The sequence below is a fragment of the Pseudomonas sp. D8002 genome (assembly GCF_013385695.1).
GTDB lineage: Bacteria > Pseudomonadota > Gammaproteobacteria > Pseudomonadales > Pseudomonadaceae > Aquipseudomonas.
The window spans coordinates 53,977-111,434 of the sequence record NZ_JACAPM010000055.1 but is presented as its reverse complement, the minus strand read 5'-3'; the positions used below and the strand labels follow the sequence as shown (position 1 = coordinate 111,434).

Annotated in this window: 49 protein-coding genes, 1 tRNA gene and 2 pseudogenes; 29 read left to right on the top strand and 23 right to left on the bottom strand. The window is 59.3% G+C overall.

The annotated features are described in order from the left end of the window. Positions 1-114: 114 nt before the first annotated feature. Positions 115-1,398 (top strand): MFS transporter, encoded by a 1,284-nt coding sequence (locus HX807_RS28755; RefSeq protein ID WP_102368096.1) that lies wholly within the window; start codon positions 115-117, stop codon positions 1,396-1,398. A gap of 106 nt (positions 1,399-1,504) precedes the next feature. Here the strand turns inward: HX807_RS28755 and HX807_RS28750 are convergent, their stop codons facing one another. Beyond that, entirely contained in the window at positions 1,505-2,875 is a 1,371-nt protein-coding gene (locus tag HX807_RS28750; RefSeq protein WP_023659163.1) for a gluconate:H+ symporter, read from the bottom strand. Between the two features lie 217 nt (positions 2,876-3,092). Between HX807_RS28750 and HX807_RS28745 the strand changes: the two genes are divergently transcribed. Next, positions 3,093-3,998 carry a cation diffusion facilitator family transporter gene (locus HX807_RS28745; protein WP_008437507.1) on the top strand — a complete coding sequence of 302 codons (906 nt, stop codon included), beginning with the start codon at positions 3,093-3,095 and terminating at the stop codon, positions 3,996-3,998. 3 nt (positions 3,999-4,001) lie between these two features. Here the strand turns inward: HX807_RS28745 and HX807_RS28740 are convergent, their stop codons facing one another. Beyond that, the gene (locus tag HX807_RS28740; RefSeq protein WP_008437506.1) at positions 4,002-4,676 is read right to left on the bottom strand and encodes a heavy metal response regulator transcription factor; all 675 of its coding nucleotides are present in this window, start codon (positions 4,674-4,676) and stop codon (positions 4,002-4,004) included. Between the two features lie 161 nt (positions 4,677-4,837). Between HX807_RS28740 and HX807_RS28735 the strand changes: the two genes are divergently transcribed. The 3 genes from HX807_RS28735 to HX807_RS28725 are packed head-to-tail and all read left to right on the top strand — an operon-like array spanning position 4,838 to position 10,372. Continuing rightward, complete coding sequence (locus tag HX807_RS28735) at positions 4,838-6,061, top strand: TolC family protein (RefSeq protein WP_177051855.1); 1,224 nt, start codon at positions 4,838-4,840, stop codon at positions 6,059-6,061. A gap of 18 nt (positions 6,062-6,079) precedes the next feature. Continuing rightward, the gene (locus HX807_RS28730) at positions 6,080-7,192 is read left to right on the top strand and encodes an efflux RND transporter periplasmic adaptor subunit (RefSeq protein ID WP_003214413.1); all 1,113 of its coding nucleotides are present in this window, start codon (positions 6,080-6,082) and stop codon (positions 7,190-7,192) included. An 18-nt stretch (positions 7,193-7,210) separates the two neighbouring features. Next, positions 7,211-10,372 (top strand): CusA/CzcA family heavy metal efflux RND transporter, encoded by a 3,162-nt coding sequence (locus tag HX807_RS28725; RefSeq protein ID WP_177051853.1) that lies wholly within the window; start codon positions 7,211-7,213, stop codon positions 10,370-10,372. A gap of 37 nt (positions 10,373-10,409) precedes the next feature. Here HX807_RS28725 and HX807_RS28720 read toward each other — a convergent pair whose 3' ends face one another. From HX807_RS28720 to HX807_RS28705, 4 genes are all read right to left on the bottom strand, one after another. After that, entirely contained in the window at positions 10,410-11,813 is a 1,404-nt protein-coding gene (locus HX807_RS28720) for a heavy metal sensor histidine kinase (protein WP_177020529.1), read from the bottom strand. Continuing rightward, the gene (locus tag HX807_RS28715) at positions 11,810-12,484 is read right to left on the bottom strand and encodes a heavy metal response regulator transcription factor (RefSeq protein ID WP_177051851.1); all 675 of its coding nucleotides are present in this window, start codon (positions 12,482-12,484) and stop codon (positions 11,810-11,812) included. The genes HX807_RS28720 and HX807_RS28715 overlap by 4 nt, the downstream gene beginning before the upstream one ends. Positions 12,485-12,703: 219 nt before the next feature. Beyond that, on the bottom strand, positions 12,704-12,889 hold the full coding sequence (locus tag HX807_RS28710; protein ID WP_008437498.1) for a hypothetical protein: 186 nt from the start codon (positions 12,887-12,889) through the stop codon (positions 12,704-12,706). 160 nt (positions 12,890-13,049) lie between these two features. Continuing rightward, positions 13,050-14,378 (bottom strand): OprD family porin, encoded by a 1,329-nt coding sequence (locus HX807_RS28705; RefSeq protein ID WP_177051848.1) that lies wholly within the window; start codon positions 14,376-14,378, stop codon positions 13,050-13,052. A gap of 238 nt (positions 14,379-14,616) precedes the next feature. Here HX807_RS28705 and HX807_RS28700 point away from each other — a divergent pair, with 238 nt between their 5' ends. The 4 genes and pseudogenes from HX807_RS28700 to HX807_RS28690 all read left to right on the top strand — a co-directional run bounded on the left by HX807_RS28700 (position 14,617) and on the right by HX807_RS28690 (position 17,002). Further along, on the top strand, positions 14,617-14,949 hold the full coding sequence (locus HX807_RS28700) for a DUF2790 domain-containing protein (protein WP_102368102.1): 333 nt from the start codon (positions 14,617-14,619) through the stop codon (positions 14,947-14,949). Positions 14,950-14,998: 49 nt separating this feature from the next. Then, positions 14,999-15,832, top strand: a pseudogene (locus HX807_RS32080) (PAS domain-containing protein); the annotation flags it as partial. A 108-nt stretch (positions 15,833-15,940) separates the two neighbouring features. Next, positions 15,941-16,372, top strand: coding sequence for a methyl-accepting chemotaxis protein (locus HX807_RS32075; RefSeq protein ID WP_371132413.1), 432 nt, complete (start codon positions 15,941-15,943; stop codon positions 16,370-16,372). Between the two features lie 54 nt (positions 16,373-16,426). After that, complete coding sequence (locus tag HX807_RS28690; RefSeq protein WP_177051846.1) at positions 16,427-17,002, top strand: flavin reductase family protein; 576 nt, start codon at positions 16,427-16,429, stop codon at positions 17,000-17,002. A 164-nt stretch (positions 17,003-17,166) separates the two neighbouring features. On the opposite strand, the gene HX807_RS28685 is transcribed toward HX807_RS28690, so the two are convergent. Next, entirely contained in the window at positions 17,167-18,051 is an 885-nt protein-coding gene (locus HX807_RS28685; RefSeq protein WP_177051844.1) for a LysR family transcriptional regulator, read from the bottom strand. Positions 18,052-18,172: 121 nt separating this feature from the next. Between HX807_RS28685 and HX807_RS28680 the strand changes: the two genes are divergently transcribed. Continuing rightward, entirely contained in the window at positions 18,173-19,543 is a 1,371-nt protein-coding gene (locus tag HX807_RS28680; protein ID WP_218174130.1) for an MFS transporter, read from the top strand. A gap of 121 nt (positions 19,544-19,664) precedes the next feature. On the opposite strand, the gene HX807_RS28675 is transcribed toward HX807_RS28680, so the two are convergent. After that, complete coding sequence (locus HX807_RS28675; protein ID WP_003214430.1) at positions 19,665-20,465, bottom strand: AraC family transcriptional regulator; 801 nt, start codon at positions 20,463-20,465, stop codon at positions 19,665-19,667. A 137-nt stretch (positions 20,466-20,602) separates the two neighbouring features. On the opposite strand from HX807_RS28675, the gene HX807_RS28670 reads away from it, so the two are divergent. Both HX807_RS28670 and ddlA read left to right on the top strand, forming a co-directional pair. Beyond that, positions 20,603-21,241, top strand: coding sequence for a LysE family translocator (locus tag HX807_RS28670; protein ID WP_177051842.1), 639 nt, complete (start codon positions 20,603-20,605; stop codon positions 21,239-21,241). Positions 21,242-21,284: 43 nt separating this feature from the next. Then, positions 21,285-22,379: a D-alanine--D-alanine ligase gene (ddlA, locus tag HX807_RS28665; RefSeq protein WP_177051840.1), complete on the top strand. Its 1,095-nt coding sequence runs from the start codon at positions 21,285-21,287 to the stop codon at positions 22,377-22,379. Positions 22,380-22,476: 97 nt separating this feature from the next. On the opposite strand, the gene HX807_RS28660 is transcribed toward ddlA, so the two are convergent. Then, positions 22,477-23,205 (bottom strand): polyphenol oxidase family protein, encoded by a 729-nt coding sequence (locus HX807_RS28660; protein WP_177051838.1) that lies wholly within the window; start codon positions 23,203-23,205, stop codon positions 22,477-22,479. Positions 23,206-23,228: 23 nt separating this feature from the next. Continuing rightward, positions 23,229-25,055 (bottom strand): gamma-glutamyltransferase, encoded by a 1,827-nt coding sequence (ggt, locus tag HX807_RS28655; RefSeq protein ID WP_177051836.1) that lies wholly within the window; start codon positions 25,053-25,055, stop codon positions 23,229-23,231. A 197-nt stretch (positions 25,056-25,252) separates the two neighbouring features. Between ggt and HX807_RS28650 the strand changes: the two genes are divergently transcribed. From HX807_RS28650 to HX807_RS28635, 4 genes are all read left to right on the top strand, one after another. Next, positions 25,253-26,143, top strand: a complete 891-nt coding sequence (locus HX807_RS28650) for a bifunctional helix-turn-helix transcriptional regulator/GNAT family N-acetyltransferase (RefSeq protein ID WP_218174127.1) — start codon at positions 25,253-25,255, stop codon at positions 26,141-26,143. 165 nt (positions 26,144-26,308) lie between these two features. Then, complete coding sequence (locus tag HX807_RS28645) at positions 26,309-27,349, top strand: DMT family transporter (protein ID WP_008437485.1); 1,041 nt, start codon at positions 26,309-26,311, stop codon at positions 27,347-27,349. Positions 27,350-27,688: 339 nt separating this feature from the next. Then, positions 27,689-28,771, top strand: coding sequence for a Shedu immune nuclease family protein (locus HX807_RS28640; protein WP_177051832.1), 1,083 nt, complete (start codon positions 27,689-27,691; stop codon positions 28,769-28,771). A gap of 1,054 nt (positions 28,772-29,825) precedes the next feature. After that, entirely contained in the window at positions 29,826-37,178 is a 7,353-nt protein-coding gene (locus HX807_RS28635) for a CHC2 zinc finger domain-containing protein (protein ID WP_177051830.1), read from the top strand. 333 nt (positions 37,179-37,511) lie between these two features. Here the strand turns inward: HX807_RS28635 and HX807_RS28630 are convergent. The 3 genes and pseudogenes from HX807_RS28630 to HX807_RS28620 form a co-directional block, all read right to left on the bottom strand. Then, positions 37,512-37,673 (bottom strand): annotated as a pseudogene (locus HX807_RS28630) (Arm DNA-binding domain-containing protein); the annotation flags it as partial. Positions 37,674-37,839: 166 nt separating this feature from the next. Then, positions 37,840-37,916: transfer RNA gene (locus tag HX807_RS28625), tRNA-Met, on the bottom strand. A 269-nt stretch (positions 37,917-38,185) separates the two neighbouring features. Further along, complete coding sequence (locus HX807_RS28620; protein WP_177039588.1) at positions 38,186-38,506, bottom strand: DUF6124 family protein; 321 nt, start codon at positions 38,504-38,506, stop codon at positions 38,186-38,188. Positions 38,507-38,932: 426 nt separating this feature from the next. On the opposite strand from HX807_RS28620, the gene HX807_RS28615 reads away from it, so the two are divergent. Further along, positions 38,933-40,150, top strand: coding sequence for an MFS transporter (locus HX807_RS28615; protein WP_063033153.1), 1,218 nt, complete (start codon positions 38,933-38,935; stop codon positions 40,148-40,150). Positions 40,151-40,264: 114 nt separating this feature from the next. Here HX807_RS28615 and HX807_RS28610 read toward each other — a convergent pair whose 3' ends face one another. Further along, on the bottom strand, positions 40,265-40,810 hold the full coding sequence (locus tag HX807_RS28610; protein WP_003208348.1) for an RNA polymerase sigma factor: 546 nt from the start codon (positions 40,808-40,810) through the stop codon (positions 40,265-40,267). A 263-nt stretch (positions 40,811-41,073) separates the two neighbouring features. Here HX807_RS28610 and sctW point away from each other — a divergent pair, with 263 nt between their 5' ends. The 11 genes from sctW (at position 41,074) to sctU (ending at position 51,294) form a co-directional block, all read left to right on the top strand. Then, positions 41,074-42,168: a type III secretion system gatekeeper subunit SctW gene (sctW, locus tag HX807_RS28605; RefSeq protein WP_008430704.1), complete on the top strand. Its 1,095-nt coding sequence runs from the start codon at positions 41,074-41,076 to the stop codon at positions 42,166-42,168. Beyond that, a complete protein-coding gene (sctV, locus tag HX807_RS28600) occupies positions 42,165-44,261 on the top strand; it encodes a type III secretion system export apparatus subunit SctV (protein WP_177009594.1) in 2,097 nt (698 codons plus the stop codon). The genes sctW and sctV overlap by 4 nt, the downstream gene beginning before the upstream one ends. An 85-nt stretch (positions 44,262-44,346) precedes the next feature. Next, complete coding sequence (locus HX807_RS28595; RefSeq protein WP_177051828.1) at positions 44,347-45,246, top strand: FHA domain-containing protein; 900 nt, start codon at positions 44,347-44,349, stop codon at positions 45,244-45,246. After that, positions 45,243-46,601 carry a FliI/YscN family ATPase gene (locus HX807_RS28590; RefSeq protein ID WP_177051826.1) on the top strand — a complete coding sequence of 453 codons (1,359 nt, stop codon included), beginning with the start codon at positions 45,243-45,245 and terminating at the stop codon, positions 46,599-46,601. The genes HX807_RS28595 and HX807_RS28590 overlap by 4 nt, the downstream gene beginning before the upstream one ends. After that, positions 46,588-47,016 carry a YscO family type III secretion system apparatus protein gene (locus HX807_RS28585; RefSeq protein ID WP_003208357.1) on the top strand — a complete coding sequence of 143 codons (429 nt, stop codon included), beginning with the start codon at positions 46,588-46,590 and terminating at the stop codon, positions 47,014-47,016. Before HX807_RS28590 ends, HX807_RS28585 begins: the two co-directional genes overlap by 14 nt. Further along, positions 47,013-47,471: a type III secretion system HrpP C-terminal domain-containing protein gene (locus HX807_RS31820; RefSeq protein WP_238544201.1), complete on the top strand. Its 459-nt coding sequence runs from the start codon at positions 47,013-47,015 to the stop codon at positions 47,469-47,471. Before HX807_RS28585 ends, HX807_RS31820 begins: the two co-directional genes overlap by 4 nt. Continuing rightward, positions 47,468-48,481 (top strand): FliM/FliN family flagellar motor switch protein, encoded by a 1,014-nt coding sequence (locus tag HX807_RS28575; RefSeq protein ID WP_008430697.1) that lies wholly within the window; start codon positions 47,468-47,470, stop codon positions 48,479-48,481. Before HX807_RS31820 ends, HX807_RS28575 begins: the two co-directional genes overlap by 4 nt. Continuing rightward, positions 48,478-49,131, top strand: a complete 654-nt coding sequence (sctR, locus tag HX807_RS28570; protein WP_003208361.1) for a type III secretion system export apparatus subunit SctR — start codon at positions 48,478-48,480, stop codon at positions 49,129-49,131. The genes HX807_RS28575 and sctR overlap by 4 nt, the downstream gene beginning before the upstream one ends. A 7-nt stretch (positions 49,132-49,138) precedes the next feature. Next, a complete protein-coding gene (gene sctS, locus HX807_RS28565) occupies positions 49,139-49,402 on the top strand; it encodes a type III secretion system export apparatus subunit SctS (RefSeq protein WP_003208363.1) in 264 nt (87 codons plus the stop codon). A 10-nt stretch (positions 49,403-49,412) separates the two neighbouring features. Continuing rightward, positions 49,413-50,204, top strand: coding sequence for a type III secretion system export apparatus subunit SctT (gene sctT, locus HX807_RS28560; RefSeq protein WP_003208364.1), 792 nt, complete (start codon positions 49,413-49,415; stop codon positions 50,202-50,204). Continuing rightward, positions 50,197-51,294: a type III secretion system export apparatus subunit SctU gene (sctU, locus tag HX807_RS28555; RefSeq protein WP_003208366.1), complete on the top strand. Its 1,098-nt coding sequence runs from the start codon at positions 50,197-50,199 to the stop codon at positions 51,292-51,294. Before sctT ends, sctU begins: the two co-directional genes overlap by 8 nt. Here the strand turns inward: sctU and HX807_RS28550 are convergent. Genes HX807_RS28550 through sctC form a run of 3 tightly spaced genes read right to left on the bottom strand, consistent with a single transcriptional unit; the run spans position 51,291 to position 53,988 of the window. Further along, the gene (locus HX807_RS28550) at positions 51,291-51,650 is read right to left on the bottom strand and encodes a transcriptional regulator (protein ID WP_177051824.1); all 360 of its coding nucleotides are present in this window, start codon (positions 51,648-51,650) and stop codon (positions 51,291-51,293) included. The two genes, sctU and HX807_RS28550, sit on opposite strands and share 4 nt — an antisense overlap. 5 nt (positions 51,651-51,655) lie before the next feature. After that, positions 51,656-51,850, bottom strand: coding sequence for an HrpT family type III secretion system protein (gene hrpT, locus HX807_RS28545; protein WP_003208370.1), 195 nt, complete (start codon positions 51,848-51,850; stop codon positions 51,656-51,658). Next, on the bottom strand, positions 51,847-53,988 hold the full coding sequence (sctC, locus tag HX807_RS28540; protein WP_177051822.1) for a type III secretion system outer membrane ring subunit SctC: 2,142 nt from the start codon (positions 53,986-53,988) through the stop codon (positions 51,847-51,849). Before sctC ends, hrpT begins: the two co-directional genes overlap by 4 nt. A 72-nt stretch (positions 53,989-54,060) precedes the next feature. On the opposite strand from sctC, the gene HX807_RS28535 reads away from it, so the two are divergent. Further along, positions 54,061-54,387 carry a hypothetical protein gene (locus HX807_RS28535; protein ID WP_173406097.1) on the top strand — a complete coding sequence of 109 codons (327 nt, stop codon included), beginning with the start codon at positions 54,061-54,063 and terminating at the stop codon, positions 54,385-54,387. A 9-nt stretch (positions 54,388-54,396) separates the two neighbouring features. On the opposite strand, the gene HX807_RS28530 is transcribed toward HX807_RS28535, so the two are convergent. The 6 genes from HX807_RS28530 to HX807_RS28505 all read right to left on the bottom strand — a co-directional run bounded on the left by HX807_RS28530 (position 54,397) and on the right by HX807_RS28505 (position 57,340). After that, entirely contained in the window at positions 54,397-54,615 is a 219-nt protein-coding gene (locus tag HX807_RS28530; protein WP_003208375.1) for a hypothetical protein, read from the bottom strand. A 107-nt stretch (positions 54,616-54,722) separates the two neighbouring features. After that, the gene (gene sctL / locus HX807_RS28525) at positions 54,723-55,310 is read right to left on the bottom strand and encodes a type III secretion system stator protein SctL (protein WP_177051821.1); all 588 of its coding nucleotides are present in this window, start codon (positions 55,308-55,310) and stop codon (positions 54,723-54,725) included. A 19-nt stretch (positions 55,311-55,329) separates the two neighbouring features. Next, positions 55,330-55,650, bottom strand: a complete 321-nt coding sequence (locus HX807_RS28520) for a type III secretion protein (RefSeq protein WP_218169027.1) — start codon at positions 55,648-55,650, stop codon at positions 55,330-55,332. Positions 55,651-55,861: 211 nt separating this feature from the next. Further along, positions 55,862-56,668 (bottom strand): type III secretion system inner membrane ring lipoprotein SctJ, encoded by an 807-nt coding sequence (gene sctJ, locus HX807_RS28515; protein WP_177009588.1) that lies wholly within the window; start codon positions 56,666-56,668, stop codon positions 55,862-55,864. A 7-nt stretch (positions 56,669-56,675) separates the two neighbouring features. After that, positions 56,676-57,038, bottom strand: a complete 363-nt coding sequence (locus HX807_RS28510) for a hypothetical protein (protein ID WP_023659153.1) — start codon at positions 57,036-57,038, stop codon at positions 56,676-56,678. Positions 57,039-57,169: 131 nt separating this feature from the next. Next, the gene (locus HX807_RS28505; RefSeq protein WP_157222825.1) at positions 57,170-57,340 is read right to left on the bottom strand and encodes a hypothetical protein; all 171 of its coding nucleotides are present in this window, start codon (positions 57,338-57,340) and stop codon (positions 57,170-57,172) included. Between the last annotated feature and the right edge of the window lie 118 nt (positions 57,341-57,458).

Genomic DNA, 57,458 nt, shown 5'->3' with positions numbered 1-57,458 from the left:
GAATGTAGTTATCTTCATTGATCAATGAGTAAAGCAAATATATCCGGCGAGATTGCCATCACCGGGCCCAGCTCATAACCTGCAGGCCATTTTGTTTGTCTGCCGAGCTTTTCCATGACTGCCACCTCTTATCCACAGGCGCAGCGCTTCTCCCGCTCCGACTACAAAACCCTGGGCCTGGCTGCCCTGGGCGGGGCCCTGGAAATCTACGACTTCATCATCTTCGTATTTTTCGCGCTGACCCTCAGCCAGCTGTTTTTCCCGCCGGAAATGCCCGAGTGGCTGCGTCTGCTGCAAAGCTTCGGCATCTTTGTCACCGGCTACCTCGCGCGCCCGCTGGGCGGAATCCTGATGGCGCACTTCGCCGATCACCTGGGGCGCAAACGGGTGTTCAGCCTGAGCATCCTGATGATGGCGCTGCCGTGCCTGCTGATCGGCATCATGCCCACCTACGCACACATCGGTTACTTCGCACCGTTGATCCTGCTGGCGCTGCGCATCCTCCAGGGTGCGGCAGTGGGCGGGGAAGTGCCCAGCGCCTGGGTGTTTGTCGCCGAACACGCTCCGGACAACCATCGTGGTTATGCCCTGGGCTTCCTCCAGGCCGGGCTGACCTTCGGCTACCTGCTCGGCGCGCTGACGGCGACGTTGCTGGCGCAAGTCTTCACCCCGGCCGAAATCCTCGACTACGCCTGGCGCTTCCCGTTCCTGCTCGGCGGCGTGTTCGGCGTGATCGGTGTCTGGCTGCGGCGCTGGCTCAGCGAAACCCCGGTGTTCCTGCAAATGCAGGCCCGTCGCCAGGCCGGCGCCGAACTGCCGCTGCGTACCGTCCTGCGGGAACATCGCAGCGCGCTGCTGCCGGCGATGATCCTCACCTGCGTGCTCACCTCGGCCGTCGTCGTACTGGTGGTGATCACCCCGACCATGATGCAGAAAACCTTCGGCATGAGCCCCAGCCACACCTTCGCCCTGAGCGCGTTGGGCATCGTGTTCCTGAATATCGGTTGCGTGTTGGCCGGGCTCCTGGTGGACCGCATCGGCGCCTGGCGTGCGGTGTTGGTCTATAGCCTGCTGCTGCCGGTGGGGATTGCCGTGCTCTATGCGAGCCTGATTGCCGGTGGCGTGTGGCTGGGCGCAGCGTATGCAATTGCCGGCTTGAGTTGCGGGGTGGTGGGCGCGGTGCCGTCGGTGATGGTCAACCTGTTCCCGGCGCAGGTGCGCGTCTCGGGGATTTCCTTCACCTACAACATTGCGTATGCGCTGTGGGCGAGTACCACGCCGCTGATGTTGATCGCGTTGATGCCGACCAGCCCGTGGATCTGCGTGGGGTATTGCGTGGCGATGGGCGCGGTGGGCGCAGTGAGTGCGGCGCATTTTGGCAAGCGCCTACCCACCTGATCGTTCCCACGCTCTGCGTGGGAACGCCTCCCTGGACGCTCCGCGTCCGCTTGTGTGACGCGGAGCGTCACGGGATGCATTCCCACGCGGAGCGTGGGAACGATCATTACGTCAGGAAGTGCCACATCAGCAGCGTGCCCACCAGGCCCACCACCGACACAATGGTCTGCAACACCGACCACACCCAGATCGTCTGCTTCAGTTGCAAGCCGAAGTATTCGCGCACCATCCAGAAGCCGGCATCGTTGACGTGGCAGAAGAACACCGAGCCGGCACCAATCGCCAGGGCGACCAGTGAGCTTTGCGTCGCCGCCAACCCCGCCATCATCGGCGCCAGGATGCCCGCCGTTGTCGTGGTGGCGACGGTCGCCGACCCCGTGGCCTGACGCAGCGCCACCGCAATCAACCAGGCCAGCAACAGGTACGGCATGTGCGCGCCTTCGGCCACCTTGCTGATGGTCTGGCTCACGCCGGCATCCAGCAGGGTTTGCTTCAACCCGCCACCGGCGCCGATGGTCAGCAGCAGCACCGCGATCGGCGCCAGCGCCTTGCGCAGGGTGTTGCCGACATCGGCCCGCGGCATGCCGCTGGCCCAGCCCAGGCAGATCACCGCGGCAATCACCGCCAGGCCCAGCGCGATCAACGGCTCACCGAGGAACTTCAAGGTCAGTGCCACCGGGCTTTCCGGCGACATGGCAACCTTGGCCAGGGTGCTGCCGAGCATCAGGATCACCGGCAACAGGATGATCAGCAGCGACACACCAAAACTCGGCTGGCGCGGCGCCTTGGGCGGTGCGCTGAACAGCGCGCCAATGTCGGCCGGCTCGTCCACGTGCATGCGCTTGGACAGCCAGTTGCCGTACAGCGGGCCGGCCAGAATCACGGCCGGTACCGCCAGGCAGAAGCCCAGCAACATGGTCAGGCCCAGGTCGGCGTGCAATGCGCCCACCGCAATCAGCGGCCCCGGATGCGGCGGCATCAAGGCGTGCAGGGTGGTCATCCCCGCCAGCGCCGGGATCGCGATTTTCAGCAGCGGCTGGTTCGAACGCTTGGCCATCACGAAGATGATCGGCACCATCATCACCAGGCCCACTTCGAAGAACAGCGGCAGGCCAATCACCATCGCCACCAGCGCCATCACCCACGGCAATGACTTGCCTTTGCCCAACCCCAGCAGGGTGGTGGCGATACGGTCGGCAGCGCCGGACTCGGCCATCAACGCGCCGAGCATCGAGCCCAGGGCAATGATGATCCCGGCTTCACCAAGGATCGCCCCGGCGCCTTTACTGAAGGCCTTGGCCACTTCTTCCGGCGGCAAGCCCGCGCCGACACCGGCGATAAACGTACCGATCAGGATCGACAGGAAGGGCGGCAGCTTGGTCGCGCTGATCAACACAATGATGCTGGCGATGGCCAGTAATACGCAGAACATGAGGCGGGTGTCGTGAACCATCCACGCGGCAGTCGATAACTCCAAAACGGGACTCCTTATCGAACAGGTTGGCTAATGTGTTTCTTTTTGTTTCCTGCTCGAAAAGCATACCTGATACAACGGTTCCAGAGCGTTCATGTTCAATTTTGGTGCGCATGGCTTAACGCCCAGCTGACGGCGAGATGACAATTTTGCAACTCGTGCCGGTGGTTTTGGCCTATAGCTCTATGATCAACCGGACCACGACCCACGAGGACATTTCATGAGCGCAGGACACAGCCACGCCCAGGTACGCGCCGGCCACGAACGGCTGTTATGGATCGCATTGGCACTGACCGGCAGCTTTATGATCGCCGAGGTGATCGGCGCCTTTATCACCGGCAGCCTGGCGCTGTTGTCCGATGCCGCGCACATGATGACCGACGCCCTGGCGCTAGGGATTTCCCTGGTGGCGATCCAGGTCGCCAAGCGCGCCGCCGACCGCAAGCGCACCTTCGGCTATGCGCGTTTCGAGATCCTGGCGGCAGCGTTTAATGCGCTGCTGCTGTTCGGCGTGGCGTTCTACATCCTGTATGAGGCGTATCAACGCTTGCAGGCGCCCGCCGAGATCCAGTCCACCGGCATGCTGGTGATCGCGGTGCTGGGGCTGGTGGTCAACCTGATTTCCATGCGATTGCTGAGTGCGGCCAGCGGCGAAAGCCTGAATGTGAAGGGCGCTTACCTGGAGGTCTGGAGCGACATGCTCGGCTCCATCGGCGTGATCATCGCGGCGCTGGTGATCATGTACACCGGCTGGGGCTGGGTGGATTCGGTGGTGGCGGCGGCGATTGGCTTCTGGGTGTTGCCCCGCACCTGGACGCTGCTCAAGGAAAGCATGAACGTGCTGCTGCAAGGCGTGCCGGATGGCATTGATATCGACAAGGTGGAGCAGGCGATTCGCGGCGTTCCCGGGGTCAAGGACGTGCATGATCTGCATATCTGGGCCCTCACCAGCGGCAAAAATGTGCTGAGTACTCATCTGGTGGCGGATTCTGCTCAAGGCAGCGAGCAACAGATCCTCAGCCAGGTGACGGAGTTACTGCATGAACAATTCGATATTTCCCACGCCACGATCCAGATCGAGGGCGAAGGTTTTCAGCATGACGAGCACGACGAGGTGCACGCCTGACCGTCACTCACGGTCTTCCAGCACATAACCCACGCCGCGCAAGGTATGGATCAACTTGCGCTCGAACGGGTCATCGATCTTCGCCCGCAGGCGGCGGATCGACACTTCCACCACATTGGTGTCGCAATCAAAGTTCATGTCCCACACGAACGAGATAATTTGCGTGCGCGACAGCACCACGCCGCTCTGGCGCATCAGCAGGTGCAGCAGGGCGAACTCCTTGGTGGTCAGGTCGATGCGCTGCAAACCGCGAAACGCCCGGTGGCGGCCCTGATCCAATTCCAGGTCGGCCACCCGCAACACATCCGGCACCGGCGAATGCACGCTGCGGCGCATCAAGGTGCGCACCCGCGCGAGTAATTCGGGGAACTCAAACGGCTTGACCAGGTAATCATCGGCGCCCAGGTCCAGGCCCTTGATCCGGTCGGCGAGGCGGCCCTGGGCGGTCAGCATCATGATGCGGGTGCTGCTGTTCTGGCGGATGCGTTGCAGCACGTCCCAGCCATCCATCAACGGCAAATTCACGTCGAGCATCACCAGGTCGTAGGCGTGCTGGCGAGACAAATGCAGGCCGTCGGCGCCGGTGGCGGCACAGTCGACGATATAGCCACTTTCGCTCAATCCCTGGTGTAGATAATCGGCGGTTTTAGGTTCGTCTTCGATAACCAGAATACGCATGTCGAGGATCCCGCTGGGCAGTGGAAAAGTTGCCCGGAGCTTAAAGCAAAAGCCCGCGCCAGAGCCGCTGCTAACGGATTTGTAATGTTCTGGCCACTCCTCTGATAAGTACCGAAAGTTACATTGCCCACCTGTTAATTCATGGGCATGGAACTCTTGTTATGCCAACTTTTGTCCGCACGTTTATCGGCGCTTCGGTGCTGTTGCTGATGACGGTCCAGGGCGCAAACGCGCAAACCCTGACCCTCGAATCGGCCCTGCAAACCGCCTTCGCCAACAACCCCGACATGGCCGCTGCGCAGTGGGAAATCGACATCGCCCAAGGCGGTCGCCAGCAGGCCGGTTTGATCCCGAATCCGGTGGCCTCCTGGGATGCCGAAGACACCCGCCGCAACTCGCGCACCACCACCGTGAAACTGAGCCAAACCCTGGAACTGGGTGGCAAGCGCGGCGCCCGGATTGATGTCGCCACCCGTGCCCAGGAGGCGGCCGCACTCACCCTGGAACAGCGCCGCAACGGTCTGCGAGCGGAGGTCATCGACGGTTACTACGGTGCACTTCGCGCCCAGGAACGCCTCGACCTGGCCCAGCGCTCATTGGCATTGGCCGAGCGCGGCCTGGTGGTGGCCAATGGTCGCGTCATCGCCGGCAAAACGTCCCCGGTGGAAGCCACCCGCGCCCAGGTGCAACTCTCGGAAATCCGCCTGGAATTCAACCGCGCGCAGATGGGCCTGACCGATGCCTACCGGCGTCTCGCCGCCAGTACTGGCGCGGCCAGCACCGATTTCCAGGCCGTCGCCACCCAAGCCCAGGCCGCCCCGGCATTACCGTCGCCCGCGCAGCTGCTGGCGCGCCTGGAACAGACCGCCGAACTGCGCCTGGCCGAGCTGCAAATCGTCCAGGGCGAAGCGGCCCTGGGCCTGGAAAAAGCCCAGCGCATTCCCGACCTCGACGTGTCCATCGGCAGCCAATACGACGCCAGCGTGCGCGAGCGGGTCAACGTGGTGGGCGTTTCGATGCCAATCCCGCTGTTCAACCGCAACCAGGGCAACGTGCTGGCCGCGAGTCGCCGCGCCGACCAGGCCCGCGACCTGCGCAACGCTGCCGAACTGCGCCTGCGCACCGAAACCCGCCAGGCCCTGGACCTTTGGCAAACCGCGAATACCGAAGTGCGCTCGTTCAACCAACAGATCCTGCCCGCCGCCCAAAGCGCGGTGGACAGCGCCACCCGCGGTTTCGAGATGGGCAAGTTCAACTTCCTCGACGTACTCGACGCCCAGCGCACCTTGATTGCGGCCCGCACCCAATACCTCGCGGCGACCGCCCAGGCCACCGAAGCCTGGGTGCGCATCGAACGGATTTACGGCGACCTCGCCCGGTTTTGATTTTTTCAGGAGCGTTCCATGAACAACAAACACAGGATGGCGCTGGCCGTTGCGCTGATGCTGGCGTGGCCGGCCATCAGCGGTGCGGCAGAGGCGGAAGAAGAAGGCAAGATCGAGCTGACCGAACAGCAGGTCCAGGCCGCCGGTATTCAACTGGCCCCGGCGCAATCCCGGCAGATCAGCACTGTGCTTTCGCTGCCGGGCGAGGTGCGTTTCGACGAAGACCGCACCTCCCACATCGTCCCGCGTGCTGCCGGCGTGGTGGAGTCGGTGAAGGTCAACCTCGGCCAATCGGTGAAGAAGGGCGAGCTGCTGGCAGTGATCGCCAGCCAGCAGATTTCCGATCAGCGCAGTGAACTGGCGGCCAGTGAGCGCCGGGTGGTACTGGCCCGCACCACCTTCCAGCGCGAGCGCCAGTTGTGGCAGGACAGGATCTCCGCCGAACAGGATTACCTGCTGGCGCGCCAGGCGCTGCAAGAGGCCGAAATCGCCCTGAACAATGCCCGGCAAAAGATGAATGCCCTGAGCGGCAGCGCTGTATTGGTCGGCGGCAATCGCTACGAACTGCGGGCGCCGTTCGACGGCGTAGTAGTGGAAAAACACCTGGGTGTCGGCGAAGTGGTGAGCGAGACCAGCAACGCCTTCACCCTGTCGGACCTGTCCCAGGTGTGGGTCACCTTCGGCGTGTTCCCCAAGGATTTGAACAAGGTCCGGGTCGGCAAACCGGTGAAGGTCACGTCCTCGGAAATGGGTACCGAAGTGCTCGGAACCGTGGCCTATGTCGGCAACTTGCTGGGGGAGCAGACCCGCACCGCCACCGTACGCGTCACGGTGCCGAACCCCGACGCTTCGTGGCGTCCAGGGCTGTTCGTTTCCGTGCAGGTCGCCACCGACACCTACCCGGCCAAGGTCACCGTCCCCCAGGAGGCGATCCAGACCGTCGAGGACAAACCCTCGGTGTTCGTGCGCACCAGCGACGGCTTCATGACCCGGCATATCGAACTGGGCGTCAGCGAAAACGGTTTCGTCGAAGTGCGCCAGGGCCTCGACGCCGGCGCGCAGGTGGCCACCGTCGGCAGCTTCATCCTCAAGTCCGAGTTGGGCAAGGCCTCGGCCGAGCACGCCCATTGATCCTGCGAGTGATTTCCCATGTTTGAGCGCCTTATCCAATTCGCCATCGAGCAGCGCATCATCGTGCTGCTGGCGGTGCTGTTGATGGCCGGTGTCGGTATCGCCAGCTATCAGAAATTGCCCATCGACGCCGTGCCGGATATCACCAACGTCCAGGTGCAGATCAACTCGGCGGCGGCGGGTTTTTCGCCGCTGGAAACCGAGCAGCGCATCACCTTTCCCATCGAGACCGCCATGGCCGGGCTGCCGGGCTTGCAGCAGACCCGCTCGCTGTCGCGCTCGGGCTTGTCCCAGGTCACGGTGATTTTCAAGGACGGCACCGACCTGTTCTTCGCCCGCCAGCTGGTCAACGAACGCTTGCAGGTGGCTCGCGAGCAACTGCCCGATGGCATCGAAAGCATGATGGGGCCGATCTCCACCGGGCTCGGGGAAATCTTCCTGTGGACCGTGGAGGCGAAAGACGGCGCGCGCAAGGAGGACGGCTCAGCCTATACGCCGACCGACCTGCGGGTGATCCAGGACTGGATCATCAAGCCGCAACTGCGCAACGTGCCGGGCGTGGCCGAGATCAACACCATCGGCGGCTTTGCCAAGGAATACCAGATCGCCCCGGACCCCAAGCGCCTGGCGGCCTACAACCTGACCTTGGGCGACCTGGTCACGGCGCTGGAGCGCAACAACGCCAACGTCGGCGCCGGCTACATCGAGCGCAGTGGCGAGCAATTGCTGATCCGTGCGCCGGGGCAAGTCGGGTCCATCGACGACATTGCCAACATCGTCATCACCACTTCCGACGGTACGCCGATTCGGGTGCGCAACGTCGCCCAGGTCGACATTGGCCGCGAGCTGCGTACCGGTGCCGCCACGGAGAATGGCCGCGAAGTGGTGCTGGGCACGGTGTTCATGTTGATCGGCGAAAACAGCCGCACGGTGTCCCTGGCGGTCGCGAAAAAACTCGAAGAGATCAACCGTTCGCTGCCTGAAGGTGTGGTGGCCGTCACCGTCTACGACCGCACCAACCTGGTGGAAAAAGCCATCAGCACCGTGAAGAAAAACCTCTTCGAAGGGGCGCTGCTGGTGGTGGCGGTGCTGTTTCTGTTCCTCGGCAATATCCGCGCTGCGCTGATCACCGCGATGGTGATTCCCCTGGCGATGTTGTTCACCTTTACCGGGATGTTTACCAACAAGGTCAGCGCCAACCTGATGAGCCTCGGCGCGCTGGATTTCGGGATTATCGTGGATGGCGCGGTGGTGATCGTTGAAAACGCCATCCGCCGCCTGGCCCATGCCCAGCAGCGCCACGGGCGACTGTTGACCCGCAGCGAGCGCCTGCATGAAGTGTTCGCGGCGGCCAAGGAAGCGCGGCGCGCGCTGATCTTCGGGCAACTGATCATCATGGTGGTGTACCTGCCGATCTTCGCCCTCACCGGGGTCGCCGGGAAGATGTTCCACCCGATGGCGTTCACCGTGGTGATCGCGCTGCTGGGGGCGATGATTCTGTCCGTGACCTTCGTGCCGGCGGCCATTGCGCTGTTCGTCACCGGCAAGGTCAAGGAAGAGGAAAACCTGGTGATGCGCAGCGCACGCCGTGTCTACGCGCCGGTGCTGGATTGGGTGATGGCGCGCCGGCCGCTGGTGTTCGGCCTGGCGGTGCTGGCCATCGTTGCGTCGGGCCTGGTGGCCAGTCGCATGGGCAGCGAATTTATCCCCAGCCTCAGCGAGGGTGATTTCGCCCAACAAGCGTTGCGGGTGCCGGGCACCAGCCTGACGCAGTCGGTACAGATGCAGCAGCAACTGGAAAAGACCTTGATGGCCGAGGTGCCGGAAATCGAGCGGGTATTCGCCCGCACCGGCACCGCGGAAATCGCCTCCGACCCGATGCCGCCGAACATCTCCGACAGCTACGTGATGCTCAAGCCCAAGGACCAGTGGCCCGACCCGAAGAAGTCCCGCGAGGCAATCATCGCCGACATCCAGCGCGCCAGTGCGATTGTGCCGGGCAGCGTGTATGAACTGTCGCAACCGATCCAGCTGCGCTTCAACGAACTGATTTCCGGCGTGCGCAGTGACGTGGCGGTGAAGGTGTTTGGTGACGACATGGCGGTGCTCAACAAGACCGCCGGGGAAATCGCCGAGACCTTGCAAACCCTCAAGGGCGCCTCGGAAGTGAAGGTGGAACAGACCTCCGGCCTGCCGGTGCTGACCATCAATATCGACCGCGACAAGGCCGCGCGTTTCGGCCTGAACATAGGCGATGTGCAAGACACGATTGCCGTCGCCGTGGGTGGGCGCCAGGCCGGGACGATGTACGAAGGCGACCGGCGTTTTGATATGGTCGTGCGTTTGTCGGACGCGCTGCGCACCGATATCGAAGGCCTGTCGCGGCTGTTGATTCCGATCCCGGCGCTGGCGAATAACGCGGCGGGGCAGTTGGGTTTTATCGCGCTGTCGGAAGTCGCCAGCCTGGACCTGGTGCTCGGCCCCAACCAGATCAGCCGTGAAAACGGCAAGCGCCTGGTGATCGTCAGCGCCAACGTGCGTGGGCGCGATATCGGCTCGTTTGTCGAGGAAGCCGGGACGGCCATCGACACTCAGGTGAACATCCCCGCGGGCTACTGGACCACCTGGGGCGGCCAGTTCGAGCAGTTGAAGGAGGCCTCCGAGCGCTTGCGCATCGTGGTGCCGGTGGCGTTGCTGCTGGTGTTCGGGTTGCTGTTCATGATGTTCAACAACCTCAAGGACGGGCTGCTGGTGTTCACCGGGATTCCCTTCGCGTTGACCGGCGGGATCATGGCGCTGTGGCTGCGGGACATTCCGTTGTCGATCTCGGCGGGCGTGGGTTTTATCGCGCTGTCGGGGGTGGCGGTGCTGAACGGGTTGGTGATGATTGCGTTCATTCGCAACCTGCGGGAAGAGGGGCGCTCATTGTCGGTGGCCATCAACGAAGGCGCCCTGACGCGCTTGCGCCCGGTGTTGATGACGGCGTTGGTGGCGTCGCTGGGGTTTATCCCCATGGCCCTGGCCACCGGCACCGGCGCCGAAGTGCAGCGCCCGTTGGCGACGGTGGTGATTGGCGGGATTATTTCGTCGACGCTGCTGACCCTGCTGGTATTGCCGGCGCTGTATCACTGGGCGCATCGGCGTGAAGAACAGGAAGACCGCCTGATGCCTGACCAATAACCTGTGGTGAGGGAGCAAGCTCCCTCACCACAATGGGTTATTGGCAGATAGCGTTGGTATGAAGGGGAAACACCAACCGAAACACAGTGAAATCTCCGGGCTCGCTGCTGACTTCTGCCCGGCCTTGATGCAGGGTCATGATCGACCGCACGATGGCCAGCCCCAGCCCGGTCCCCCCTTCGGAGCGGGCGCGGCTGCTGTCGACGCGGTAGAAACGCTCGAACAGGTTCGGCAGGTGGTGCGCTTCAATCCCCGGACCCGGGTTGCCCACCGACAGCGAGACTTGCTGCCCGTGGGTTTCCACCTGCAACGACACCGTGGAAGCGTGCGGGGTATGCCGGATGGCATTGGACAACAAGTTGGAAATCGCCCGCTGAATCATCAGGCGGTCGCCATGCACCGAGGCATCACCGTGAAGGCTCAGGCTCAGTTGCTTGTCTTCGGCACTCAACGCAAACAGTTCCATCACCCGGCGTGCTTCAGCGGCCAGGGACACGGGCGCAAACGAAACCCGCGCCGCCGGGTGGCTGACCTGTGCCAGGAACAGCATGTCGGAAACGATCCGCGCCAGCCGCTCCATTTCTTCGGTGCTGGATTCCAGCACCGCCTTGTACTCCTCGGGCGGGCGCTCCCGGGACAACGTCACCTGGGCCTTGCCCATCAAGTTGGTCAGTGGCGCGCGCAGTTCGTGGGCCAGGTCATCGGAGAACTGCGACAGCTGCTGCACACCGCCATCCAGGCGCTGCAGCATGAAATTGATGCCCTGCGCCAACTCGCCCAACTCGTTGGGCAAGTTATCCACAGCCAGGCGGTGGGTCAGATCCTGTGTGGTGACCTTGGCCGCGACGCGGCTGAACTGTTGCAGCGGTGCGAGCCCGCGTTGCACCACCCACCACGCGCCGATGCCGATCAGCAGCAACAGCAGCGGCAGGGCGATCACCGTGGAACGCAGGTAAGCACTGAGCAATGCCTGATCGTCCATGCGGTCCAGGGACAGCAGCACCCGCACGCGTTCGCCGCTGGACAGGCGCATCAGGCTGGAGGCGCTGAGCACCTGGTTGCCGTTGCTGTCGTCCCAGTTCAGGTAACCGAGGGTCTGGCGTGGTGCGAAGTCGGTCAGCAACGGTTCCTGTGGCTTGGCACCGACGCTCAGCAGCACCGCTTCATCGGGTGCGGTGCCGACGATGGTCAGGTAGAAATTGTCATGCCCCATCACCAGGTCCATCAGCGAATGCGGGCGGGCTTTTATGTCGCGGGTGTCCAGGCCGAGGGCGAGGCTGTGCTGGATCTGCTCCATCTTGCTTTCCAAGCCCTTGCGCGCCAGCTTCTCAAGCTCGTGGGTCAGCGCCAGGTAGGCCAGTGTCGCGAGCAGCACCACCAGGCCCGCGCCCATCAGGCTCACCGTCAGCCCGAGGCGCATCGACAGGCTGCTGGCTTTCATTGGCGGGCCTCCAGCACATAGCCCACGCCGCGAATGGTATGGATCAGCTTGACGTCACTCTGGTCATCGACCTTGGACCGCAGGCGGCTGATGGAGACCTCCACCACGTTGGTGTCGCAGTCGAAATTCATGTCCCACACCAGGGAAATAATCTGCGTGCGGGTCAGCACTTCGCCGGACTGACGCATCAGCACATGCAGCAGCGCGAACTCCTTGGTGGTCAGGTCAATGCGCCGGGTGCCGCGATAGGCGCGGTGGCGGCGCGGGTCCAGTTCAAGGTCCGACACGCGGAAGACTTCCGGCACCGGTATGTGCTCGCTGCGGCGCAACAGCGTGCGCACCCGGGCCAGCAATTCGGGGAATTCGAAGGGTTTGACCAGGTAATCATCGGCGCCCATGTCCAGGCCCTTGATCTTGTCAGTCAGCCGGCCACGGGCTGTGAGCATCATCACCCGTTGGTTGCTGTCGCGGCGCAGTTGCTCAAGCACTTCCCAGCCGTCCTTGGCCGGCAGGTTTACATCGAGAATCACCAGTTCATAAGCGTGTTGCCCGGCCAGGTGCAGGCCGTCCACGCCGCTGGCGGCGCAGTCGACCACGTAACCGCTTTCGGTCAGGCCCTGCTGCAGGTAGGCGGCGGTTTTTTGCTCGTCCTCAACCACAAGGATACGCATGGGGGTTTACCTTTTACTGATAGAGAGAGACTGAAATTCGAATTTTCCGAAGCCTGAAGGCTGAAGTAGCTACAGGGTCAATCAGCCAGTTTGTGACTGGTTGTTGCGTTGCAGAACGGGCGGGCAAAAAAAACGCCCCATCCGGGGCGTTAAAAATTCATCTCTTTCCAAAGGAGCTACACAAAAGCTTCAGAGATGAATGTGCTCGGTGTGCGCCGTTCAGATCGACTGCTTCTGTGCGTCGGCGGGCGCGGTCTCGGCCACGGACTGTTCACCGTGGACCTGCTGCTGTTGCTGGCGGAACTCGGCGAGGAACTGCCGGGAGCGGTCGGCGCCGTCGTCGGCGAATGCGAGGGTGGAAGTGGCGCCGAGAAAACTGATCAATAACAGGTGGGATGGCTTCATGACGTGTCTCCAAATAAGGCGTGTGCCGTTAGTTGTGACCAGTATATGAAGCGCAACTTAACGAGAAGGTGAGGCGCATATTACAGTTCTGACAGGCTTCAATTTGTGAACAGATGTTAGTCAACGGCAAATGAATGTAAGCATTTGCCGTTGTGTTCATTTACAGAATTGCCAATGGGTATTCGACAATCAACCGAACTTCTTCCAAGTCCGACTCAAAGGCACTTGAGCGAACGGTCGCCTGGCGCAAACGCAGCGACAGGTCTTTCAATTTACCGCCCTGCACCACGTACTTCGCCTCGATATCCCGCTCCCAGCGGCGTTGATCGGTCAGCGGGTCGCCGGCCGCGTCACGGCGCATGTACACGCTGTTGGCGTTGCTGTAGTCGGCGCCGGTACCTTTGCCATAGCGGGTCATGAAGGTCAGGCCAGGAATGCCGAAGGCCTGCATGTCGAGGTTATAGGCGAGCATCCACGAGCGTTCCCTGGGCGAGTTGAAGTCGCTGTACTGGATCGAGTTGTTGAGGAAGATCGAGTCCGACATGCGCAGGTAGTCAAAGTCGTCATCGCCGTTGTTGCGCTGGTGCGACAGGGCCAGGCTGTGGGCGCCGACCTTGACCCCGAGCCTGGCGCTCCAGATGTTGTTATCGAACTCGCCAAGGCGTTTCTTGCCCTCGTCCGCGGCCTTGTAATAGTTGAAGTCGCCAAACAGCGACACGTCATCGTTCAGCGGGTAGCTGGCGGCGCTGCCGAAGTAGTACTGGTCCCAGGCATCCTTCAGGCGGCTGGTGTACAGGCTGACGCTGAGGTGTTTGTTCACCTGGTAGTCGCCGCCGGCATAGCCGATCCAGGGTGAATCCACCTTGCCCGCATAAAACGTCGCGAAGCCTTTATCCATGCCGCTTTGAGTAGGCTGGCTCATGCCGCTCAAGTGCCCGGCCTGCAAGCTCAAGCCGTCAATGCTGGTGTTTTGCGCGGTGACGCCACGGAAGCTTTCCGGCAACACCCGCGAGTCGCCGTAGGCCACCACCGGGGTCAGCGGGAACACGTCACCGGCCTTGATCACGGTATCCAGCAGACGCACTTTTACCGCGCCGCCGAGCTTGCTGTAGCCATCCTCGGGGTGGTTGTCGCTGTCTACCGGCAGTACGCCGAACGAGCCCTTGCCGCCGCTGCGGCCGGTGCCGGAGTCGAGTTTCAGGCCATACATCGCAAACGCATCGAGGCCGAAACCCACCGGACCCTGAGTGAATCCGGATTCGAACTTGCCGATAAAACCCTGGGCCCAGGCTTCGGAATAGCCATTGCCGGTGGGGCTCGACTGGCCCTTGCGGTCATCGCGGTTGAAGTAGAAGTTGCGGGCCAGCACGTTCAAGGTGCTGCCTTCGATAAACCCTTCGGGTTTTTCTTCCACGGCCATGCCTGACAGCGGGGTGAGCCCCGCCAGGGCGGCAATCATGGAGAGTGAAAATGTGCGGTTAGTGCTCATGTAGCGCTCCTCGGTAGTGGCAGCTATCAGCTTCTTATCGATGGGGCATTCTTGTTGTGATGGTGCCCGGGCAGATAGTTGCAAACACGAGATAACGGCGAGGTGGCGCACAGATTACAATTTTGGAATTTCAATAAAACATAACGGATAAGTAATCTTTCGGTGAACTTTGCGACAGGCTTGGTTAGTTATTCTTGCTCTGAACTTTTAATTCAATAAGTCAGACGAGGACGCCCTCATGAATACCCTGAAAACCACTGTCGCTGCATTGGCCCTGATCGTTTCCGCCGGCGCGATGGCCGAAGGTGGAGGCGACCGCACCTTCGCCCAATTGATGCAAAACAATGAGCAAGCCATGGCCGCCTACGCCGCCAGAAAGGGCAAGCCTGCGCCCGAGGTGATGGTGTATCGCTACGGCATGAAGCTGGACATTGCCAGGGTGGTGAATGTCACGCCGCCGATCCGCTCGTGCAGCGCGGTGCCGTCACGCATGACCTACGAAGACTCCACCGGCAAGCTCAACACGCTCCACTACCAAGTGATGGGCATCTGCCGTAACAACGGCAGTTGAGGGGCTGAAAAAATATAGTTGGGCAATGGGCTAAAGCTCTCTTAAGAAAATGCCGGCAGCGCCGATGCAGGTCAGATCCCGCCCTCATTTGCCCACCGGTGCCTCCATGTTCAACACCCGTCTCAAGCAGGAGCTGTCTGCTCTTCGCGAAGAATTATCCAGTTTGCAGCAGGTCAAGGAGAGCCTGGAAAGCGAAATGATGGCCCTGACCCTGGATCCCGAAGGGCGCATCGAGTCCGTCAATGCCATCTTCCTTCAAGAGATGGCTTACCAGGCAAGCCAGCTGCAAGGCCGCCTGATCGAGGATCTGGTGCCGGCGCACGTCAAGCACGACACCTTTCAACTGCGCTTCACGAACGCCCTGGTGCGTGGCGAACACTTCGCCGGTTCCGTACGCCTGATGCGCGGCAACGGCAATGAGGCGTGGCTGCGCTCCATCGTGCAACCGGTGCGTGGCAGTGACGGGCGTATCAAGCATATTTCGATGTACTCCAGCGACCTGACCCGCACTATCGAGGCGTCCCGCGAGCACGAAAACCTGATCACCGCGCTGGTGCGTTCCACGGCAGTGATCGAGTTCGACCTCAACGGTAATGTACTGACGGCCAACGACCGTTTCCTCAACGGCATGGGTTACAGCCTGGCGCAGATCCAGGGCAAACATCACCGGATATTCTGTGAGCCGCAGGATGCCGGCAGCGTCGAGTACCAGCAGTTCTGGAAGCGCCTGAACGCCGGTGAATTCGTCGCGGGGCGCTTCAAGCGGGTGGACAGCCACGGGCGGGTGGTGTGGCTGGAGGCTTCGTATAACCCGGTGCTCGACGCCAACGAGCGGCTGTACAAAGTGGTCAAGTTCGCCACGGTGATCACCGACCAGGTCAACCAGGAACAGGCCGTGGCCGACGCGGCCAACATCGCCTACAGCACCTCGCTGCACACCGACAGCAGCGCCCAGCGCGGCACCACCGTGGTCACCCAGGCGGTGGAGGTGATGCGCGACCTGGCCAAGCACATGGAGCAGGCGGGTGAGGGCATTGAAGCGCTGAACGCCCAGTCCCAGGTGATTGGCAGCATCGTCAAGACCATCAGCGGCATCGCCGAGCAGACCAACCTGCTGGCGCTCAACGCCGCCATCGAAGCCGCCCGTGCCGGTGAGCAAGGCCGTGGTTTTGCGGTGGTGGCCGATGAGGTTCGGCAACTGGCGTCGCGTACCAGCAAAGCCACCGAGGAAATCGTCGGCGTGGTGCGCCAGAACCAGGACATGGCCCGCGATGCAGTGGCGCTGATGACCGATGGCCGCCTGCAGGCCGAGCAAGGGCTGGCATTGGCGGCCGAGGCGGGCACGGTGATCGTCGAGATCCAGGACGGCGCCCAGAAAGTGGTCAGCGCTGTAGGGCAATTCGCCAATCAACTGAGCAGCTAGTCACCCGGGCTCATGCTTGAGGTATCGTAGGTTTTTTTTCCGAGCCTTTCGTCCATGAGCCCTAACCATCGCCGTCCCGTCCCGCTGTCCAAGGCCTACCGCTTGCTCAACCACGGCCCGACCGTACTAATCAGCGCCGCGCACAACGGCCAGCGCAACATCATGGCCGCGGCATGGGCGATGCCGCTGGATTTCGAGCCGCCCAAAGTCGCCGTCGTGCTGGATAAGGCCACCTGGACCCGGCAACTGCTCGAAGGCGCCGGCACTTTCGTGCTCAACGTACCGTGTGCGGCCCAGGCCGATATCGTGCAGACCGTGGGCAACACCACCGGCAGCGAGACCGACAAGTTCGCCGCATATGACTTGCAGACGTTCAGCGGCGAACACACCGAAGCGCCGATGCTTGAAGGCTGCGTGGCGTGGCTGGAATGCCGCTTGCTGCCGGAACCGCATAACCAGCAGACCTACGATCTGTTCCTCGCCGAAGTGGTGGCCGCCCAGGCTGATGAGCGCGTATTCAGCGACGGTCGCTGGCATTTCGAAGGGCAGGATGCGCTGCGTACCTTGCACCATGTGGCGGGCGGGCATTTCCTGACGATTGGTGAGCCGATTGATGGGCGACAGCTTTAAGCCCAGTGCCAATTCTTCCGGTAAAGCCTGGTTTTGTGGCGAGGGAGCTTGCTCCCGCTGGAGCGCGAAGCGGTCCCATTGTTTCCTGCCAATACACTTGGTCGGTAGATATACGACTGCTGCGCAGCCGAGCGGGAGCAAGCTCCCTCGCCACAAAGGTTGTGTTACCACTGGCTTTTGCTGAGCGCCTCGGCAAACGCCATCAACTTCGGCGAGTACTGCCGCGATGGCGGATACACCAGCGATATCGCCCGACTGCGCCCGGCAAATTCCTCCAGCAAGGGCACAAGGCGCCCGGCCGCCAGATCTTCCCGCACCGCAAAGTCCATCACCTGGGCGATGCCGAATCCGCCCAGCGCGCCGTCCACCAGCGCATCGCCGATATCAAAGATCAACCGCCCCTCGACACTCACGTCCTGCACCCTGCCATCGAGCATGAACTGCCAGTCCACCAGCCGGCTGGTACGCAGGTTACGTACGGTCAGGCAATTGTGGTCCTGGAGTTCATCGACGGTCTGCGGCGTACCAAAACGCGCGAGATAAGCCGGGGAGGCGACGGTGACCCAGCGCAGCGGTGGCAGTGCCCGGGCGATCAGGCGTTGGTCCTGGATGTCGCCGGTGCGCAGCAAGGCGTCAAAGCCTTCGTCGACGATGTCCACCAGGCGGTCGGTCATTACCGCTTCAATGCGCAGGTCGGGGTATTGCAGGGTCAGCTCGCCGATCACCGGCATCACCACCTTGCGGCCAAACAACGAGGGCGTGCTGATCTTCAGCAAACCGGACGGTGAGGCACGGCGGTCGAGCATTTGCCGCTCGGCTTCGGCCAGTTCCGCCAGCAGCGGCGCGCTGCGTTCATACAGCATCTGCCCGTCGGGCGTGAGGCTGACGCTGCGGGTGTTGCGTTGCAGCAGGCGCACACCCAGCTGGTTTTCCAGCCGGGAAATGGCCCGGGACAAGCCCGATTGGGTCAGCCCCAGGTCTCCGGCGGCGCGAGTGAAACTGCGGGTTTCGGCGACGCGCACCAGCAGGCGAACAGCATTCAGATCCATGATTAAAGTCATTACTGAAAGAGTGATAGGGGTATTTATCATCTGTTGGGCATGAAAGAAACTGGCGCCTCTCATTTTCAGGCAGGACGCTGTGATGTCTTCTTCTCGACCCTCTGGCTGGATGCTGTTGCTGCTGGCAACCGCGCAACTGATCATCGCCCTCGACGCGACCATCGTGTTTGTCGCGCTGCCGCAAATCGGCAGCCACCTGGGGTTTTCTGCCCAGCAATTGCAGTGGGTGGTCAGTGCCTACAGCGTGGCGTTTGGTGGCTTCCTGTTGCTGGGCGGTCGGGCGGCGGACCTGTTGGGCAAGCGGCGCTTGTACATGCTTGGCCAGTCGCTGTATGCGCTGTCTTCCCTGGCGGCGGTGCTCGGTGGCAGCGCCTTGCTGCTGGTGCTGGCGCGGGCGGTGCAGGGTGTGGGCGGGGCGCTGTTGTTCCCGGCCACGCTGGCGCTGATCAACACCCACTACGCCGAAGGGCCCGCGCGTAATCGGGCGTTTGCCGTGTGGAGCGCGGCGTCTGCGGCGGGCCTGGCATTGGGCGCGTTGCTCGGCGGCGTGCTGACCCAGGCCTGGGGCTGGGAAGCGGTGTTCCTGGTGAACGTGCCATTGGCCGGTGCCTGTGCCCTGGCGGCGCGCTACTGGATTCCCGCCGATGGCGAGCGGGCCCGCGGGCGCAACTTTGATATCAGCGGTGCGTTGACCGTGACGCTGGGCGGCACCTTGCTGGTGTTCTCCCTGGTGCAGGGGCCGGAGTGGGGCTGGGCGGCGCCGTCGACCCTGGGCTGCATGGCCCTGGCGTTGGTGCTGCTCGGGTTGTTTGGGTGGATCGAACACCGGGGCCGTGATCCGTTGATGCCGCTTCGCTTGTTGGGCTATCGCGAGTTGCGCATGGCCATGGTGTTGACGGCGGTGTTCATGAGCAGCTTTGGCGTGCAGTACTACTTTTTGGCGGTGTATTACCAGCAGGTCTACGGCTACAGCGTGTTGCAGGCGGGGTTGGCGTTTTTGCCGGCGACGCTGGTGTGCACCGCGGGCATCTGGCTGGCGGAGCGTTCATTGGCGCGTCTGGGGTTGCGCAACACCCTGGTCAGCGGCCAGTTGGCGGGCGCGGTGGGTATCGCTTTGGTATGTGTGGCGTTGCCGACGGGGGCGGGGTTCTGGTCGTTGCTGCCGGGGATTTTCATCCTGAGTATTGGCCAGGGCATGACCTGGACGGCGATGTGGGTGGCCGCCGGGCTGGGCATCCGGCCGGGCGAGCAGGGCGTGGCGGCGGGCATGGCGTCCACCAGCCAGCAGATTGGCGGTGCGTTGGGGCTGGCGTTGCTGGTGTCGTTGGCGAACGCCGGTGGGTCGACGGGCGCGGCGCAGGCGGGCGGGATTGAACTGGCGTTGTGGTGGAGCGCGGCGATTGCCCTGGCGGGGGCGGTTCTGGCGTTAGCACTTAAAGAGCGCGCTATAGAGTCGGATGCGATTTCAGCAGCGACATAAATCAACTGTAGGAGCTGGCTTGCCTGCGATGGCGGAGTGTCAGCCAACAATTTATTAACTGACCCACCGCCATCGCAGGCAAGCCAGCTCCTACAGGTTGATCGCGTTTCAAGGCGGGATTTCAGCGCCCGAGCATCTTCACCCAGCGCGACGGCGGCATGCCGAAAGTGCTGCGGAACTGGCGGGTCATGTGGCTCTGGTCGGTGAAGCCGGCGGTCAGTGCCGCATCTACCAATGACTGGCCCTGGCCCAGCAGGCTGCGCACCAGGTCCAGGCGGCGCATGGTCAGGTAGCGATAGGGGCTGGTGCCAAACAACAACCGAAAATCCCGCGACAGCGCCCAGCGGTCGCGGTTGGCGTATTCCGCCATTTCATCGAGGGTAATCGGGCGGCCCAGGGCACTGTGGATAAATTCCCGTGCGCGCTCGGCGGCCCGGTAGTCGAAGGTCTTGCGATTGACCGTGATGCCCGACGCGTTATTCAGCGCCTGGGCCAAGTCAAACATCGCGTCCTGTTCCTGCAGCGGGTCAATCGGGCAATCCAGGCTTTGCAGCAACACTTCACTGGCGCGGTACAGCCACGGGTCGCTGGACAATCCGCCGGGGATGAACGGTAACGGCTTGCCGCCGAGCACCTGCTGGATCAGCGCCGGCTCCACGTAAATCATCCGGTATTTGAAACCTTCCTCGCTGCCGGCCCAGCCGTCATGCACTTCATCGGGATGGATCACCATGGTCCGCCCCGGCAGGCTGTGGGTCATGCCGCCGCGATAGTGAAAGCTCTGCACACCGAACAGGGTACGGCCGATGGCATAGGTGTCGTGGCGATGGGGGTCGAAGCCAAACCCGGCAAAATACGCCTCGATGCGCTCCAGGCCACTGGCGTGGGGCGCGCGGTGCAGCCAGTCGATATTGGTCGCCATGATGAGTTGTCGCGCAAAGAGATGGAAATACGGTAACCCAGTCTGAATCCGCTGTCTGCCGGGGTCTTGTACGATTGTGCAGGGCGGGTACCGGGCATATGATCCTTATTCCTGCACTGCCCTCGGCGGAATCCCACATGGAATTGTTCAATCCGGCCTACGCGGCTCCTCTGGTCTCGCTGGCCCTGCTCTGGACCGTCGCGGTCGTCACGCCCGGCCCGAACTTCTTCAACACCGCGCAACTGGCCGCCAGTTGTTCACGCCGCCATGGCGTGGTGGCGTCGGCTGGCGTGGCCACCGGCACCGTGATCTGGGGGCTGGCGGGTGGGCTGGGGATCAAGTCGCTGTTCACCGCAGCACCCATGTTGTACCTGGCGTTCAAGATCATCGGCGGCTGCTACCTGATTTACCTGGGCTTGAAACTGTTCCGGCGCTCGGCACCGTCGATGGCCCAGAACCTGTTGCCCGACGAACCTCGGCGTTCACTGTTCTCCGCCTGGCGCCTGGGTTTGCTGGGCAACCTGTCCAACCCCAAGGCGGCGTTGTTCGTCGCGACGATCTTTGCATCCACCATGCCGCAGTCACCGTCGCCGACGCTGCTGACCCTGGCCGTGATCACCATGGCGACCTTGTCATTCAGTTGGTACTCCTGCGTGGCACTGGTGTTTTCCAGTGAGCGGATGGCCAACGTCTATGCCCGCTCGCGCAAGTGGCTGGACCGGTTTGCCGGTGGTTGTTATGTGCTGTTCGGGGCCACGCTGGTAGCGAATCGCTGACGGCTCATGGTAAGAAGCCTTACTTTCAAACGTGAGGCCGATCATGAGCAAGCTGCGGGTAGGGATTATTTTTGGTGGCCGTTCGGCCGAGCACGAAGTGTCGCTGCAATCGGCGCGCAACATCGTCGATGCACTGGACCGTTCGCGCTTTGAGCCGATCCTGATCGGCATCGACAAGGCCGGCCACTGGCACCTCAACGACACCTCGGGCTTTCTGCTCAACGAAGAAAACCCGGCGCTGATCGCCCTCAATCAATCCAATCGTGAACTGGCCGTGGTGCCGGGCAAGGCCAGCCAACAACTGGTGGAAACCGCCAGCCAGGCCTCGTTGGAACATGTCGATGTGATCTTCCCGATCGTCCACGGCACCCTCGGCGAAGACGGCTGCCTGCAAGGCCTGATGCGCATGGCCGACTTGCCGTTTGTCGGCTCCGACGTGCTGGGCTCGGCCGTGTGCATGGACAAGGACATCAGCAAACGCCTGCTGCGCGATGCCGGGATTGCCGTGACGCCGTTCATTACCCTCAACCGTCGCACGGCGGCGCGAACCACCTTCGAACAAGCCCGGCAGAAACTCGGAGTGCCGATGTTCGTGAAACCGGCGAACCAGGGTTCGTCCGTGGGTGTGAGCAAGGTGGGCAGCGAGGCTGAATATCATGCCGCCGTAGAACTGGCCCTCGGGTTTGATGAAAAGGTGCTGGTGGAGTCGGCGGTCAAAGGCCGGGAAATCGAATGCGCCGTGTTGGGTAACGAGAATCCCATCGCCAGTGGTTGCGGCGAGATCGTGGTACGGGACGGTTTCTACTCCTACGACAGCAAATACATCGATGACCAGGCGGCCCAGGTGGTGGTGCCGGCGGATATCAGCGTTGAAGCCAGCGAGCGTATTCGTGCGTTGGCTATCGAAGCGTTTGAAACCCTGGGCTGTGCCGGGCTGGCGCGGGTGGATGTGTTTCTGACGGATGAGGGGGAGGTGCTGATCAACGAGATCAACTCGTTGCCGGGCTTTACGCGCATCAGCATGTACCCGAAATTGTGGCAGGCGGCTGGCATGAGCTACAGCGAGCTGGTGAGCCGGTTGATCGAGCTGGCGCTGGAGCGGCATGCGGGGCGTAAGGGGTTGAAGATCAGCCGCTAAAGATCAAATGTGGGAGCTGGCTTGCCTGCGATAGCGGTGGATCAGTGAATAAAATATTGACTGACACTCCGTCATCGCAGGCAAGCCAGCTCCCACACTAGATTTGCGCAGTCCTGGAAATCCACGAATACAACAACGTCTTGCGCTCCGTACTGTCATGGGTCCTTCGGCGGTAACTCGCAAATGCAGGCGAGGTGCAATACGTACACACCTCGCTCACCTCAACCTGCTCAGGTTTTATCCCTGCCGCCTCCAGCAAGATCAGCGCATACCGGCCCAAATCAAACCACGCACTCAACGCCTGCCTGGGTTCTGGCGGCTGAATTTCCGGTGCCAACAACGGCCCCGGCTGCTCAAACGTCCACGGCGCATTTCCATCCCGCCACAAATGCCCCTGGCTCGCCTGCAACTGCGCCACAAACTCGCCACTCACCTCATAACAACACGGCTTGATCGACGGCCCGATCGCAATCCGCAACTGGTCCAACGCCACTCCCTCGGCGGTAAACCGTTGCATGGCATTGGCGATGATCCCGCCTTGCAGCCCCTTCCAGCCGCCGTGAATCGCCGCGACGAGATCCCCGCTCTCCGAAGCCATCAGCAGCGGCAGGCAATCGGCGGTAATCACCGCAATCGGCTGCACATCCCGGCTGAAAACCCCGTCAGCCTCCACCGTGTTGGGCGTAAGCTCCGGGTGCCATTCAATGGTCGTGGCGCTGTGCACCTGCTTGCAGATGAACACCTCGTCGGGCCGCAATGGATCGTCAATCGTACAAAACCCATGGTCGACGCCAGCCAGGGCGCCGAGGTTATTTGCCTTGTGCACGCGCAGCTCTCCAGTGAGTCAATTCAATCCCCCAACGCTTCGCCTTCACGGCGTGGATCAGCCCCGCCGATCAACGACGCCTTGCCCTGCGCATCGCGCACCCGGACGATCGCCTGGGCGCCGCTGGTCATGTCGATTTCGCTCAGGGCGTGGCCCTTGTCCTTCAGTGCCTGTTTCAGCTGAGCACTGAACAACCCGGCTTCCAGCTCGGTCGCGCCGTTGCGGCTGCCGAAGTTGGGCAGGCCGACGGCCGCTTGCGGGTCGAGGTTCCAGTCGAGCATGGCCACCAGGGATTTGCTCACATATTCGATGATCTGCGAACCGCCCGGCGAACCCACCGTGGCCACCCACTCACCGCTCTGGCGATCAAACACCAGGGTCGGTGCCATCGACGAACGCGGGCGCTTGCCCGGCTCGATCCGGTTGGCCACCGGCTGGCCGTTCTCTTCGGGGATGAAGGAGAAGTCAGTCATCTGGTTATTCAGCAAAAAGCCCTGGACCATTACATGGGAACCGAATGCGGACTCCACCGTGGTGGTCATCGACACCGCGCCACCCACGTCATCCACCGCCACCACTTGCGAGGTGGAAATGCGCAACGGCGAGCGATCCGGCGCGTAGGCCACTTCAATTCCCGCAGGCTTGCCCGGCTTGGCGACGCCCATGCTGCGCTCACCGATCAATGCGGCACGGCCGGCCAGATAGTCCGGCGCGACCAGCCCGGCCACCGGCACCGGCACGTAGTCGGAATCCGCCACGTACTGGGCGCGGTCGGCATAGGCCAGGCGGTCGGCCTCGGCGATCAGGTGCACCGCTTCGGGCACCGGTTCCAGGCCGGCCGGGGAGTCGTTCTTCACCGGCTTCAACAGCCCAAGCGTCATACGCGGGTCGCGGGTTTCCAGGGCCTGCAACGTGCCGAGGATCTGCGCAATGGCGATCCCGCCCGACGACGGCGGCGGCATGCCGCAGACTTTCCAGCGCTTGTAGTCGGTGCACAACGGCGCCCGCTCAACTGCGCTGTAGCCCTTGAGGTCGGTCAGCGTCAGGCTGCCGGCGTTGCTGTTGCCCTGCACCTTGCGGGTGATTTCTTCGGCAATCGGGCCGTAGTACAGCGCGTCCGGCCCTTCCTTGGCGATGCGCTTGAACACGTTGGCCAGCGCCGGGTTTTTCAGCAGCGTACCGGTGGCCTTCGGGCTGCCGTCGGCATTCAGGAAGTACGCGGTCATTTCCGGCGAGCGGCTGATGTGGCGGTCAGCGGCAATCAGGCTGTGCAGGCGCGCAGAGATCGGGAAACCCTCTTCGGCCAGGCGAATGGCCGGCTCAAACAGTTTGGCCCATTGCAGGTGGCCGGTCTTTTTATGGGCCATTTCCAGGGCACGCAACACCCCCGGGGTGGCCACCGAACGCCCGCCAATCTGCGCCTGCGGGAACGACATCGGCGTGCCATCGGCGTTGAGGAACAACCGCTCGGTAGCGCCCGCCGGTGCGGTTTCGCGACCGTCGTAGGCGTGCACCTGCTTGCCGTCCCACAGCATGATGAATGCGCCGCCGCCGATCCCGGAGGACTGCGGCTCCACCAGGGTCAGCACGGCCTGCATGGCAATCGCTGCGTCGATGGCCGAGCCGCCCTTGCGCAATATCTCGCGCCCGGCTTCGGCGGCCAGCGGGTTGGCGGCGGCGGCCATGTGGCGCTCGGCGTGGCGGGGGCTCATGTCGGTGCGATAGCCCGAGCCGAGCTCCGGGGCGGGCGGCAGTTCCGGCGCGGTGGCGCTGTGGCAGGCGGCGAGGGTGAGGGCGGCGGTGATCAGCGAGAGGGTGAAAAGGCGTTGGCGGTGAAAAATCGAAAACACGCGATGACTCCGTTCATTTGAGAATGATCTGTTGTCCGTGGGGAGGGAATGTACCTCAGTGGTTTGCAGGTTGGGAGATTGATCTGTATTTGGTTGCGCGGTACAACTATGTCCTTCGTCATTCGGGCAAGAGGTTTCCCCCCGTGAACCGTTCCAAGCCAGACCTTATCGATCAGATCCGCTGTGCCTCGCGTCTTATGGTGCGAGAGCTGGGCTTCATGCAGCCGAAGTTGGCGGCCAGCAGTTACCCACCGTCATCGGTGCACACGATTGTTGAAATCGGCGAGCGTGGCGCGCTGACAGCGGCTGAACTGGTCATGTTGCTGGGGCTGGAAAAGTCGTCGGTGAGCCGCATGGTGCGCAAGCTGGTCGAGGCGGGCGAGCTGGAAGAGTTTGCCAACGAGGACGATGCCCGTTCGAAAAAGCTGCGGCTCACCACACGAGGCCAGAAGACGTTACGCGACATTGAAACGTTTGCCCGGCGCCAGGTGGGCGAGGCGATTGGCGACTTGTCCAGCGAACAGCAACAGGCCGTCAGCCGCGGGCTCGATCAGTACGCCGCAGCCCTGCAAACCCAACGTACCGGCGCCCGGCAGCCGAGGCACTACCGCATTGCCCATGGCTACCGGCCAGGCATCATCGGGCGTATCGCGCAGATGCACGCCGAGTACTACGCCCAGCATGCGAATTTTGGCCAGCCGTTTGAAAGCCTGGTGGCGGCGGACATGGCCGAGTTGATGGGGCGCATGGCCAACCCGCGCAACCAAGTCTGGGCAGTGCTGGACGCAGAGCAGATCGTCGGTTCGATCGCGATTGATGGCGAGGGCGAAAACGGCGAGGCGATCCTGCGCTGCTTCATCCTCGACCCGTCTGCCCACGGCCAGGGCTTGGGTAAACGGTTGTTGAAAGAGGCGCTGGATTTCTGTGACGGGCACCGGTTCCCGGCGGTGCGGCTGTGGACGTTCAAGGGCCTGGATGTGGCGCGCAAGCTCTATGAAAACGCGGGCTTTGTGCTGGAGTCGGAACAGGAGGGGCAGCAGTGGGGCAAGTCTGTGGTGGAGCAGTGTTTTGTGCGGCAAGGGATTTGACATACAGCGCCCCAGTAAGAGGCGCTCAGTGCTGATGCCGGTAGCGGGGAATGTTATGCGTCACCTTCTTGTGGTTCGCCAGCCAGGCTGGCGTTCACATAATTCTTACCCGGGCACGGCTATGATGCTCGTCCTTATGCAATAAGCCTGACAGGGCGACCCATTATGAATGTGAGCGTTCTCTACGCGTTGGCGGCGGCGGCGTTGTTCGGCGCCAGCACTCCGCTTGCCAAGCTCCTGGGGGTGGATACTCCGCCCATCCTGTTGGCCGGGCTGCTCTATCTGGGCAGCGGCCTGGGCCTGGCCATCGTTCGGTTTGCTCGCGACCACGGCTGGAAACGGCCCGGGCTTGCAGCCGGAGAGTGGCCCTGGTTGGTGGGCGCCATTGTCTTTGGGGGCGTGCTTGCGCCTGTGGCGCTCATGTACGGGCTCACCCGCACAGCGGGCGCCACCGCATCGCTGATGCTCAATCTTGAGTCGGTGCTCACGGCCGTGCTGGCGTGGGTCGTGTTCAAAGAGAACGCAGATCGCCGCATCGTGATCGGCATGATCGCTATTGTTCTGGGTGGGATCGTTTTGTCATGGCCGCAAGGGACAGCGACGGCTCATGATTGGACGGGGCCGTTGGCCGTGGCTTTCGCCTGTTTTTGTTGGGCCATCGACAACAACCTGACCCGTAAGGTCTCTGCCTCGGATGCGCTGTTTATCGCCGGCAGCAAAGGCTTGGCGGCGGGTGTGGTCAATTGCTGTTTGGCGTTGGCCATCGGGTCGCAACTGCCAGCGGTGGCCACGCTCGGGTCAACCATGGTGGTTGGGCTGCTTGGGTATGGCGTGAGTCTGGTGCTGTTTGTGCTCGCTCTGCGCGGGCTTGGCAGTGCGCGCACCGGCGCCTATTTTTCCACGGCTCCCTTCCTGGGCGCGGTCATCTCGATCCTGATCCTGGGCGAGTCAGTTTCGCTGATGTTCTTGCTCGCGGCCGCCTTGATGGCCATCGGGGTGTGGATTCATCTGATGGAACATCATGCGCACGAGCATCAGCACGATCCCCTCATGCACGGTCATCGCCATACACACGATGAGCACCACCAGCATGTGCATAACTTTGCGTGGGACGGTACCGAGCCACATAGTCATGCCCATGAGCACGCACCGATCCAGCACAGTCATGCGCATTTTCCCGATGTGCACCATCGGCATAAACACTGACGTCTGTGGGGCAATAGGGCGGTTTACTTTTCTTCAGGCATAAAAAAACGGCCTACCTTTCGGTAAGCCGTTTTTAGTACTTGGTGGTACACAGTCATTTGAACTGGTTTTGTAATTGGCTGTAATTAAAGAGTTTTTTGATTCCATGTTAAATAAGGCATACAAGTAGGCATACAAGCTGCATGTTTCTGTCTGCTGTCCTCTCGGTATCCCCGCTTGGTAAAGCACCACCAGATGGTCAGTGGAGTAACCCCATTAGTGCGGATATCCTCGTTTACCAGGGCTGTCGTCATCTCAATCCACGTTTCTCATCGACCTGGGAACTAGAAAGGAAGCTAAATGAAAGTTATCGATTTTGTGCACAACTATCCTGATGGATTCGGGGGGTTAGATCGCGGTATGTGCCGGGTGAGATCATTTGTGACAGATGCAGGGACTGTAGTCTTGCTTACCGAGCTGGATCGAAAAAACGACGGCATGTCAGTCAGTAATGCGATCGAGCGGATCATTCCAGACCTTCAAAAGTTGGGCATTGTCTTAGGGGTGGCGATTTATATTGACCACGATGAACGTAAAGATCCCCTTGATGACAGGTTTGAAATTGTGAGCCTGAGCTCCCTACGAGGGGCGCAGTGGAAGTCCATAAGTAGACCAGCAGCATTGGAGCTGTTGGGATGTGAACCCGAAGAGCTTGATGAGCGAAGCGAGCAGAACCACCGGATCATTTATCGAGCGGATCAATTGCGCTATTCACGTGACCCATTCATCGACTCTCCTTGGCAGCAAAGTCAATCGACAATCAAGCGGCGCCTCGAAATAGCAGAGTCCATGGTGTCCAGGGCAGAGATTGAAGAGCTAATTGAAACCGGAGCTGGAGAGCGAGAGATTCAACGTCTTTTGAAACGAGATCTCTCAATTTTTGGTGAGGCCTATGCAAAGCCTGACGATGAGTACATATGCTTTGCAGAGTTTCCAGTCGGTGATGGACAGGTGGACTTCGTTGTGTTTACGGGTCGATCTCGCATGGATGTGATTCTAATAGAGGTGAAGGGTGCGAATTTCAACCTGCTAAATGCTGACCACTACAAGGCGTTCAACCACAAAGTAAACCAAGCAGCAGCTCAGATCAGGGATCGAATTAGCCATATCTACAAAGGCGGCTCGTCTTTTAGGGATCATGTCCATTCTCTTAGGGAGCGAGCGGAGAGTGGGGAGCAGGTCCACAGTGCATTTGTTGGGCCGTACGGTCGGCTTCAGGTTGATCCTCAGAAAGAAATCAACATCCGGACGGTCCTCATAGGTGGGAGGACTGTCGATGACCGGTTGGAGAGCGATAAGAGATACGCTTTTGAACGTGAGATGGTGCCGCCGATTCGAGTTGAGTCATGGGATACCTGGGTGCGCAGGCTCCAGCGACCCTGATTGCAATAGCTTCTCCTCCAGCTTCAGAAAGTCGCTGGGGACCCTGAGGAGTTAACAAGTACACGGGGCATGAAACCCGCGGGATCGTGGTAGCGGCAATCACACCAGCTTACTGAAATTTCAATGTTGAAATTGAAAGGATCTTGAACAAAAAAGGGCATCGTTACCGTATTGGTAACGGTACTCGTAGAAGGCTGAGAGGGTAGGGCATATGCACAGGTGAACTGGAGTTCACCAGATTCACCTGTTCACTAAGCCGGGTGCCCTTCCGCTAACACGGTCCCGCGGGTTTCACGCCCCGTATCTAATCAACCCTGCAGGGGCCCCCTGGGAATCTCAAGCGGGAGAGACATGAGCATGACCCACATCGCTGAAGGTTGAGCCACTTACGGGGCTAGGGGGCTGAAAATTGGTGTTACAGGTGTTACAGGTGTCACGATGTTTATTATTCTATTGATTTATAAGTATTTTTTTTGAGTTACACCTCTGTGCATCGCACCCAGATTGAAGTGTTACAAGCGGTACGGGTGTTACATCGGATGGCATTTTGAGCTGGCCGCTTGCAGTGTTTGCTTATGTTTAAATTAGGGCCGCTTCCCGCCAATAGCTTACGCTGGTGAAATGAGGTGTTGACCCTTAATTTATTTTGAAAGACCGCGATGCTTCCGGTCATTTTTACTCTCGATTTAGTTACTATCCAGAGCATCTCAAGGATTTTAAAGGTCAGGAAATGGATTTCACCGTCTTTATCATGCAGGTCCGGGGTACCTTGGATTGGCTTATGCCTATGATCGCGTTGATCGGCCTGCAAGGACCATGTAGACGAATTCTTGGTGCGTCTGTAGCAAGACAATCAGACCCGCCTTTGCCTTCGACGGCGCATTGCATATCGGATTGTGATTTGACTGGATGCTGCTCCTCAAACGTATTGGCTTTTTTGGGGCAGGACCTTGCTATAAGAGTTTGTGGATAAAAGACTTGTCCTTGACAGGGGGTTGTTATCCTCTGCGATTAGGAAAATTAGCTGAAATGCTTGCGACAGTTCGGAGGTTGCGTGGACGTATATGACATCAATGAAGTCTTGGACAAAGCTCCACTGCACGATGTGGCTCGGTCTCTCGGAATGGTGTTGGAACAGCGGGGCACAACCCTAAAAACTATTTGCCCGTTTCATCAAGACAGCAAACCATCGCTCAATCTCTTCCCTGCCGATGCTCAAGGACCTGCTCACTTCCATTGCTTTGCATGTGACGCGCATGGATTTGCGATTGATCTTGTAAAGCAAGTCCAAGGGGTTGAGTTCCTCCCTGCTGTTCAATGGCTAGCGAAAACATTTGGAATCAAAAGCAAGCGGCAGACTACGACTGGCCGTGCCACTGAAAAGAGTTTGAAAGAACGCGCGCTTATATTCGCTCAGAAAACCTTCGATAAGCATCACGATACCGCGCGCTTCCAAGCGTGGTGCGCTGAACGCTCTTTTGATCCTGAATTTCTTTATCGAGAGGGACTGCGATGTATCACCCACTCTGTATTAGTTTCAGAGTTGGGCGCGATGTCACATGGTGTTCGTCTCGAAATAATTGATGGACTGCTGTCACTTGGCTTTCTGGTACGACTGCGTAAGCAGACTAATTCAAGCCAACTCAAATTGACTATTCCTGATCAATTTCGGGACTACTTCCACGATGGAAGAGTCCTTATTCCGATTCGTAGTGGTCAAGGCGTCACATCGAAGATTGAAGGGTACGCAGGCCGAAGCCTTGATGCAGTGCCAGCTGAGGGGATTGCTAAATACCTCCTCAGCCCGGGTTTGCGCAAGGCAGATCAGTTGTTTAACGCGCATCAAGCACTACCGGCGGTAGCTAAGGAGCTCAAAGCAAGTCAAGCCACCGCGCTCTATTTGGTTGAAGGTTTCCTCGACGCTTTGCGGTTTCAATCTTTGGGATTGCATGCAGTTGCACTAATGGGGACCTCACTTAGCGACCCTCAGTTTGAGCAGCTCAAACAGCTAGCGGAGGATCTTCCCGCAGGGCAAGAGCAAACAGAGTTTGATGTTGTCATCATGATGGATAACGACCGAGCTGGTCTTACTGGAGCAAACCGGCTGGTGCGCCGTCTATTGGGCTGGCGTGGTGCGAGATTACGTTGGGTGGGTTTTGATCAAAATGCCGTAAATAGCTTAGGTAAGGATCCAGATACCTGCCTTCAAAAAGAAGCATCAGGAACATCTGCCAAAGAACTCTTGGATAAGTACATTTTGCCTGCAGTTGCAGTTCTGCTGGTGGCGGAACTCGAACGTACTGATGCGACCGAGCTACAAGTTGAAAGTTGGACAACGATGACTTTTTCCCGGAAGGAACGAGCTTTATTCCGGGTCGCACGAAGTATTCGTCAATTGGCCGGACGTCAGTCCTTACATCAGTTGGAAGCCTGGCTGAATGCTCATTTAAGAGGGCATGCCGGGACATGGTGGCAAGATCTTCATGATCTATTGTTAGATCAAGATATCGCTAGAGAACGTTTTAAGGCATCTGAAGTATTCTTAAACGGTCAGGCCGAACGCCTGCGTCAAGCAAGAGTGCTCGCGTACCACGGTGCGCGGCGTGGCGAGTTGCCCTGCGACGAAGAAGTCTGGCTTACACTGGACGTTAGCGCCAGACTATTTGATCAATTAGCAACTGATCGTTTGTGGCTTCCACGGTGGGAGTCTGCAGGTATATATGATGCAGTACACTTACCACGCAAGCTCAGCGCGGATGCCAAAGTGTTGGATGACCCCCGTCTAAAAGTCATGCCACATCCCGCCGATCTACATTTGCAGCAGGTCCTACTAAACGAACTGTTAACCCAGCGACATGATCAACTTACATCTGCGGGAAAAATGTTTTCTGAGTACGTCCCAGCTGTGCGCTGGTACTCCTCGCAGCAGAGACTTGAGGTCACCGGAAACGAGGATGAGCTCCTAGCTCTCGACGGTGAGGTGCCTGCACTCAGCTTTGGTTACCAGGTAGACATGGATGTTTTAGAAGGTAGGCGACCACCTTCCGATCAGGGAATGTTTAGGCCTTATGGGCAATGTTGGCGGGCGTTTATGGAGTCGCTGCACAAACAGAGTAGTGCTATTGGCAATCGTGTACATGTCTTACGCTTGGATGCGAAGCGGTACTACGATTCTATCCAGCGCTATGTTGTAAGAGATGCATTGCTAAATCCTGTAAAACAGGCGCTTATCGGAAACGGTACGGATTTCTTTTATACGTTGCTTAACAGGCCGCAAACGGAAAGTCCTGAATTAGTTGCTGAGTGCTTTGTGGACAGGTTATGCGATAGCTTATTTGCCTATAGCTACCCGGATCCAGACACTGGCGAAACAAAGTTTAGCCAAGAGTCCATAGGTATTCCGCAGGGCCCTGTTATATCGGCATACATAGGTACCATCGCACTTTTTCCTGTGGACCTGGCCGCGCGTCGTTTCATGCGCAGCCATGTTCGGCAAGGGCCAAATCAGAGCATCATGCCTCGTCTAGGTTATGCCCGTTACGTTGACGACATTGTCTTGCTTTCCGATAGCGAGGAGCTGCTGAGCGAACTGCGCCAAACACTACAGGCATCGGCCTCTAAACTCGACATTACCTTGTTGTTAAAGGGGGACTCTGTTGAATCCGGTACACCAGCAGAGATCATGCAGCAACTTAACGAAGGACGTGGGTTCGCTGCTTCTTTGCCCGCCTGGGAGCCTCCATTTGTTGGAGATGGTGAGTCTGGATGGGGACTCGGCGGCGATTTGCCCCAAATGGATCGCCAATGCGCTTTACGCCTACTTCGCCATCCTGGCTTGATGGATAACCCCTCAAAAATTCACGAAAAGATCAAAGAAGCTATATTGGCTCCAGATTTGAGACCGACTGATCTTGGACTTTGCGCCCGATGGATTTGGTGGGAGGTGGCAACTGGACTCACAGCTCAAAATGCCACCCCACAGAAGATCTGGGACAGATACTGGGATTTGTGGCGTTACGTTTGCGAAGAACATGATTGGGCGACCGAGTTTAACGTCCGAGGTTATGACTGGCTTTATGCAGTTGAGGGACTCGACAAACTTCTTGCCCCGAACCCATGGATGGAGAACGATCAGTCCCAGAGTCAGGTTCCGGGGAATCGTGCGACGCTGGTTGCATTGGCAAGCGTCGTAGGCTCAACGAATTTCTTTGATAACCTGCCACCAAGCTTGGTAAATCATATTCACATCCGTCACCGTTCTCGCCTAGTTACAATGAAGGCTCGAAGGCTGGACCGACCGCAAGAAATGCCGCCTGCCTCATCCCCTCAAGGATCTCGTCAACTCACTCGAATCGAATGGCTTTGTTTTGCTGCGGAGCAGCTTCGCGAACCCCACGCGAATGTTCATCCGATTAACCCGTTGGTACAAAGAAGGCCAGTGGGGCGTAGTGCGTCGCTCGCCCAAAAGATCTGCGATCTATTGCTGCCGGATCAAGGCCAAGATGCATCAGGAGATTTGGACGCGGCCCGAGATCTAGCCCTGGACATGGTTATACGTAACGTACAAAGTATTAGACTTAACGATGTTATAAGGTACTTTGGACACCTTCTGACAATTAACGGCGAAACGGACTCCATTACTATTTTGCCCAGTCTGCCTCTCAGTACTCAGGAAGCATTTTGGGGTTATTCGGGCATTCCTGAAAAGTATTTGCTATATCGATTCTCAAAAGGCATTCCAAAGGAGCAGGTGGTACTTTTTGGCGTGGAGCTTACTGAGGCAGAAGCACCTGTTTCAATGCCAAAAATTCTGGAGCTTAAACCCGCTAAACTAAATGAACTACTCACTCGAAGCACTACTAGCGCCCCCGTACCGTGGAAAACATTCGTAGCTACACAGGCAGGCGGTACGTGTAGAACCCACCTTGCAGCGAATCTGTTTACGTCTCTCCTTGCCCTGCAGAAACAAAGTGAGGACGCAGATGGAAATGTTGCAGTGCCGGTCGTGCAGCACCTCTTTGTGAGCACTGAGCAGGGCGGACGAAAGATACTGCACTTGTTAGCAGACCCTGTCCCTCACGTTGAGCTTGGTGTCAGCGCTTGGCATGGCGACGCAGACGGACGTCTGCGAGTAGTCAATATCCCTCATACCGGCGCAGACTTCTGGCGAGTTGGTTGGGTGGTGGCAGACGCGCTTGGGCTTGCCGTAGATATGGCTGGCGAAGGCGGAGAGCGTGATGAAACACTAGGCGAGACTAGAACCTCTGTTGAGCATTACATTTTACGGCAGCAGCTGCGGAAGCTACAGGGGGTCTACCTTTCAGATTCACAGATTTGGTCGACTGATCAAGACGGTATACCGAACACAGTAAAGCGTGCTTTGGACTTGCTCCTCGCATTCGACTCGGAGTCCTCACCCGAACAACAAACTAGACAGTTATTCGAAATGGAGGCCGAAACTCGCGCCATGGCGCTTAGGCTCCAGCAGTTTGGAATGGGGCTTCGCAATCATCTGCACGAAGTGCCATTACGTGTACTAAATCGACTCCCTCTATGGGCTTTGCAAAACCTCTGTCTAAGCGAGCAAGGCCCCGGGCTGCGTCCAGACTTCGCTCTGATGCTAGCTCTTGCGTCTGCCGTCGATTGTAAAGAGTCTGGCACAGTCGAACCCCTCGCGGGAGCATCGCAAGCATTGCGAAACTCGTTAGTTCTGGCTGCGACAGCCGTTGGACTAAGGGGATGTGTGTCCTCATTGTGGGGGGTATCGCGAGAGAGAGGTGCGCGACGTATGCCTGATAGGCTTCCAATTCCTGCGAACTGGAACCCTCCTGATGCTGTGCACAATGACCCCCAACCTGACTACACAGCGATACGCAAATGGTTGATTGAAGGAGAATGGGCAGCCCTCACAACCGCCAGTCCATGGCATTGGATGTTGGCGTTAATCGGGATACTGGAAGGCACCTGTCCACAGGCTTTCGACCTAATGCCTTTGCGAAAAATCTATTCAATGCTTTCCCTATGGCAAAGCGATCCTTCCAGTGTAGGTGAGCATGCTGTATGGCCGTACGATGGTTTACCTGCAATCTCGACAGAGAGGTGGGTAGAGCTGCTTGAGGCTCTTCCTGTTGCTATGAAAGAGTTGGATGAGCTGTTGGGTATCCACGTTGTTAGCGCCACAGCTGCTCAATATCGTCGCAACCCCAATACTGATGAATTCACAGATGCCTTCAGTGAGGAATGGTCACTCAGCAAGCCACAATATACCGGTATAGGCGCAGCGGATCGGGTGGCGCGTGTTCGCAGTGGCGCTCGCAACCTTAGCGTATGGAGCGAGGTGCGCAGGAAAGCAGATAATGAGCTGCTATCGGTTCATACGCTAGATCGAAAGCTCGGCGACTGGACCGGGATGGCTACTCCTGAAAGGGGTAAGCGTGTGCTGCCCGACGTAACAATCACCGCACCTAAAGCTACGGCTGAAAACGCAACTTTTCCCCGGCCGGCCGCTGAGCAGAAGACAGATCCAACTGGTGATCAATCTCAGCCAACTAGTCGGGTCGATGCAGTCAAAGAACGTTCTGACGTAAATGATTCTAGGAATAGCGAGTCGAGTGAACCTGACTCACAAAATTTTGATATTGAGTTCCGAGCATCCCAAAGGAATTCTTGGAAAAGGCGCGGGGAGGCTAAATCTGACGCACAAATGCGGGTAGCGCTTTTTCAATGGAAGATCGTTGATACTTACTCGCATCCTCTTGCAGAGGCGGGCTTAGTTGGCTTCGACCTGCCCCTCTGGGTCAACGATGAAATCGAAGATCACTGTATTGATGATTTCAAGGATTTGAGCGAGGCTTCTAAGCAAGGGCAGGAGTACAAATGGAAAGAGCAGCGAAGTATTGAGAGCTGGCCAGAACACCGAAGAAGGGCACTACTAAAGAGAGCTCTTGAAGCTTGTACGGACTTGGGTGTTGAGCTCCTCGTTCTCCCAGAAGTATCAGTCCGACCCGATACTATTGAATGGTTAAGAGACAAGGCATTAGCCAATCATAAAAATCTTTGGGTTTTGGCCGGCACTTATAGGCAGTTTGAGCCAAGCAACTCAGATAAACATCTGATGGAGCCGCTCACTCTGTTATGGCACCCGCCGGAGGCTTTGGCACGACAACTCGGGGTGGACGAAGCTAAAACTTTCGAGTTTGTCAGGGGGAAAAAATACCGGGCGGTGGCGGCTAAGGAGTTCTTCCAACCCCAGTGGGACACGCTTAAGCCGCTCTTTTCCAAAGAGCGGCTGTTGCACGAGGTACTCGAAACGGTGGGCTGGGCATCCTTCACTGATAAAACGATGGTGGACCTAAAAGCACTTCTGACTGCCCTTGATGAAAAATCACCGGTAATGCAGTACTGCATGGAGCTAATTTGCTCGGAGCTTTTTTTGATGACCAGCCCCGCCAATATTCGCCCCCTACAGAACGAAATTGCGGCATTACTTCAACGCTTTCCCAATAAGCAAGCCGACAAGGCAAGCGAAATTGTTCTCGAGGACTTCAAGGCGTTAGGAGAGCTCCTCGATGTGGCCCAACTTAAGCGTCCTCGGCGCTCAGTGCTCCTTGTTCCGGCCGCTACGTCTCGGACCAATGACTACTGGCACGCTGGCCAAGCGAGCGTACTGGCGTCTGGTACAGCAACAGTATTCTGCAATGCAGTTTTGGATAGGGCATTTGTGGGAGGGAGCTGCTTCATTGGCATTGATGCCGTGTCGCAAGCGACAAGGCATACGGGGATAGTAAGTGCTTTGACCCCTTATCATGGGTGGCATAAGGGCATTTATTTGGGGCGTGAGTCCGACGCGCTTTCGAAGGCAGACCAAGCATTAGTTGTTGTGGATCTAGACCCTATTCATGTCGTAAGCGGAAAACCACGTCCACAATTGTTGGCCGAACCAATGTCAATGGTGGCTTACCTTCCCGTTGTTGAAATACTAGACCGGGAAAAAAACAGCCACGAATTAGCACGGCTGTTGAGCGAGAAAGTAGATTTAAAATTTCGTGGTCGACTTGGTGAGCTAATGAAGTATGTAAGCCACCGGACCAAAGATTCGAAGAAATTTTACTCTTCCCTCGAACAACTTATTGGGCGGAGGGATAGTCCGAGACTAGAAGGGCAGGAGCTTGAGGATTTCACAAAGTTTTTCTCTGACGATTATGCCGTCCGTGAGCGTTTCATTGCGTGGCAAAACGACCGTCATCAGCAGCCATCGTCATTGTCCAACCCCTTGGGCTTAGAGCCTGCTTGGCTTGATTGTTTAGTCGCGGATTTAACGGCTGGGGGGGACTTAGCTACTGTGACCGTGCCGTCCTGGACCGCCGAAGATGCGGGTCATCCGGGAGAAATGATGCCCGAGAAGTAAGGCAATGCTCGTGTAGTACATCCATGCAAAGCCGCTACTCATTATAAACGCTCTGCATTTGCGCTAGGTGATGGGACGTGACGGGGAGAGTAAACAGCCCGCGATGGCGGGCTGATTTGAGGTTACGCGGCGAGTAGTTCCTCCAGGGAAATGTTGCGGGCCATTGCTGCCAATTCGGCACGATCAAGTCTGGAATGGAAGGGCCCGAAGCGAGGTACATCAAGCCGAGACAATACATCGCCCATCCCGCCTCTTTGGTAGCTGACGGCAACTATGCGCGCGCCCAAATCCATCAGTCGCTCAGTTGCGGCATTCCATTCCTCGTCCAGTGCAGTCCGGCTTCTTGTAGCGTAATTCCCAGGACTTTTGGCCGTTTGGCTTGACCCTGAAGTACAGCCCTGGGCTGTCTAGTTCGCGGTATGTCCCGGCCTCTGGCTCCAGGCTGGAAAGTGTCGTGTCAGCGAGAGGGCGTCGCTTGATATCTGTGCGTTTCATCCTTGTATGCCTTCAGTTCAATTATTTATGAAGCATACACGTGGGCATACACGGAGGGGAAGGATAGGGATAGATAGAGGTGGACAAACAGAAACAAGAAAGCCCGCACTAGGCGGGCTTCTTGAGGTGATTCATAGACTGCTGTAGACATCTATGGATCGGTACTTGGTGGCTACACAGGGACTTGAACCCCGGACCCCAGCATTATGAATGCTATGCTCTAACCAACTGAGCTATGTAGCCAAGTGGCGCGCATTATTCGCGGAGAACGGGAATGCGTCAAGCGCTTTTTTTGAAAATTTATCTACGCTATCAACTGTTTAACGGGAAACACCGGGTTTGGTGACGAGCGGTTGGGGTTTGCGCAGGTCCCAAGGCAGCGAAGATCAAAAGGTGGGAGCGGGCTTGCTCGCGAATGCGGTGTGTCAGTCAGCAGAGGTATTGGCTGGTCCACCGCCTTCGCGAGCAAGCCCGCTCCCACATTTGATCTGCGGTGTTCTGGCGTTCGCGCGTCAGGTTTTGCGCGGGTGCAGGCACTCTATCGAGCGGTCGACCATGGCCTTGGCGATTTCCAGCAGGTGCCATACGGCGAGGACTTTCGCACGCTCGGGACTTTGCAGTTGTTCGCCACAGTCGAGCGCAGTCGCCGAGGCGCTGTGCAGCAGGTCGGCGGTGTAGAGCAGGGAGTCTTCGAAGCTGATGTCGTCGCTGATGGCGTAGAAGCTGGTCGAGGGTTGCGGCGGGTCGGTCGGCAGGTAGTGGTCGAGCGCTCGGGTGAAGGCGGCGCGGTCTTTGGCCTGGTCACGGGGTGGATCGGGGACGATCTTGAACATGGTGTAGCTCCTATTGACCTGAAGAAGCTGCCACCTTCGCTGCTAAACGTAGGGTGGCGGCTGTACGCGGGTTAGCAGACCAGTCAATAGGAAAACCGGCGCACCCGAAGGTGCCCCACGCACAGCCACCATAAAACGTGACCGTAGAACGTGTGCCTATTGAGTTCAGGCTGCTAAACCCGATCACTGAAAACCAGCGACGGACCGAAGACTAGCCACCGACTCCCCCAGGCACAAGGCCGAAAGATTCTCTAGGAAACGTCCCGCAAATTAAAGGGATTCATCTTGCTGGCCCTTTACAAACCATGACCGCTGCATCGATTCATCTACTCGTTAGCCTGCTAACGGGATAGCCTTCCTGCACCCAAAAGTGGCACATTGTCGCACCTGCACCTGTGCATCCATCTGCTGTACGGAAAACCTCCCATGGCTCTGAGCAATTCCCAGCCCTCCGTGGCTACGGCGCCTGCCGCCGGGCAAACCAGCCCGTTGGTGATGCGTGTAATCGGCGCGGTGGCGCTGGCGCATTTGATCAATGACTTGATCCAGTCGGTACTGCCCTCGATCTACCCGATGCTCAAGGCCAATTACGGCCTGACGTTCACCCAGGTCGGCCTGATCACCCTCACGTTCCAGCTCACCGCGTCCCTGCTGCAACCGTGGGTGGGTTATTACACCGACCGCCATCCCAAGCCGTACCTGTTGCCCTGCGGAATGATCTGCACGCTGGTGGGCATCTTGATGATGTCCCAGGTGGGCAGCTTCCCCCTGATCCTGCTGGCGGCGGGGTTGATCGGCATCGGCTCGTCGACCTTCCACCCGGAAGCGTCCCGCGTGGCGCGCCTGGCCTCGGGCGGGCGTTATGGTTTGGCGCAGTCGACGTTCCAGGTGGGCGGTAATGCCGGCTCGGCCTTCGGCCCGTTGCTGGCGGCGGCGATCATCATTCCGTTCGGCCAGGGCAATGTGGCCTGGTTCGGCCTGTTCGCGGTGTTTGCGTTGTTTGTGCTGTATGCGATCAGCCGCTGGTACGCCCACCACTTGAACCTGTTCAAGCTCAAACAAGGCCAGGCGGCCACTCACGGCCTGTCCAAGGGCCGGGTGCTGAGCGCGCTGGTGGTGCTGGGGCTGCTGGTGTTTTCCAAGTACTTCTACATGGCCAGTTTCACCAGTTACTTCACCTTCTACCTGATCGAGAAGTTCGACCTGTCTGTGGCCAGTTCCCAGCTGCATCTGTTCCTGTTCCTCGGCGCGGTGGCGGCGGGTACGTTCTTTGGCGGGCCGATTGGCGACAAGATCGGCCGTAAGGCGGTGATCTGGTTTTCGATCCTCGGCGTGGCGCCGTTCACCCTGATTCTGCCCCATGTGGACCTGTTCTGGACCAGCATCCTGAGCGTGGTGATCGGCTTTATCCTGGCTTCGGCGTTCTCGGCGATTGTGGTGTACGCGCAAGAGTTGGTGCCAGGCAATGTGGGGATGATCGCCGGGGTGTTCTTCGGTTTGATGTTCGGTTTTGGCGGGATCGGTGCGGCGCTGCTGGGGCACCTGGCAGACATCCACGGCATCGAGTACGTGTACACGCTGTGCTCGTTCCTGCCGCTGTTCGGGGTGTTGGCGATTCTGTTGCCGCGTACCAAAAAGGCCTGATACCAGGTCAATCGAGTCGGGCAGATATCCCTGCTGCCCAACGCTTGCGTCAAACGGGTAAATCAACTGCTCCTGCAAAGGGTGTCGGCGTTGCGCCGGTGCCCTGATTTACGCCTACAGCGGGTTGTAGGTGGCCCGCTTCAGGTGTTCGCGCGCCCGGGACAAACGTGAGCGCACGGTGCCAATGGGGATGTCCATGGCGTCGGCGGTGTCCTGGTAGCTGCCGTCGGTCTCCAGTGAGGCGTACAGCGTTTTACGCATTTCCAGCGGCAAATCCGTGATCGCCCGCAGGGTTCTTTCGAGCTTGCGGTTGACCTCGAACTGCCAGTCCAGGTTGTTGTTGTCTTCCTGCCCATGCCACAGCGCCTCATCGAACTCGCAATGCACCGGCTTGGCATACATGCGCCGAAAGTGATTGCGGATCAGGTTCTGGGCAATCCCGCACATCCACGTGCTGACGGTGGCCTGGCCGCTGAAGCGGTCTCGGCTGCGCCAGGCCTCCAGGTACGTCAGTTGCAGAATATCGTCTGCATCTTCCGGGTTGAGTACGCGTTTATGAATGAAGCGCCGGAGTTTCTTGTGGTGGTCTTCCGACAGGTTCTGGATGGAGCGGTGCGGGTCAGGTGTAAGGTGAACTAAAACATCGATAGGGATATCCATGATTTTTTCCTCAGGGTAGACACGGTCGAAATGATTTCGACGGGAACCCTCTTAGCACTGCCTGTGCCAAGGAAAAAAAATTCATAAGCAATTGATTTATATAAATAAATATCTTGTTTCCAGGCTTTTTTGTGCAAGGTTTTGCACAAGTGGCTGCGGGCGCGTGCCGATCTTTTCACATGCCCGGTATCGTCGATAAACATGGAACCGTAACGGGATTGCCAGCCACACAAGGAAACGAAACTTCCTGTCCAGGCATCTCCATGAAACTTGATCCTTCTATTGATGTGCAAAAAAACCAGAGCCTGGATCAGCCTGTTCCAGCGAGTATTGATAACCCGCCAGTTCGCCAGGCACCCGCCGGGACGGCGGTCGACAATTTCGAGGCGCTGTTCGGCCTGGAGGTTGAACTCAACAGCAAGGCCTTGAGCCGGCGTATGTTGGGGCTGGGCGTGACGCCTGTGGCGCAGTTGACACAACTCTATGAGCAACTGGGCCATCCCGCTCAGGCAACACTGGCGACCATTGCGCGCTCCATCAGGGTTCAACTGTTGCTCAAGCCCAGCCTCGAGAAGTTGCTGGAGCTGACAGGAAACGACCCGGCCCGTACGTTTGTCGTACTCAAGCAGGTGGCTGCGCAGGCACAAGCTGAAGCGCGTACCTCCGAGGCGGCGCTGGCCAGCGATGCCCTGGCGCGGCTGGAGGTCCGCTTCAAGCCGCAGATCCAGGCCGGCTTGAACATCGCGCAGGCCTTGCAGGCAAGCAGTGACGACCCGAGTTTGCGGCAGGCGGTACGCAGTGTGTATTACGCCAGCGTGGTCGCCCGGCAATCGCTCGCCAGCATGATGCAGGCGCTGTTGGGGTTGTTCGGTGGCGATGAGTTTGGCCGCGGGTTGAAATTGATGCGTCGGGCCCTGGCAGACGACATTGCGGCGTATTGCCCTTCGCTCCCCACCGCCCAGCTGCGCACCTTGCTGTTGGGGTTGAGCAGTTGTGGTCAACTGGGCAGTGTGCTGGCCAGCTGCCGTGACTTGATCGATCGGCTGGCCGTATTGCACCCCGAAATTGATCGGGACACCGTAGCGCTGCTGCAGCGCATTCTCGGTTACGCGGGCACGGGCATCGCGTCTGCCGAAGTCCAGCGCCTGGCCTGCGAGTTGGGTGGGCCGGCATCATCCGTCCAGATTGTTTCGCTCAATGCCCTTTACCCCGTGCTCGGGAGCCTGCCCCTGGCGTTGTGGCGCGACAGCAAGGGCCGCCAGGAAGCGTTGCACAATTTCATGGTGGTAATGGATGAGTACGCTCGCATCGAACGAGGCTCCCGGCATGTCGGCGCGCTGCCGATAAACCACTCATGAGTGCGCTGCGGGCAGTCAACGCGATACTGCTCAAGGTTGCACAACGCGCCGAGGTGCTGGGTGCGGTCGTGATCCTGGGCATTGTGTTCATCTTTATCGTGCCGTTGCCGACCTGGCTGGTGGATATCCTGATTGCCGTCAACATTTGCATTTCGTGCCTGTTGATCGTGCTGGCGCTTTACCTGCCCGGGCCGCTTGCGTTTTCCTCGTTTCCGTCGATCCTGCTGTTGACCACCATGTTCCGCCTGGCGTTGTCGATTGCGACCACGCGCCTGATCCTGCTGGAGCAGGACGCCGGTGACATTGTGGAGGCCTTCGGCAACTTCGTGGTGGGGGGCAACCTGGCGGTGGGGTTGGTGATCTTCATGATCCTGACCATCGTCAACTTCCTGGTGATCACCAAGGGTTCGGAGCGTGTCGCCGAAGTGGCGGCGCGCTTCAGCCTGGATGCCATGCCCGGCAAGCAGATGTCCATCGACAGCGACTTGCGTGCCGGCCTGATCGATGGTGGACAGGCGCGCGACAAACGCGAGCAGTTGTCCCGTGAGAGCCAGCTGTTCGGGGCGATGGACGGGGCCATGAAGTTCGTCAAGGGCGATGCCGTGGCCGGGCTGATTATCGTGGTGATCAACTTGCTGGGCGGGTTCAGCACCGGCATGTTCCAGCATGGCATGAGCGCCGCCGACTCCATGGCGCTGTATTCGGTACTGACGATTGGCGATGGCCTGATTGCGCAGATTCCCGCACTGCTGATCTCCCTGACCGCCGGCATGATCATTACCCGTGTGGCACCGGCCGGGGCGAATAAAGGGGCCAATAACATGGGCGCCGAAATCGCCCGGCAAATGACCAGTGAGCCCAAGAGCTGGATCATTGCTTCGATCGGCATGCTGGCTTTTGCAGCGCTTCCGGGCATGCCGACGGTGGTCTTTATCCTCATTTCGCTGATGACGGGCTCGCTGGGTTATTACCTCATGCGTCAGCGTCAAAAGCAGGACGCGCCCGCAGATGCGGCGGCTGACGCCGTCCCGGCGGAGATAAACGGTGACGAAGACCTGCGCGCCTTTGATCCATCCCGGCCTTACTTGCTGCAGTTTTCATCGGGCCTGCAGGGCTCTGACCGAACAGCGCAAGTGGTTCATGGCATTCGCCAGGCCCGAAACCGCCTGGTTGCCCATATCGGCCTGACACTGCCGCCGTTTAACGTCGAGTTTATTCCCGCCTTATCCGACGATGAGTTTCGCTTTTGCGTGCACGAAGTCCCTGTGATCAAAGCTACCTTCGGTGATCGGGTCGCGGTGGAATCGGCGGCGCTGGGCGTCGAGCCACAAGCAGGTACCCAGGGTCTGGCGGAGCGAGACGAGCAAGACTGGTTATGGTTGGCGCCCGATGATCCGCTGCTCGACGATGCACAGCTTGAACGCCATACCGCCCATGACTTGATCATCGAGCGCATGACACGCGCGATGCTGCTCAGCGGGCCGCAGTTTCTCGGTATCCAGGAGTGCAAGTCGATTCTCAGCTGGCTCGAGTTCAACCAGCCGGAGCTGGTTCAGGAGCTGCAGCGGATCATGCCGCTTTCGCGCTTCTCTGCCGTGTTGCAGCGCCTGGCCAGCGAGGGCGTTCCGCTGCGGGCGGTGCGGTTGATTGTCGAGTCGTTGATCGAGTACGGCCAGCATGAGCGTGAAGCGGATGCCCTGGCCGACTATGCGCGAATCGCCCTCAAGTCGCAGATTCTGCACCAGTACAGCGAAGCTGATGGCCTGCACGCCTGGTTGTTGTCACCGCATACCGAGAATGTCCTGCGCGAGGCGCTGCGCCAGACCCAGACCGGGGTGTTCTTTTCCCTCGACAACGACAGCAGTGCGACGCTGGTGAGCTTGCTCAAGCAAGCCTTTACCGTGCGGGCCAAGAGCAAAAGTGTGCTGCTGGTTGCGCAAGACTTGCGCAGCCCCCTGCGGACATTGCTTGTGGAAGAGTTCAACCATGTGCCGGTGTTGTCGTTTGCCGAGTTGGGCAGTTCGTCGAAGGTCAAGGTGCTGGGGCGGTTTGACCTGAGTCATGACGATCTGCTGCGTGGGGCCGTGGCATGAGTACTGTTTTGGCGATTGCGCATTGCCTTGAAACGGACGGTGCTGCGTGGGGCCGGTTGGTCCGTGCGGCCATGAGGGCCTGACAATGTTTGAGCTACGAGTACTCGATGGTATGCACCAGGGGGCGGCGCTGCCGTTGTTCGGCGAGCAGTGGAGCATTGGTGCGCACCCTGACGCTGACCTGGCGCTATACGACCCGGGCATTGCCGAGCGTCATGTGCGATTGCAGTGTGTTGACCAGCGCTGGTCGGTGCAGGCCGAGGGAGGGGTGATGCAGGATGCCGCCGGCCTGATCCTGGCGCAGATTGCCGACCTGGCACTCAACACGACATTTTCGATTGGCAACGTTCGGCTCTGCGTCACCCGCGCCGACCAGCCCTGGCCCCAGCCGACGGTGACTGCCGAACAGGCGCCCACGCCTGCGGCCGAGCCCCTCGTGCCGCTGAAGCTTTCTTCAATTTCGAGCACGCAGCAGAAACGCTTGATCAGCCTGGTCGTCGTCGTTGCGGTCATCATAGCCGCGCTGGGCATGACCACTAGCGGTGACCGCGAAGCCCAGGCGTCGTTGATGTCACCGGTGATCCGCAAGAACGAGCTGGCCTCACCTTTCGAGGTGCGCCAGCAGTTGCTCAGGATGCTCAGCGAGCGCGAATTGATCAACCGTATAAGCATCCAGTTGGTCAATGACCAGGTGCTGCTCGACGGCGATGTACTCCAGGAAGACATGGAGTTGGTATCGCGCATGCTCAGCCGGTTTGGCGAACAGTTCGATACCGCGGTGCCGGTGATGAGCCGGGTCAGGACTCGCGACGGAACGTTCCCTTTCAAGATTTTGCAGATTGTCGGCGGCCCCAACGGTCACGTGGTTCTGGAGCAGGGGAACCGACTGTTTGTGGGGGATGAAGTGGACGGCTTGCGACTGGTGCTGATCGATAACACCAAAGTGGTGTTCGACGGTAAGCAACGCTTCGAGGTGCGCTGGTGAGCCGTGACCTGCAAGCCCGTCTTGAGGCCTGGGAGCAACGTCAGTCGAGTGCGCTGGTCAGCTTCGCGCCGGTGTCGGTGCGCGGTCGTATCCAGCGGGTGAACGGCATGTTGTTGCAATGCCGGCTGCCCCAGGCGCGCATCGGTGATTTGTGCCAGGTCGAAAAGTCCATCGGTGAATACATGCTGGCGGAGATCATCGGTTTCGACCAGCAGGATGCAGTGCTCAGTGCGTTGGGCAATCTTGAAGGCGTGCGCGTGGGTGCCAGTGTGCAACGCCTGGGGGTGCCACACCGGGTACGGGTCGGCGACGATTTGCTCGGCCAGGTGCTCGATGGGTTTGGCCGGCCGATTGCGGGCGATGGCCCCAGCGCCTTTGTGGAGGCCGACATCGCAGAGGCGAGCACGGTGTTGTGCGAGGCGCCGTTGCCTACCGAACGCCCGAGGATCAGCCGGGCGTTGTCCACCGGCGTACGCTCGATCGATGGATTGGTCACGCTGGGAGAAGGCCAGCGCGTCGGCCTGTTCGCCGGCGCGGGCTGCGGCAAGACCACCTTGTTGGCCGAGATCGCCCGAAACGTCGAGTGCGATGTGATCGTGTTCGGGTTGATTGGTGAGCGCGGACGCGAGCTGCGGGAATTTCTCGACCATGAGCTGGATGATCAACTGCGCGCCAAGGCGGTGCTGGTGTGTGCCACCTCCGACCGCTCAAGCATGGAACGCGCCCGCGCGGCGTTCACTGCGACAGCGCTGGCCGAAGGGTTCCGGCGCAAGGGCCAGCGGGTACTGCTGCTGATTGACTCCCTGACCCGATTTGCCCGGGCCCAGCGTGAAATCGGCCTGGCCGCGGGCGAGCCCCTGGGCCGCGGCGGCTTGCCACCGTCGGTATACAGCCTGATGCCGCGCCTGGTGGAGCGGGCCGGGCTGACCCGTGACGGAGTGATTACCGCCATCTACACCGTGCTGATCGAGCAGGACTCGATGAACGATCCGGTAGCGGATGAAGTGCGCTCCCTGCTCGACGGCCACATCGTGTTGTCACGCAAGCTGGCCGAGCGTGGCCACTACCCGGCGGTGGATGTGCTGGGCAGCCTTTCGCGGATCTTGAGCAACGTCGCCACGCCCGAGCATATAAGAGCGGGCACCGCCTTGCGCCGCTTGTTGTCGGCGTACCAGCAGATCGAACTGATGCTCAAGTTGGGCGAGTACCAACCCGGCAGTGATGCCCTGACCGACCTGGCGGTGGACAGCCGCCAGGCCGTCGATGGCTTTCTGCGCCAGGACCTGCGTGAGCCGGCCGCGATGGCGATGACGCTGGACCAATTGATGGAGTTGACCACCGATGTCCCTTTCTGAAATCGATACCTTGCGGCGTTTGCGCAAGCACCGGGCTGACCGGGCGGAGCGCGCGCTGCGTGCCGCCAAAAGGCAACAGCAAGCGCTGCTGTTGCAGATCCGGCAGGCGGCGGATGCCCTTGAACAGACCCGGCTAGACGAAGCCCGGAAAACCGCTGAGTTGCTGAGCAAGCATCAAGGGCAAGTGATCTCGTTCCAGGACATCAAGTCCTGGAATGCCCAGGAGCGCACGTTGTCCGCCGACACCCGCCGCGAAGAAGGGCAGTTACATGAGCTGCACGGCCAGCGCGATGAGCAGTTGATCCACATCGACAGCGCGCAGAAGCAGGTTACCCAGTGCTTGCGCGAGGTTGAAAAACTCCAGGAACTGTCCCTTTTGTTGGGGCAGGAAGAAGCCGTGCAGGAAGAAACATGACGCAAGTTCCAGTGAACAGTCCTGAGCGCCCGCGTCCGGGCGAGCCTCGGGATGAACGTGAACCCGGCCCGGGGGCGATAGTGCCATGGGAGCACGGACGGTTATTTGCCCAGCTGTTTGGCAACGATGATGAAGGGGGCGGTTTCGGTTCCGCCCTACCGGGAACCCCTGCATCAAGTCATGCCGCGATGATCGCGGCCATGACCGAGCAGTTGGTACCGCGGATTCACGCCGCTGTTCAGTGGCCTTTGCACGCTGTGCTTTACCTGCCGAGCCTGGGGCGGATCAACGCCAGCGTGCGCCGCGAGCAAGGTACCTGGAACGTTGAGCTGGAGGCGCAGGAAGAGCGCACCGCGCGCTGGCTGCCTGGGGTGCGCCAGCACCTTGAGGACGGGCTGGCCGGCGCGTTGGCGCAGCCTGTCACCGTACACCTGGCACATGTGGACCCGGCATGATCATGCCGTTTTTAACCTTGCCGGTGGTCAGCGGCGCCAATGTCGCGGCGCGGCGCAGGCTGGGGCGCGGCTTGCGCATGGCGTTTCAGGTCGCGGGGCAGAACGGTGAACTGTTGATGGAACCGGGCCGTGCCCCCGCAGGCGTCAAGCCGCTGTTTTTCGAGAGCGCCTGCGGGGTGCTGGCTTTCGCCGAACCAGGGCCGCTGTTCAGCCTGCTGGGGGAGTGCCCGGTGACGCTGGCGGAGGCCGACAACGATCCAGACTCGTGGTTCTGGGAACTGTTCCAGCACCACCTGAGCCCGCAGGTGCGGGGACTGTTTGGCTTCCTGCGGTTGCTGCCGGCGCCCAGGAAATTGAACTTCGGTTGTCGCTTCACGGTGACGCTGGGGAAGTCCAGGGTCGTGGGTTACCTGTGGCTGACTCCTGAGCGCTTGCTGGCACTGTGCGAGGCCGGTCCGTGGCAGTCGATAGCGGGGCCATTGCCGGCGTCGTTCCAGTTGGCAGTGGCGATGACCCTGGGCCGCCTGAAGCTATCCATCACGCAATTGAGCGGTGTCCGTGCCGGTGACGTGGTGATGCTTGAGCAACCCTTTTTCGATGTGCAGGGCAATGGTCACCTGTATGTCGGCAAGCACCGGCTGCAAGGGTGCATTGATGATGAATCCGGGCCGTTGTGCCTGACGCTTGTTTCGATCGAGGAAACGTCCGTGGACGAGGATTTTGCAACATCGCAGTACCCGGGGGATGAGCTGGATGAACCGGTAGTGGATGTCTTTGGCCACGAGCCTTTCGATGAGTTGAACATGGCCCTGACGGTACGTTGTGGCACCCTGAACCTGACCCTGGGCGAACTGCGCAATCTCGCCCCCGGTGCGGTGTTGGGCATTGCCGGGTACGCGCCGGGCATGGCCGGGCTTTATTACGGCGACAGGCCGATAGGGCAAGGGCAGTTGGTGGAAGTAGATGGGCGCCTTGGTTTGCAGTTGTCCCGCGTGATTTTTTCGCGATGACATTTCAGGGGGTCGACCCTCTTGTCCTGGCGCTGTTTTTAGGTTCGTTGTCGCTGATGCCAATGCTGCTGATCATCTGCACATCGTTCTTGAAGATCGTGATTGTGCTGATGATCACCCGTAACGCCATCGGCGTGCAGCAGGTACCGCCGAGCATGGCCATCAACGGAATAGCGCTGGCTGCGACACTGTTCATCATGGCGCCCGTGGGGTACCAGATTGCCGAGAACGTCAAGGCCTCGCCCGTGGACACGAGTAGCGTGCAAAGCCTTCTGGAAACCGGGCAGGCGGCCATACAGCCGTTGCGCGCGTTCATGCTGCGCAACACCGATGCAGATGTGTTGACTCACCTGCTGGAAAACAGTGCGCGCATGTGGCCGCCTGAAATGGCGCAGAGCACCCAGCGCGAAGACTTGATCCTGCTGGTCCCGGCCTTCGTGCTGTCGCAACTGCAGGCGGGGTTCGAGATCGGCTTTCTGATCTACATCCCGTTCATCGTCATCGATTTGATTGTGTCCAACCTGCTGTTGGCCCTCGGTATGCAGATGGTCTCGCCCATGACCATTTCGCTGCCGCTCAAACTGCTGTTGTTCGTCATGGTTTCCGGGTGGTCGCGGCTGCTCGACAGCCTGTTCCTTTCTTACCTCTGAGTGCCCTATGGAACCGATCGTGCTGTTCAAGCAGGGCATGTTGCTGGTGGTGGTGCTGTCGGCGCCGCCGCTGATCGTGGCGGTGGTCGTCGGTGTGTTGACGTCGCTGGTGCAGGCCCTGATGCAGATACAGGACCAGACGCTGCCCTTTGGCATCAAGCTGGTTGCGGTGGGCATCACGCTGATTTTGACCGGTCGCTGGATTGGCGTGGAGCTGATCCAACTGATCAACCTGATGTTCGACATGATTGCCCGCTCGGCATTGAACTGAGGGCCTGCGTATGCTGCTTTATCTTGAATTCCTGCCCAGCCTGCTCGTGGCCATGGCGCGCATTTATCCCTGTGCATTTCTGGTGCCTGCGTTTTGTTTCCAACATATACGCGGTATGCCCCGCCACATCATCGTGATGGTCATGGCGTTGATTCCGGCGCCCGGCATTCATGCCGTCCTGGCTGCCAAGGATTACTCCGCGCTGATGATCAGCGGGTTGGTACTCAAGGAAGCTGCCCTGGGGTTTTTGCTGGGGATTCTGTTGGCCATGCCGTTCTGGATGTTCGAGTCAGTGGGCGCACTGCTGGATAACCAGCGGGGGGCTTTGGCGGGTGGCCAACTCAACCCTTCGCTGGGGCCGGATGCGACGCCGATCGGGCACCTGTTCAAACAGTTGGTGATTTATTTGCTGATTGCCGTCCTGGGCTTGAGCGTGCTGACCCAAGTGATCTGGGACAGCTACCTGATCTGGCCGCCAACCGCCTGGTTGCCGCTGCCGGCGGTCAATGGGTTCAGTGTATTCATCGGGCTGCTGGGCGATACTTTTACCCACATGATGCTGTATGCCGCACCGTTTATTGCCGTGCTGCTGTTCCTGGAGTTCGGCTTCGCCTTGTTGGGCCTGTACAGCCCGCAATTGCAAGTCTCTACCCTGGCAACGCCGGTCAAGAGCCTGGCGGGGCTGGTTATCCTGCTGCTGTACTTCCCGCTGTTGCAGGACTTGATCGTCGGGCGCATGGCGCAGTTGGGAGACCTCAAGCATTCCCTCGGCCTGATGTTCAGGGGCTCGGGACATGAGTGATTCGGGTGAGAAAAAACACGCGGCCACGCCCAAGAAACTCAAGGATCAGCGCCAGAAAGGCCAGGTCGCCCAAAGCCAGGACGTCGGTAAGCTACTGGTGTTGACCGCCCTCAGCGAAATCGCGTTGTTCACCGCCGAAACCAGCATGCAGCGCTTCCAGCAGTTGCTGGTGATGCCCATGTCACGTTTCGGGCAGCCCTTTGTGCGGGCGCTGGAGGAAGTGCTGACGGAAGGCTTGATCGTGTTTTTTTCCTTCGCCTTGCTGATGGCCGGATTGGCGATCGCGGTGAAGTTGATCAGCGGCTGGATTCAGTTCGGTTTCCTGTTTGCGCCGGAAAGCCTGAAGCTGAATTTCAGCCGTCTCAACCCAATCAGCCAGGTCAAGCAGATGTTCTCTGCCAAGTCAGTGACGAACCTGTTGATGGGGTTGGCCAAGGCGCTACTGCTTGCGCTGATTTTGTACGTGGTGATCAGTCCGTCACTAGGGGCCTTGATCAATCTGGCCACCAGCGACCTGCAGAGTTACATCCTCGCGCTGATCATCCTGTTTCGACATCTGCTGCACGCTTGCCTGGGATTGCTGCTGGTCCTGGCATTGATCGACATGGCGCTGCAGAAGCACTTCTTTGCCAAGAGCATGCGCATGACTCAGGTCGAGGTGGTCAAGGAATACAAGGACATGGAGGGCGACCCTCACGTCAAGGGGCAGCGCCGCGCCCTGGCCCAACAGCTGGCCCAGGAGGAGCCGAAGGTCAAGTTGCCCAAGCTGGAGGAGGCCGACATGTTGGTGGTCAACCCGACGCACTTTGCTGTCGCGCTGTACTACCGGCCGGGCAAAACGCCGCTGCCGCTGCTGGTGGATAAAGGCACGGATGCCGAGGCCCGGAAACTGATAGACCGGGCCAAGGCGGCCGACGTGCCGGTGATCCAGTGTGTATGGCTCGCGCGCACGCTGTACGAGAAGAAGCTTGGGGCGAACATTCCCCGGGAGACGTTGCAGGCGGTAGCGTTCCTCTACCGCACCCTGCGTGAGCTCAATGACGAGGCCAAGCGTGAAACGCTGGAGTTTCCGGAGCTTAAGCAACGTTAACGGTAGCGGTGCACGTCCAGCATATCGAGGCAGCCCAGCGAAAGCAGCTTGCCGATGATGTCATCTGCCTCCTCTGCACCTGCCGGCAGCGCGTGCCAGATCACCAGGGCATCCTTGGCATCGAGACAGGCAAAGCAGCCGTCAAACGCCACCGCCTGTTCAAAAAGCCGCTCCAGTACCCGTTCCAACTGTCCGGCTTCCAGCGCTCCACGGTCGACCAGCAACGCAAGCCCGGGTTTACCACCGGCCTTTAACCGGCACATGCTTATGCCCGGGCCGAGGGACAGGTGGGCGTCCTTGCCGCCCACCAGGTTATCCAGGAATACCTGGCGAGACGACGTATCGTTCGGCCCCATGGAACTTACCGTTCCAGTGAGATCGTTTGATAGTCGGAGCGCTCGCCGGCAGGGCCCGATTCGACGCGCATCTGCGGCGGCCACCAGACCACCAGCTTATCGGCGCCCGATTGCGGGCGTGAACAGGAGTCGCCCTTGCACGTCGGCGTACAACCAACGATAAGCAGGGCCAGGCCGAGGAGGGTGAGTAGGCGTTTCATGGCGCGTTCTTCCGGGTGGGGGTGATCAGGGAGGGGCGGGACACACCGATGTGTTCATCTTTGACCACGGGCCGCATGGCGATAAATACCTCCGCCTCTTCTCCCGGCTTGAGCCAGGCACGTGGCCAGACGCTGACGGCCAGGGTCTGGGAGTTGCTGCATTCTCTTTCATCGATGCGCACGTTACGGTTGAACTGATTGCGTACCACCACCACGGCCACATTGAACTGCGGGCCTGCATACCATTGGCTGCGTTCGGTGTTCAGGGCCAATAGCTCGCGGGTGCTGCACAAGGTGTCCAGGCCCAGTGGCATGGGCGCGGCCTTGAAGGCCGTGGGTACTTGCCCGCTGACGAGGTGAGCCAGGGTGCTGGTGATGTCGCTGCGCTTGATCACCGGTTGATGCTCGGCATACCGCCGGGCCAATGGCTTGAGTGCGGCCTGCAGTTCGGCTTGATCCTCCTGGGGCAAGTAGCGTGAAGGATCAGCCTGATCGCCGATCACGCGCGGCGTCAGGATAAACAGGCGTTCGCGCCGGTTGTTCTGGCGCTCGGAGGAAGAAAACAGGGCCTTGCCCAGCAGCGGAATGTCTCCCAGAAGAGGGATCTTGCTTTGTTTGTCGGTGCGTTCAGTGACATGGAAGCCACCGACCACCAGCGAACGTTTTTCCGCCATGACCGCCTGGGTGCTGACTTTGCCGCGGCGTACATCGGGGCTGGTGCGCGCGGGGTTGGACTCGTCGAAGTTACCGTCCTCGATATCCACCACCAGGTGGATCTGGTGATTGCCGCGGGTAGTGATCACCCTCGGTACCACCTGGAAGCTGGTGCCGACCGTGATGGGCAGGATGGTTGCAGTCTCGGTGCCGGCGGTGAGGTATTGGGTGCGGTTGAAATCGATCACCGCCGGCTGGTTTTCCAAAGTAAGCACCGACGGGTTGGAGACCATGGTCGCCAGGCCACGTTGCTCCAATGCGCGAATATCGGCGTTGAAACGATCACGGTGCTCGATCGACAGCTGTGATGAAGACCCGGGCGCCATGTTCACGCCACCCCGGAAACGGCTGTTTTGAAAACCCCATCTAATCCCGAATTCCCGCAGTTGAGTGCGCTCGATATCAAGAATGATCGCATCGATTTCCACCAGCTTGCGGGCTACGTCGAGCTGGCTGATCAGCTCACGGTACATCGCCTGGCGCTCCGGCAGGTCGTAGATCAGGATGGCGTTGTTGCGCACATCGGCTTCGACTCGGATTTTGCTGGTGGAGACCGGTGCCCGAGGGGGGAGTGACATGCCGGTGTCTGCCGGCCCCGGGTTCATCGTCTGACCGAGCATTTGCCCCAGCATCGGGTTACTCAGGCGCGGAAATACCGGGGTTATGGGTGAGGGTTGCGCGGCAGAGGGAGGGCGTGGGCTCATGCCTGAAAGCGTCGAGGCCGTGCGAGGTTCCAGCAGCCCCCGCAGCATGCTGGCAACGCCTGGGATGGTCAGTTTCTCGCCGCGATAATCAATCTGGCGGTCCGCCGCATTGGCGAACTTCAGCGGGTAGCTGAGGACGCTCTGCTTTTCATCCGGGGACTTGCGCTGGCTGCTGAACTGCTTGATCTGTTCGATATAGCGCTTGGGCCCGGAGACCAGTACGACGCCGTCCTCAGGCAATTCGCCCCAGCCGAAGCGGCTATCGAGCAAGCCTATATCGGTGAGGGCCTGCTTGAGGTCGGCGATGGTCTCGGAGGAGACCTCCAGGCGTGCAGATTCCTGTTGGTCCAGGGTGCTGACGTACAGCGTGTTGTTGTACAGGTACCACTGGAAGCGGTGCTCTACGCCGAGCCTGTCGAGAAGCGATTGTGGGGTATTGGCGCGTATCTTGCCGTTGACGTTGCCTTCGAGGAGGCCGTCGATTTGCAGTTGGGTGCCGAAGGTCTGGGCGAAGTCTTCCAGCACATCCCGCAGGGGCTTGTGTTCGGCCTCATAGGCATAGGCGGTGTTTTTCCATTCGCTGGGGACGGCGGCCAGGGTGCTTTCCAGGGGCGCCAACAACCAGGGCATGAGGATCAGGTAGCGCCAACGGGCAGGCTTTACGGCGGCGGCAGGCGAATTGACGCGCAAGCGGATGTGCTTGTCGATCTTGTTAGGCATTGAGAATTCTCTGTTTTAGTGACGCAGCGACCGAAGCGAAGTAGGCCTAAGTTTCCGGGCTGGGCTGGCAAGGTGCGCAACAATGCCCCGCCAGGTATCACGCTGGTTCAGCAGGGTTTCGAGTTTGCCAAGCAGGTGGGGCAGGGCACAGTCGCCAGGGAGTTTTTGAAGCAGCCAAAGATGACCAGTCATTGCTTCCTGCGCCAAGGCACCCTGGAAATGCCTCAGACTTTCCAGTCCGAGGCGCATCCACGCCTCCAAGGCTCTTTTGTCGACCCGATGGTGGGTCAGTTGAACACTGATCAAAAAAGCTTGTTGGTCGCGCCGCACCTTGATTTCGTCATTATCTTCAAACAACGTGATCAGCGGTTCGCTGCTACTCAACCAACGACCGAGTAACGCTTCCACTCACTGTATGCCTTCGATAACGGTCTTGGCTGTTTCGCTCATGTAATTGGTGTAGGTGGAACTGGCTGATAACGTGGCCGCGAGGAAGACTTTTTCGTCATTCATTGCCGCCAGGGCTTCGTCGTTGTTCAATCCATCGCGTTCTATCTTTTCAAAGCGCTTTTGCGAATTTTCCAGTTGCCTGTAGAGATTCGCTTGCAGGCGATAATCAAAGCTCATTGGTTTTGCTCCAGAGGATGTTACGTTGTGTGTGGCTCGACGCGTGATTCCAGTTCCACGGGTATTTCGTTAAACGTCAGCGCTCGTTGAACCGCAGCCCCTGCGTGTTATTGGGTTGAACCCGACGTGCCGGAATTCCATAGGGTTTCCACCATCGAATCCCAGTCGATCCGAAATCCACCTTCGGGCGTTTCCAGAATGAGCATTTGAGGTGCGATGTTCTCCTCGGTGCGCAGTGTCCAGGGAAGGTCTGGGTGCCTGCTCAGCCACTGGTCTACGTTTTTACGGTCCAATGGATTGCAGAGCAGAGTGGCTTCGATTCGCGGGACCTGGGTGGCCAGTAATTGCTTTAGCAGGACGCTCAGGCGTTGGGGGGAGACTGTTTCCTCCAGCAGGTTACGAATGGCCAGGCTGGTGATGGAGGCGGCAATGGGTTCAATGTTGTCGCAGATAGCCTGGCGTTCAATCTCCCAGCGTTGCAACTGAGTGTTGGCGCGTTCCCAGAACTCACGGCAAGCATTTGCGTAAAGTATTTCGCGCTGCTCTTCGGCCTGGCGTAGTAGTTCGCGCGCTTCGGCTTTGGCGCGAACAAGTAATGTGCCCGCCTGAGCACAGTCGATAAGCATCTCTCGGGCAATCAGGGTTTGTGGCAGGTCCTGGCCTTTATTCAGCTCAATTTTACGTCGGCATAACATGCAGGTTGGTTGCTCCTGATCAGGGCCACGCGTGATCATTCGTGATGGCGGTAGCTCGCCAGATGACGGCTCGCCACAGAGTATCCAGCCGACCATGACGGTCGGGCAGGTTGGAATATTTCTCCAGGTCGACTACCCGTTGATTCGCAAAGCCAAGTCGTAGGCGTTGCCATACCGCAGGCTCAACCCAGGCGCGCAGGTACTGCAGAGGATCGTCTGTGTTCAGTACCCGTGAGTCCGCAGGGAGCGCTTTGGCAAGGCGCTGACACCAGAGGTATTCATCCTCCTCCAGCAAGTGGTCGCGTACAGGCTGGCAGACACTGCCGATCAGCGTCAGCATGCGATCGCGTTGTGGTGGGGAGGCTTGCACCAGGTGCAGCAAGGCAGGGGAGGGTGAGGGTGGCAGGCAGGGGGTGATGGCCAGTGCGGTGCTCACTCGTTCATGCCGGCTGCGACATAGATCGGTCGAGGCGATATATGGTCTGAGGACCTCCCAGTCACACGCTGGCGTTTCCCATGGGCGGGCCCACCATCGAACCCACGCCAGCTGATTACTCATGAACAGACGGGTTTAGTGATGCATGAGCCGGTACGACAGATGAGTCGTGTTGTTGATTCACCCCCCGTTTGCGCCAGATAAACGCGCCAGCCCCCGCAAGCGTCAATATGATGAGCAATACGGTAAGACTCATGCGCCAGAAACCGAGATCGTTATCCTGAACCAGGAACGGACCAAAATAGGTCAGACGTTGCTGCTCCAGATACGCCGCGGCGGGGACAAACACTACGGTTAATTTTTGAGTGTTTTCTACAGCGGCTGCCATGCCGGGGATACTGCTGGCCACCATCCTGCGTACTCGGGGGCGGATATTATCAGGCTCAAGTCGTGGATCATGTTTGATGAACACCGAGGCTGATGCCGGTTGTACGGGTTCACCCGGGGCAATCCGTTCGGGGAGCACGACATGGACTCGAGCGACGATGACCCCGTCGATGTTCGACAAGGTTGCCTCCAGCTCCTGAGACAATGCATAGATATAGCGGGCACGTTCTTCCAGCGGTGTTGAGATAACGCCTTCTTTACGGAAGATATCGCCCAGGGTCGACCGGGCCAGTTTGGGCAGGCCAGCGGCCTCGAGCGTCCGGACCGCCCTGCTGATGTCCGACGCGTTGACGCGCACAACAACGCCGTCTTTGGCTGGCACTTTTTGGGCCCGGATTTGTTTATCCGCGAGTTCTGCAACAACCTCATTAGCCTCCTGTTCGGACAGTCGGCTATGGAGTTCTACTTTTTCACCGCAACCGGCCAGCAGCAATGCCAATGATAAAACTAATGGGGTGGTGATCCAGCGGAGCATGACTTACCTACTGAAGGTTGGTTATTTTCTCGCAACATTGCACGGTTTTGCTGATGACCTTGACTGACATGGACAGCTCCCGATGGGCGTCTGAAAGTGACTTGGCAATTTGATGCATTTCCGTTGATTTTTTATTAAGGCTCAGGTCACGCAAACCTTTGGTCGCACGTTTTGATAGCCTCGTTAAATGAGAAGACTGTTCGGATAGCGCGTTCGTACCGACCATTGAATTTTGGCTACCCGGGGAAGACGCGCGATCAACCAGGCTGGCTTGGAAAAAATTCATGTCGGAAGCAGAGGTATCAATACCTCGTGATTCAACCGTTCGTGAAACCGGGCGTTCTGTGAAGTCGTCAGCGAGCACGCGCATGTAAACCTCCGGCAAGACGCTAGGAACGTTCTTGTTGGTTTGGGAGTAATGTTGGTTTTTTTCGACGGTTCAGCATGAGCCATGCCAGCAAACGGGTTGCTTCCTCTATGTTTAATAGAGGAAGCAAAGGTTTAAAACCTTAGTTTGCCTATGTTTTCGAGTTCTTTTGTCAGTATTTCGTTTTTAACCTCCTGTATTTTTAGTCGACGCATTTCAGCTTTTTTTGCCGCTTCGATATCGGCATTGTCTCCGCCACCAAGACTGCTGGCAGTAACCGGCTTGTTAATATCGATTTCACTCATAACATCACCTCTGAGTTGCTTGATTTAAACTTTTTGTTTGTTTATGCGTTGATGCTTAACCACGAACGTAGACCCATCATTGCCCGTCAGGCATATGAACCAAGCACATGGCTGGCCC

Coding starts and splice junctions, on each gene's coding strand:
- HX807_RS28755 (WP_102368096.1), top strand. CDS start 115: ATGACTGCCACCTCTTATCCACAGGCGCAGCGCTTCTCCCGCTCCGAC.
- HX807_RS28745 (WP_008437507.1), top strand. CDS start 3,093: ATGAGCGCAGGACACAGCCACGCCCAGGTACGCGCCGGCCACGAACGG.
- HX807_RS28740 (WP_008437506.1), bottom strand. CDS start 4,676: ATGCGTATTCTGGTTATCGAAGACGAACCTAAAACCGCCGATTATCTA.
- HX807_RS28735 (WP_177051855.1), top strand. CDS start 4,838: ATGCCAACTTTTGTCCGCACGTTTATCGGCGCTTCGGTGCTGTTGCTG.
- HX807_RS28730 (WP_003214413.1), top strand. CDS start 6,080: ATGAACAACAAACACAGGATGGCGCTGGCCGTTGCGCTGATGCTGGCG.
- HX807_RS28725 (WP_177051853.1), top strand. CDS start 7,211: ATGTTTGAGCGCCTTATCCAATTCGCCATCGAGCAGCGCATCATCGTG.
- HX807_RS28720 (WP_177020529.1), bottom strand. CDS start 11,813: ATGAAAGCCAGCAGCCTGTCGATGCGCCTCGGGCTGACGGTGAGCCTG.
- HX807_RS28715 (WP_177051851.1), bottom strand. CDS start 12,484: ATGCGTATCCTTGTGGTTGAGGACGAGCAAAAAACCGCCGCCTACCTG.
- HX807_RS28710 (WP_008437498.1), bottom strand. CDS start 12,889: ATGAAGCCATCCCACCTGTTATTGATCAGTTTTCTCGGCGCCACTTCC.
- HX807_RS28705 (WP_177051848.1), bottom strand. CDS start 14,378: ATGAGCACTAACCGCACATTTTCACTCTCCATGATTGCCGCCCTGGCG.
- HX807_RS28700 (WP_102368102.1), top strand. CDS start 14,617: ATGAATACCCTGAAAACCACTGTCGCTGCATTGGCCCTGATCGTTTCC.
- HX807_RS32075 (WP_371132413.1), top strand. CDS start 15,941: ATGCGCGACCTGGCCAAGCACATGGAGCAGGCGGGTGAGGGCATTGAA.
- HX807_RS28690 (WP_177051846.1), top strand. CDS start 16,427: ATGAGCCCTAACCATCGCCGTCCCGTCCCGCTGTCCAAGGCCTACCGC.
- HX807_RS28685 (WP_177051844.1), bottom strand. CDS start 18,051: ATGGATCTGAATGCTGTTCGCCTGCTGGTGCGCGTCGCCGAAACCCGC.
- HX807_RS28680 (WP_218174130.1), top strand. CDS start 18,173: ATGCTGTTGCTGCTGGCAACCGCGCAACTGATCATCGCCCTCGACGCG.
- HX807_RS28675 (WP_003214430.1), bottom strand. CDS start 20,465: ATGGCGACCAATATCGACTGGCTGCACCGCGCGCCCCACGCCAGTGGC.
- HX807_RS28670 (WP_177051842.1), top strand. CDS start 20,603: ATGGAATTGTTCAATCCGGCCTACGCGGCTCCTCTGGTCTCGCTGGCC.
- ddlA (WP_177051840.1), top strand. CDS start 21,285: ATGAGCAAGCTGCGGGTAGGGATTATTTTTGGTGGCCGTTCGGCCGAG.
- HX807_RS28650 (WP_218174127.1), top strand. CDS start 25,253: ATGGTGCGAGAGCTGGGCTTCATGCAGCCGAAGTTGGCGGCCAGCAGT.
- HX807_RS28645 (WP_008437485.1), top strand. CDS start 26,309: ATGAATGTGAGCGTTCTCTACGCGTTGGCGGCGGCGGCGTTGTTCGGC.
- HX807_RS28640 (WP_177051832.1), top strand. CDS start 27,689: ATGAAAGTTATCGATTTTGTGCACAACTATCCTGATGGATTCGGGGGG.
- HX807_RS28620 (WP_177039588.1), bottom strand. CDS start 38,506: ATGTTCAAGATCGTCCCCGATCCACCCCGTGACCAGGCCAAAGACCGC.
- HX807_RS28615 (WP_063033153.1), top strand. CDS start 38,933: ATGGCTCTGAGCAATTCCCAGCCCTCCGTGGCTACGGCGCCTGCCGCC.
- HX807_RS28610 (WP_003208348.1), bottom strand. CDS start 40,810: ATGGATATCCCTATCGATGTTTTAGTTCACCTTACACCTGACCCGCAC.
- sctW (WP_008430704.1), top strand. CDS start 41,074: ATGAAACTTGATCCTTCTATTGATGTGCAAAAAAACCAGAGCCTGGAT.
- sctV (WP_177009594.1), top strand. CDS start 42,165: ATGAGTGCGCTGCGGGCAGTCAACGCGATACTGCTCAAGGTTGCACAA.
- HX807_RS28595 (WP_177051828.1), top strand. CDS start 44,347: ATGTTTGAGCTACGAGTACTCGATGGTATGCACCAGGGGGCGGCGCTG.
- HX807_RS28585 (WP_003208357.1), top strand. CDS start 46,588: ATGTCCCTTTCTGAAATCGATACCTTGCGGCGTTTGCGCAAGCACCGG.
- HX807_RS31820 (WP_238544201.1), top strand. CDS start 47,013: ATGACGCAAGTTCCAGTGAACAGTCCTGAGCGCCCGCGTCCGGGCGAG.
- HX807_RS28575 (WP_008430697.1), top strand. CDS start 47,468: ATGATCATGCCGTTTTTAACCTTGCCGGTGGTCAGCGGCGCCAATGTC.
- sctR (WP_003208361.1), top strand. CDS start 48,478: ATGACATTTCAGGGGGTCGACCCTCTTGTCCTGGCGCTGTTTTTAGGT.
- sctS (WP_003208363.1), top strand. CDS start 49,139: ATGGAACCGATCGTGCTGTTCAAGCAGGGCATGTTGCTGGTGGTGGTG.
- sctT (WP_003208364.1), top strand. CDS start 49,413: ATGCTGCTTTATCTTGAATTCCTGCCCAGCCTGCTCGTGGCCATGGCG.
- sctU (WP_003208366.1), top strand. CDS start 50,197: ATGAGTGATTCGGGTGAGAAAAAACACGCGGCCACGCCCAAGAAACTC.
- HX807_RS28550 (WP_177051824.1), bottom strand. CDS start 51,650: ATGGGGCCGAACGATACGTCGTCTCGCCAGGTATTCCTGGATAACCTG.
- hrpT (WP_003208370.1), bottom strand. CDS start 51,850: ATGAAACGCCTACTCACCCTCCTCGGCCTGGCCCTGCTTATCGTTGGT.
- sctC (WP_177051822.1), bottom strand. CDS start 53,988: ATGCCTAACAAGATCGACAAGCACATCCGCTTGCGCGTCAATTCGCCT.
- HX807_RS28530 (WP_003208375.1), bottom strand. CDS start 54,615: ATGAGCTTTGATTATCGCCTGCAAGCGAATCTCTACAGGCAACTGGAA.
- sctL (WP_177051821.1), bottom strand. CDS start 55,310: ATGTTATGCCGACGTAAAATTGAGCTGAATAAAGGCCAGGACCTGCCA.
- HX807_RS28520 (WP_218169027.1), bottom strand. CDS start 55,650: ATGCTGACGCTGATCGGCAGTGTCTGCCAGCCTGTACGCGACCACTTG.
- sctJ (WP_177009588.1), bottom strand. CDS start 56,668: ATGCTCCGCTGGATCACCACCCCATTAGTTTTATCATTGGCATTGCTG.
- HX807_RS28510 (WP_023659153.1), bottom strand. CDS start 57,038: ATGCGCGTGCTCGCTGACGACTTCACAGAACGCCCGGTTTCACGAACG.
- HX807_RS28505 (WP_157222825.1), bottom strand. CDS start 57,340: ATGAGTGAAATCGATATTAACAAGCCGGTTACTGCCAGCAGTCTTGGT.